We start from the raw sequence: 55,967 nt of genomic DNA on the forward strand, positions 1-55,967 counted from the left end.
TTTGGTCACGGCACCGACTCGATGGACAAGGGCGACGCGGCCGTGATGGTGCAGGCCATCAACGGGCTGTTGGCCGGTAACGGCGGCGGGGACGGCATAGGTCAGCAAATGCTCGGCGAAATCGGCATCGATGAGATCGGGGTCAGCACCGATAAGCATGCCGATGGCACCACCTCGCAAGTGGTATCGGTGGGTAAGCGACTTAGCGAAAAGGTGTCGATTGCCTTCGAGAAAAGCCTGGACGGGCTGGAAGACGCCATCAAGCTGACTTTGCGCTTGTCGCGCAAATGGTCATTGATCACGCGGTTTGGCGCTTACGAGAGCACGCTGGATGCCAGCTACAACATCAATTTTGATACGTTGCCATGGTGATGCAGCGCTACGCCGCTACACAGAGTGTGTAGTTAGAGAAACAAACATTCGTTTTATCGTGACCGCATATTGCAAACTAAAGTAGATTACCGGCTAGCCAAAGCGCCGGTAGTCTGCAGAAAAACCAGTCACAGAGCGGGCTGTAGCCTGAAACGGCGCGGTTGGTGAAACTGCTTATTGTTGCATTTGGTATCGGCTGGCTACGCTGCATTGCGTAGTGCGGGTATCGATGATTACAAGAACGGTACACTCTGCGATGCGCAACGACGCATCACGCTGGACCACAACCAGAACACGAATCTGTAAGAAGGAGAGGCATATGCGCATCAATGGTATCGGCACGCTCAGCGCCGTCATTTCGGCCCTGTTGCTGGCAGCTTGTGGCGGTGACGACGGCAGCGGTAACGCCGGCGTAGCCGCACCGGTTACATCGACCGCCAATATCACCGAAGTCGTTTCGTTCGGCGACAGCCTGAGCGACGTGGGCACCTATAACCCGACGCTGCTGGATACGGATACGACCAACGACAATTACGCCGGTCTGCCGTTTACCACCAAGCCAGGTACCACGTGGGCATCCTACCTGGCATTGGCTTATGGCTTCTTCCTGCAACCGTATGAACGTGTGGATTGGGGCCTGGTCGGCACGGCCTACCCGGACCGTATCGTCAAGCTCGGCGGCACCAGCTATGCGCAAGGCGCTGCCACCGTGCAGACCGACCCGGCCAATGGCGGCAAGGTGGATGGTTCCACCCTGGGCCTGCCGGCAGGCACCACGGTGCAACTGGCCACCGCGCTGTCGGTCAAGACGCAGATCGACCAATACGTGGCCGATCGCACCAGCTTTAACAGCCACCAACTGATCCTGATCGATGGCGGCGCCAACGATCTGATCAACTTTGCCCAGAAGGTTGCGGCTGATCCCACCCAGGCTGCCAATGCGACCGCCGTGGTCGGCGCTGCTGCCACCGGCATGGTGACGCAACTGGGCCGTCTGCAAGCCCTGGGCGCGACCAATATCGTTTATGCAAACGTGCCTAACCTGGCGCTGACCCCGGCGTTCTCGGTGGCGGCCGTCGGCACCACCGGCAACGGTCTGGCCGCGCAATTGACTACGGCCTACAACACCGCCGTGGCCAATGCCATCACTGCCAACAAGCTGAATGTACAAGTGTTTGATGTCTCGGCCATGCTGACCAATGTGGTGGCGTCTCCCGCAACCTATGGTCTGAGCAATGTGACCACGCCTGCATGTAACAGCACGCTGAATGGCTCGCTGAGCGCCATGACATGTACCACCAGCACGCTGGTGGCCGCCAATGCCGACAGCACATATCTGTTTGCCGATGGCGTGCACCCGACCAATGCCGCGCACAAGATCTGGGCTGCACTGGCTGCTAGCCAGGTGATGGCGGTTATTCCCAAATAAAAAGCAGTAGGGTGGAGGAGGCAAAAAGGCGACCGCAGGGTCGCCTTTTTTTTATATGGCGTGGCCTCACAAGGTACGCGCCAGCACCCAGGCATCCACGCGCGCCGCGCCCGCCTGCCGCAAACACCGCGCGGCGGCATGCAAGGTGCTGCCGGTGGTCATGACATCGTCGACCAGCACGATATGCAGGCCGCGCACGTCGCCGCCGCAGACAAAGGCCTGGCGCAGATTACGACGTCGGGCTTGCCCACGCGCCCCGGTTTGATGTGGCGTGTCGCGGGTGCGCTGGAGTAAATCACCGCGCAGCGGCAGATCGAGAGCCTTGGCCCAGACCCGGGCAATCTCGGCACTCTGGTTGTAACCGCGCTCGCGCCAGCGCGCCGCATGCAGCGGAATCGGCACCAGACAAGCCGGGTGCGCTTGCCCGGCCACGTGGGGTAAAGCGCAATGCGCCAGGGCGCCACACAGGGCCCAGCGGCCTTGCTTGGCCGCCAGTATCAACGGCGCAATCCAACCGCCATAACTGAACGCCGCCGCAACCCGGGCAAAGGCGGGCGGATGCGCTTTGCATGCAGCGCAGCGTTGACCACGCGCTTGCGGCATGGCGCAGCGCGGGCAGACCGGTTGGCTAAGCCACGGCAGGTCTGCGCGGCATGGTGCGCATAGTCGGTCAGCGCCCACTGCACCGCATAACCAACACATCTGCGGCGGTAAGACCTGACGCGCCTGTTGCCACTTGTTCAAAAATGATCGTTTGAAATTTGACAATTGCTTTTGCGCTCGCCCAGAATGGCCTGAATGTTGTTCATTACCCAGGAAAAAAACCGATGAATCATCCTGCTGCGCAAGCCATCGAATTCCAGCGCTCCACCCCCCACCCCGAGTCCGGTGCGTGGTCGGTAGAGGCGGTAGAGGCATTGTTCAATCTGCCGTTTAACGATTTATTGTTCCGCGCGCAGCAAGTGCATCGTGAACATTTCGACGCCAACCGTGTACAGCTCTCAACGCTGCTGTCGGTCAAGACCGGTGGCTGTAGCGAGGACTGCGGTTACTGTCCGCAAGCCGCGCGTTATCACACCGGGGTTGATAACGAGAAATTGATGAGCGCCGATGAAGTCATCGACGTGGCCCGGATTGCGCGTGAAAACGGCGCCAGCCGCTTCTGTATGGGCGCGGCATGGCGTGGCCCCAAGCAGCGCGATCTGGATGAAGTGAAGAAGATGATTGCCGGCGTCAAGGCGCTGGGGCTGGAAACCTGTGCCACGCTGGGCATGCTCAAGCCGGGCCAGGCGGAGCAATTGCGCGATAGCGGGCTGGATTACTACAACCACAATCTGGATACCGCGCCGGAAAAATACGGCGATATCGTCTCGACGCGGGAATACAGCGACCGGCTGGATACGCTGGGCAAAGTGCGCCAGGCCGGGATCAACGTTTGCGCCGGCGGCATCGTCGGCATGGGCGAAACCCGTGCTGAGCGCGCTGGCCTGGTCGCCCAGCTCGCCAATCTTGAGCCGCAGCCGGAATCCGTGCCGATCAACAACCTGGTGCAGGTGGAAGGCACGCCGTTACATGGCACCGAGCCGGTCGACTGGACCGAGTTTGTGCGTTGCATCGCCGTAGCCCGCATTACGCTGCCCAAAAGCTACGTGCGCTTGTCCGCTGGCCGCCAGCAAATGCCGGAAGCCATGCAGGCGCTGTGTTTTATGGCTGGCGCCAACTCGATTTTTTATGGTGACAAATTGCTGACCACGGGTAACCCGGATGTAACGCGGGACCGTGCCTTGATGCAAAAGCTGGATATCCAGCCCTTGTGAGTTCGCCCGTGACCAGTCTGAACCGACTGGCTGGAGCGCGTCGCCCCCGACGCGCTCTTTTTTCGTCCTGCGTTTTATATTCGATCAAAGAATATCAAGGCGATTTAATATTATTAAATCGAATGTAAAAGCAATGCTAGCCTGCTCCTTGTCTGCCACTGCGGCACGGAGCACGCATGAAAGCCTACCTCGTCGGCGCTGATCGTCTCGGCAATATCCCCCACTTCCTGGCCAGCCAGGGTATACGCATCAACGGCCATCTGAGTGGCCGCGATGCCTCGCACCAGCGCAAGCCGGTGAGCGTGCACGGGGCGGATCTGATCATTCTGTTTACCGACTTTATGGGCCATAACGTCATGCGCAACTATCGGCAGTTGGCGCAGCAAAACAATATCCGCTTTATTGCTTGCCGCCGCTCGGTGTGTGATCTGCAGCAATCGCTGGGGGCCATACAGCGCGTCACCAACTAGCCAGCCGGTGGCGTGACTGGGCCGGCGGCGGCGACTACACTACGCGCTCCGCCGTCCCCAGCCCGAAGCCGCCTTATGCTTGATTTGCCGTCCTTGTCGCCCGAACAATCCGCCATCGTGGCCGCCGTGATCAAACGGCAACGCTTTGCCGCGCACTGGCTGGTGGAAGCAGGCGCCGGTACCGGCAAGACCACGGTGGCCGTGCATGCGCGCGCAGCGCTGGGCGGGCAGGGCACGCTGGCGTTGACGTTCTCCAATGCCGGGCAGTTGCGCTTTCGCCAGGTACATGAGCGTTATTTTGCTGAACAGCACCTGCCGCGCGACGCGGTCTACACCTTTGACCGTCTGGCCTATGAAGTGCTGTGCGGGCACGACCAGGGCGTCAGTTATTCCAGCGACGGTTATTTCACCCCGGAAGAAGTACGGCGCGGCGCGGTCAATCGCACCGGGCATATGCTCGAACTGCTGGCCGAGCTGGTAGATGAGCTGAACGATGTGTGGGAAGGCGATATCCCTGCGCGTGAAGATGACCTGATCCGCCATCTGGAACTGATTGCCAATGTGCGCGTGGCCAACGTGTTCCGCCATCCCAGCATGCAGGCCGAAGAAGAATTTCTCGACGAAGAAGACCTGGAGCAGCGCCAGGATTATCTGGCTAGCCTCGATCTGCCGCCGTGGTTTTACGATCTGTTTACCCGCTTTGAACAACGCCGCAAAGCCGCCTACCACCTGGTGGGGGTTGAAGGCGCGGCCTATGACCTGGCGGGCGACCCCAAAGCGCTGGTGCGTTATTTAAAGGCGCGGCAAATCCACACCATACTGGTGGACGAATTCCACGATACCAAGGCATTGCATTTTGATTTGCTGCGGGTGATGGCCAGCGCGGGCTGTCGCTTGTTATTGATTGGTGACCGCCATCAAGACATCTTTGCCTGGCGCGGGCTCAAGCCGTTTTCTGCCTTTGAGGCCGCCAGCGGCTTGCCTGGGCTGGAAGTACTGACGCTGACGCGCTCGTGGCGCTATGGCCACCGCATTGCGCGCATCGCCGAGCGCATAGTGCAGCAACTGCAGCCCGGTGCCGCCGTCACCAGCGGCGCGCGCACGCAGCAGGCGCAGACGCGCAACACCACCGATCTGATCGCATGGCTGGGCGATTGCCGCGCGCAAGGCGTGCCGCTGGACACGCATTGCGCCATCCTGCCCACCGCCGCCGATTGCATGGCGTTGCAGTTGCGCTTGCTTGACGCCCATGTGCCGTTCAAACCGGTGGAGCGCGTGCCGTATGTGTTCCATGGTCACGAATTCCGTTTGTTGCGCGGGCTGGCGCTGTTGTACGGCCAGTTGTTCGGGCGCTTGCCCGCATTCCATGTCAATCATGTGTTTGCGTTTGATTTGTTGCTGGACGTGCCCGCCTTATATATCGACCCCGATCTACGCGACACTTTGCGGCACGGTTTGGGATTAAACAGCGCGCGCGTGGACGGCCAGCGCCTGGTCACCGGCGACGCAGCCATCTTCGGCTTTGCCGTGGCGGAGCTGGCCAGGGTGTTGCCCGATGAGATGCGCCAGGCGCAAGCGTGGCCCAACTGGCTGGCGAGCGCGATCAAACATCTGCAATTGCACGCCTTGCTGCACCAACGCGCGCAGCACCCGGCGGCGGGGCGGCAGTCCGGTCTGTTGCTGGATGCCATCGCCGAGCGCTTTGGCCAGACCGAACCGGCGGCTTTGCTCGAGCATTGGGATGAGCGCATTACCCGCTTTATCAAGCAGCGTCATGCTGGCGCGCTGGTGCTGACCTCGGTGTTGCACGCCAAGGGCCACGAGTACGAACAAGTGTTGTTGCCCTGCGGCCAGGCGGGCTGGCGCGCGCATTTGCTGCAGCCAACCGCGCCGCGCTGGCGCGAGTTATATGTGGCGGTAACCCGCGCCAAAGCCGGGGTCATGCTGGAAATTCCCGCGCCCGATGTGGCGGAGAAAGCGATTGCGATTTTCGGAAATTGACACGCTGCAAAAAAAATGCGGCAACAGGCTTGACGCATCTGTCGGGCTCGGGCAGAATCCGGGCCTTATTGCGCTTAAACCGATGTAGTTCCTCAGTTGTACTTAAAGTTGTTTTCTCTCCAGCCTTTCTGGCTGCTCAGTTCAAACACCACACCTGACGCACTCCCGACCGCGCAATCTTCCGCCGTTAGCGTAGCTGGCTCTTATGCCGGCAAACGGCTGGATCTGCAGCTGCATGGCGTTTTATTCCGCAAGCCGGAAAGCCCTCTGTAGCGCGGCAATGAAGTTTGCTGATGTTCCCGGTCTGACCCCTCATTCTTTCCGTGTACCCCCGCTGACGGGCATTGCCCTCTGCTCCGGCCGCTTGCCGGTTTGCCTTGTGCTACCTGACGGAACAACGATTCCGAAGGAGTAAACCATGGAAAACCTCAAGCATTACGACGTCAATGTCGAAGTTCGCCCCGTCAACGTGGGCGCTGGCCTTAATGGCTGGTATCAACTGGTCCGTTTTGACGGCCAACACCGCGTGCCGGTGACTGACTGGCAATGCGTGGACGGCGAGCCGATGACCATCGTGCATCACGCCGTGCGTGCCGCGCAGGACACCGCGCTGGCGCAACTGGCCCGCATCGCGCGCCAACCGCAGCGCCGTCGCGCACACGCCTGATCGGGCAGGGGATAAACGCAGCGCTCAAGCTCCGGGCGCGCCGACATCCCCGTTCGCGACACCAAGCACAACGCCGGCAATTGCCGGCGTTGTCGTTTGTTCGGGGTTTACATCACAGAATATTCTTCGCGGTGTTCAGCCATGCTTTCCAGCATTTCGCGCCGCTCTTGCAGCGCGCGCCGCGCCGATCCCTGGCGCTTGAGCTTCTCTTGCAATCCAAGCGCTACGCCGCGGTCCTCATCTCTTTGATTACGTTCACGAACCATCTCGGCGCATTTGCTAAGTTGCAACTTCATGGAGTTCTCCACGGTGGTTGAAGTGAATTCAATGTAGCGCAAAGATATTACAACGCCCAGGCGGCAGACACCCATTGTGGTGTAAGCGCTTCACTTGGCTGCAACGTCAGACAATTCGCGCCCTGGCGGGGTGCAACGTGGCGCTGGCGCAACGTCGGCTGCACCAATCGCGCTCATCTTCTCTTAATTACACGGCAATGCTTTCATCATCACGGCTGGCTACGGCAGAATGCCCGCACCCCGGTTCTTAGAGCTGCGCGGCGCATATCCCTGCACCGCACGTTTTTGACCGACCCCCGCGACCCTTACCGAGAGTCCTGCCCCGATGAAACGCACTGCCTTAGCTTCTGCCGTAGCCATTGCTCTTGCCCTCGCGAGCTTGCCCGCCGCGCATGCCGCCACCCCCGTGGCCGCGCCGACGGTATTCTCACCCGCCAATCCGCCCGCGGTGTGGGATCTGACCGCCTTGTACCCCAGCGATGCCGCGTGGGATACCGCCCGTGCCAGCCTGGTGGCCGATCTGCCCAAACTGGCCGCGCTGCAAGGCACGCTGGGCACCAGCCCGGCCAGCTTGCTCAAAGCATTGACCACGGTCTCGGATGCGCGCCGCACGCTGTATCGCCTTGATACCTACGCCAGCCTCAAGGCCGACGAAAACACCAAAATTGACGCTAACCAGGCGCGTCGTCAGCAGAGCGATTCCGCTGCCAACCAGTTTGAACAAGCCACTGCGTTTATCCCGGCTGAAATCTCGGCCATGGGCAAAGACAAAGTAGAAGGCTTTATCAAGGCCGAGCCGGGCCTGGGCAAATTCCGCTACCAGCTTGAGACCATGCTACGCCTGGCCGAACACACCTTGAAGCCGGAGCAAGAAGCCTTGCTGGCGGCCGCGGCAGACCCGTTGGGCCAGCCCGAAGCCATTTATAGCTTGCTGACCAATGCCGATCTGCCGTGGCCGCAAATCACTGTACGCGGCAAAAAGTACACGCTGGATCAGGAAACCTATGTGCATCTGCGCGCCGATCGCGATCCGCAAGTGCGTGCCCAGGTGTTCAAGGCGTTCTGGCCGGTCTACAAGGCGTATGAGCGCACCATCGGCGCGGTGTACGTGGCGCATTTGCGTGGCACGGTGTTTAATGCCCGCGCCCGCAAGTTTGATAACTCGCTGGATATGTTCCTGTCCCGCGGCAATACGCCAGAGGCGGTCTACCGCACGCTGGTGGCCGAGACCAATAAAGGCCTGCCAACGCTGCACCGTTACTTCAAACTGCGCGCGCGTTTGCTGGGCCTGAAGCAGTCGCAATATTCCGATATCTACGTGCCGTTGGCCGCACCGCCCAAGACCTACACCCTGGCTGAAGCTGAGCAATTGACGCTCAAGGCCGTCGCGCCGCTGGGGCCGGAATATGTGGATGCGCTGGGCAAGAATTTCCTCGGCAGCTGGATGCATGCAGTGCCGCAGGTGGGCAAACGGTCCGGTGCCTATATGAATGGCATCGCCTACGACGTGCATCCCTTTGTCCTGACCAGCTTCAATGGCGATTACGAAAGCGTCAGCACCGTCGCGCATGAATGGGGTCACGCCATGCATTCGGTGCTGGCCAATGGCGCGCAGCCGTTCGAGACCGCGGATTACTCGATCTTTGTCGCAGAAATCCCGTCGACCACTAACGAAATGCTGTTGGCCGATTACGTAGCTGCGCATGCCAAAACCAAGGCTGAAAAGGTTTATGCGCTCAGCCAGCAACTCGAATTGCTGCGCGGCACGTTCTTCCGCCAGGCCATGTTTGCCGAATTTGAGCTGAAGTCACACGAAGCCATCGAGAAAGACCAGTCGCTGACCGGTGCGGACCTGACCAGAATCTATCTGGATTTGCTCAAGCGCTATCACGGTGATGCCGAAGGCGTGATGCATATTGATGATCTGTATGGCGCGGAGTGGGAATACATCCCGCACTTCTATACCGATTACTACGTGTACCAGTACGCCACCTCGATCAGCGCGGCCGCGTATTTTGCCGAAGGCATCGAGAAGGGCGACACCAAGCTGCGCGAGCAGTATTTCAATATGCTAAAGGCGGGCGGTTCGGATGATCCATATCAGATCGTCAAACGCGCCGGTCTGGATATGGCCAGCCCTGCGCCGTATCAGGCCATCATCGCGCGCATGAACAAGGTGATGGATGAGCTGGACGCGCTGACCAAATAAACGGCGCGGGGTGCGAGCCGGATGATTCCGGCGCGCCCAGTCCGCGTGGCGACGTCATGTATGGAAATACAAAAAACCCGGCCGAGGCCGGGTTTTGTATTTGCGACTTGCCAGTCCGCTCAAGCGCGCTTTTTCTTGCGAGCAGCAACCAGAGCAACCAGGCCCAGACCCATCAGGGCGTAGGTTTCGGGTTCCGGTACCGGAGCGGTAACGGTGGACGCGAAGGCGTTCGTGTCTACCGAGTACAGGCCACCCTTCGAACCATCGGCAACGCCCGACACTTCGTAGTAGTAGTTGCCAGCAGCCAGGCCGTTGAACCAGCTGGTGTCATCACCGGTGGTGCCGCTGAAGTTGTAAGAGCCAATGGCAACCGAGCTGCCTTCTTTGAACAGGCTCACAACGCCGTTGATGATGTCGTAGCTGAAGCCGACCTTGGCTTTCAGGTTGGTGGAGCTAGCGGAAGAGCCCACGTCGCTCAGCGTTTCGGACAGCGTGAAGGTCAGGATGTCGTCGAAAGCGCCGGTAACATTAACTTGCTTGTAAGCGCTGTCGTTGTCGCCCAGGGTACCCAGATCGTAGGTGGTGGCGTGAGCGGACATTGCTACGAAAGCGGAGGCTGCGGCAACAGCCAGAAATTTGATAGAACGCATTGTGAAAACTCCTTGTGACAGACTGATATGTTGGTTTTGTGAAAGCCGCCTGCTGACGACGTGCTTATAGTAATCATGAAAGATTCTGTAAGCAAACCCTTTTAAGGCGAAATTAAGGGGTAAAACATACCGTTCGTCGGCAGCTGACAGTCAGTATAGGGCAAGGTCTTACAAACCATTAGAAAGCACTAATGTGCCGAGCTGTCGGCAATATGCAAGTTGTGCTGCCCCGCCGTGCGCGGCACCATGCCTCTCATCCGCGGTGCTTACAGGGTTGCACCGCACAAATACTGGGTTTGCCGATGGAAATACTGTTTACCGTGCTGGTTTTATTGCTGGCGGTGGCGCTCTCGGGCGTCGCCAGAAAGTGGCTACCGTTTGCGGTGCCCCTGCCTTTGATGCAGATCGCGATGGGTGCTGTGCTGGCCTGGCCCGTGCTCGGCTTGCACGTCACCTTTGATCCGGAACTGTTTTTACTGTTGTTTATTCCGCCACTCTTGTTTCTGGATGGCGCGCGCACGCCGCGTCGCGAGTTTGTGCAGAACAAACGGCCCATCCTGGCGTTGGCATTGGGTCTGGTTTTCTTTACCGTCGCCGGCGTCGGTTATTTTGTGAACTGGTTGATTCCGGAAATCCCTTTACCGGTGGCGTTTGCGTTGGCGGCGGTGTTGTCGCCGACCGATGCCGTGGCGCTGGGTGGCATTGTCGGCAAGGGGCGTATTCCGGATACGCTGCTGCAGATTCTGGAAGGCGAGGCGTTGATGAATGACGCGTCCGGCCTGGTCGCGTTCAAGTTCGCGGTGGTGGCCGCGATGACAGGTACGTTTTCATTACTGGATGCTTCCGCCAGCTTTGTATTGATTGCGCTGGGTGGGTTGGCGTGCGGCGCGCTGCTGGGAGTGGCCTTTGCCTGGGGCCGCAATGTGCTGGTGTCCTTCAGTGGCGACGAACCGGGGCCGCAAGTGGTGCTGATGCTGCTGCTGCCGTTTGCGGCCTATCTGGTGGCCGAGCGCCTGGGTGTATCGGGCATTTTGTCGGCGGTGGCGGCGGGGATGGCGGTGAATGCATCCGATCTGTTCAAAACCACCAGTCTGGCGACCCGGCTGCAAGCCAACAGCACCTGGACCATGATCGAGTTTGTCTTTAACGGCCTGGTGTTTATTTTGTTGGGCCTGCAATTGCCGCACATCATCGGCCGGGCGTTGGTCGAGGCGCATCACGACAGCGCCACCGCCGCGTGGCAACTGGTCGGCTATGTGCTGGCGGTGATGCTGGCGCTGCATGTATTACGGTTTATCTGGGTCTGGGCGCTGCGCTATACCGCGCGGGCCGCTTTGCGCAAACAAGGCTTGCTGCATGTCAGCGCGGGCTGGCGCACGCTCAGCCTGATGACATTGGGGGGCGTGCGCGGCGCGGTAACGCTGGCCGGTGTGCTGGCGCTGCCGCTCACCTTGCCCGGCGGCGCGCCATTCCCGGCGCGTGATCTGGTGATCTTTATTGCCGCCGCCATCATCCTGCTGTCCTTATTGCTGGGTGCAAGCGGTCTGCCACTGCTATTACGCAATGTCAGCGCGCCTACCGACACGCGCCATCATCGCGAAGAAAATCGGGCACGGGCAGCGATTGCGCACGCCGCCATTGCCGCGCTGGAACGTGAACGCGATGCGCTGGGCGTGGATATGAGCGATACCGACGCCGCCAGCATCACCACGCTGGCCGCGCAACTGATGGAAATCTATCGGCGCCGCATTGCCGTGCTGGAAACCCAGGCCGAAGCGCGCGAACACGTGGTGCGCGAAGAGCGCCTGATGCGCAATCTGCGCGGCGTGGCGGTACGGGCGGAACGCGAAGAAGCCTATCGCCTGCATAAAGCCGATGAAATCAATGATGAAACGCTATCTACCCTGGTGCGCGAAATCGATCTGGCCGAAGCCGCGTTCTCGGAACGGCCGCGCTTTGATAAATAACCTATGCCGCACGGCCAGCGCCGACTCCGCCCGCAACACGCTGAAGCGATAGGGTGGGTCGAGACCCACCAGCCCAGGCCCTGGAGAGAAACGCATAAATTGCGTGTCCAGGCTGCGGGTTTGCGTGGTGGGTCTTGACCCCCGCTATCGCGCGCAGGTCCGGGCATCTGCTGCGGTCTCAGCGATTGCGCCAGGCAGCGCGCCAGCAGAATTTGCGATGCCATCAGCATGAACGTTGAACGACTAATATAATCTCAATCCGAATTCCCCCGTCCTACCAAGGCGCGCAATGCGCCACTGCCAGGAGTTGTCCCATGATTAAATCCCGCGCCGCTGTTGCCTGGGCCGCCCGTCAACCACTGGATATCGTCGAAGTGGATGTCGCGCCGCCCCAAGCCGGCGAAGTGCTGGTCCGCATCGTCGCCACTGGCGTTTGCCATACCGACGCCTATACCTTGTCCGGCGCTGACCCTGAAGGCATTTTCCCGGCCATCCTCGGCCACGAAGGCGGCGGCATCGTGATGGAAGTCGGCCCCGGTGTTACTTCGGTGGCGGTGGGCGATCATGTGATTCCGCTGTACACGCCGGAATGCGGCCAGTGCAAGTTCTGCCGCTCGGGCAAGACCAATCTGTGCCAGGCCATCCGTAGCACGCAAGGCAAAGGTCTGATGCCCGATGGCACCTCGCGCTTTTCGCTCGACGGCAAACCCATCTTTCATTACATGGGCACCTCAACCTTTAGCGAATACACCGTGCTGCCCGAAATTGCCGTGGCCAAAATCAATAAAGCCGCGCCACTGGAAAAAGTGTGTCTGCTGGGTTGTGGCGTCACCACCGGCATGGGCGCAGTCATGAATACCGCCAAGGTCACGCCCGGCAGTACCGTGGCCATCTTTGGTCTGGGCGGTATCGGCCTGTCGGCCATTATCGGTGCGGTGATGGCGGGTGCTGAGCGCATCATCGGCGTGGACATCAATCCGTCCAAATTTGAAATCGCCAGACAACTGGGCGCCACCGAATGTATTAATCCGGCCGATTACGACAAGCCTATTCAGGAAGTGATTGTCGAATTGACCGATGGTGGCGTGGATTATTCGTTTGAATGCATCGGCAATACCAAGGTGATGCGTTCGGCGCTGGAGTGCTGCCACAAGGGCTGGGGCGAATCGATCATTATCGGCGTGGCCGGGGCGGGCGAAGAAATCAGCACGCGCCCGTTCCAGCTGGTGACCGGCCGGGTGTGGAAGGGCAGCGCCTTTGGCGGCGTCCGTGGCCGCAGCGAATTGCCGGGGTACGTCGATCGTTATATGCAGGGCGAATTTGAGCTCGACACCTTTATTACGCACACCATGGGCCTGCAGGACATCAACAAGGCCTTTGATCTGATGCATGAAGGCAAGAGCATCCGTAGCGTGATCCATTACGACCTGTAAACCGAGAAAGCCATGCCCGAATTGTTGACGCCGCTCTCCGCCAACCGTGCTGCAGGAGGATGGCAGCATCGTTTTGCCCATCACTCTGACGTGCTGGCCTGCGACATGAAATTTGCGGTGTATCTGCCGCCGCAAGCCACTGCGCATCACAAGGTGCCGGTGCTGTACTGGCTGTCTGGCCTGACGTGTACTGAAGAAAACTTTATCCAGAAAGCCGGCGCGCAGCGGATGGCGGCGCAACTGGGGCTGGCGATTGTGTGCCCCGACACCAGCCCGCGTGGCGAACACGTGCCCAACGACCCGGCCTACGATCTGGGCCAGGGCGCGGGGTTTTATCTGAACGCCACGCAAGCACCGTGGGCCGCGCATTACCGCATGCATGATTACGTGGTGCACGAGTTGCCCGCGCTGATCGAAGCCGAATTGCCGGTGCTACCGCAACGGGGCATCGCCGGGCATTCCATGGGCGGCCACGGCGCCCTGGTGCTGGCACTGCGCAATCCGGGGCGCTATCAATCGATCTCGGCATTTGCCCCGATCAGTCATCCATCTGCCACGCCGTGGGGGCAGAAGGCGTTTCGCGCTTATCTGGGTGACCAGCCGGAAGACTGGCGCGAATGGGATGCCAGCCTGTTATTGGCCCAGGCACGGCAAGCGGTGCCGACGCTGATCGATCAGGGCGAAGCCGATGAGTTTCTGGCGCGCGAACTACAACCAGAGACGCTGGAAAACAGCGCCCGCAGCGCCGGCTACCCGCTCACGCTGCGGCGCCATGCTGGCTATGATCACAGCTATTACTTTATTGCCAGCCTGATCGATGACCATCTCCAACATCACGCGCGCGCGCTGATCAAATAAGCCATGCGTATTCCTGTCTCCTGGCGCGTCGGGCTGATCCGTCTGCGGCGCACTGTCCAGAAAAACCCACAGCTGGCGGTCATCGGCATGCTGTGCGTGGTGCTGGGAGGCAGCGCGGCGCATTCGGTTTATCGTGATTACGAAGAAACCATGCGCCAGCAGCGCGCCATCGTCGGCTCTTTGTCGCGGGTGGCGGCGGCGCATGCGCGCAACACGCTGCAAGAGGCCGACAACGCGCTGCAACAGACGCTGGGCATGGTATCGGCCGCGGGGGGGATTGCGCAGATCAATTCGCTCGATTTCTGGTGGCGACTTAAAAGCTATGCCTACAACGTGAGCGATTGCCAGGGGGTGTGGATTTTTGATCGCAGCGGCAAGCCGGTGCTGGAATCATCGGCCTATCCGGCGCCCACCAATGTCAATTCGGCCGACCGTGATTTCTTCAAGGCCGCGCTGGCCGGGCAGCGGTTTTATGTTTCGACGGCATTTCGCTCCCGCGTCTCGAACAAGTTGGTATACGGCGTATCCCGGCCGATTTTTGCGCGCGATGGCCATGTCGAAGGTGTGGCGCTGGTCGCCTTGCGTATCGATAACCTCAATGATTTTTATGCGCTGATGTCATTTGATGCGCGCTTTATCTTTGGCATCTATAGCGAAGACGGTCGCATCGTGGCACGCACCCCCGATCTGGACGCCGTGCTGGGGCGGTCGGTCAAAGACGAAGCCTTGTATCGTGATCGCGATGCCGGCAACGGCATCTACGATATGCCGTCGCCGCTGGACCACGTGCAACGCATTGCCGCCTGGCAACGCGTGCCGGAATTTGGCGTGATCGGCTACGCCGCACTGTCGCACGATCTGGCGCTGCGGCCGTGGCGTATCCGCACCGCCACCACGGCCATCGAGGCGGCCATTACGCTGGCGGTGCTGGTGGCGGCCGTGCTGTGGGGGTTTCGTGCCACCGTGCGTGAAAGCCAGGCGCAACGGCTGTTGCGGGAAGCCGCGCTCAACCAGGTCCGCATCATTGATGAACTGGAAACCGCGCAGCTCGATGCGCTCACCGGCTTGTACGGCCGCAAATTAATGATGGAACTGGCCGAGCGTAAACGGCAGCAGTCGCTACAGGCGGGTGATTGCATGGTGTTTATGTTGCTGGATCTGGACGGCTTCAAGGCCGTTAATGACCAGTTTGGCCACGACACGGGTGATCAGGTCTTGATCGCCACCGCCGCCGCCTTGCGCGCTTGCCTGCGGCCGGATGATCTGGCCGGGCGCTGGGGCGGCGATGAATTTGTGGTGGCGGTTAACGTCGCCCCGCATTACGCCAGAACGCAGGTTGATGCGATCGCCCGCCGCATCGTGCAACGCGTTGGCGAAATCGGCTACGGCATCAGCGGCAGCCTTGGCATCGCCATCTTTGACGCCCACCTCAGCCTTGACCTGGCCACCCGCCGCGCCGACGCCGCGATGTACGAAGCCAAACACCGCGGCAAGAACGGGTTTGTCATCTGGGACGAATCGATCGGCCTGGTCACCGCCGCATAGGGTGGGCTTGGACCCACCAACCAAAGTGGCGGGCCACGCTCACCGCACGTGGCAAATGGCTTTGAGAGGTGGGTCTGGACCCACCCTATGCCCGGGGTGCTGTCTGGCTGGCACGGTGTTTGCTTGATAGGGGTATCTACCGTGTTCGATGCCCATCATGCTCAGCCCCTCCGCCGCCCGCAGTACCGGTCAGGATTTCGTGATCGACCCCAACAACGTGGGGCAGTTGCGTACGCTTGCGGCCAAATCGCCGGAGCAGGGCGTGAAAGCCGTGGCGCAACAGTTTGAAGCCTTGCTGATGCAGCAGATGCTCAAGTCCATGCGTGACGCCACACCGCAGTACGACACGCTGAATACCTCGAATGTGAAGATGTTTCAGGGCATGTTTGACCAGCAGATGTCGAGCTCGCTCAGCAAGCACGGCGGCCTTGGCCTGGCTGATGCCATCGTGCGTCAGATCCAGATTCAGCAAGACCCGTCGCTATTGCAGCAGGCCTGGCATACCCCGCCCAATGCGCTGACGCCAGCTAACCAGAGCACCGATCCGGATGCGGCAAGTACCTCGGGCAAGGCGGCAAAAGATGCCGCTACGGGCGGCAAAAGCGGATCTTTTGTGGCGCGCATTGCCGGTGCCGCGCAAAGCGCCAGCGCCACCCTGGGCGTGGCACCGCATGTCTTGATGGCGCAAGCCGCGCTCGAAACCGGTTGGGGCCGCAAGCCGCTGACCGATGCCAGCGGCAAGGACACGCACAACCTGTTTGGCATCAAGGCGGGCAAAGACTGGCAAGGCAAAACCGCCACCGTCACCACCACCGAATATGTAAACGGTGTGGCGCAAAAGAAAGTCGATACCTTCCGGGCCTACGATTCTTATACAGATGCTTTTGCCGATTACGCCAGCTTGATCAAAAAACGCTTCGGCGATGCGGTCGGCGCAGGCGATAACGCGCGTAGCTACGGCCAGGCCTTGCAGGCCGGTGGTTACGCCACGGATCCCACCTATGCCAGCAAGCTGGCGCTGGTGGCGCAGCGGGTACAGAAACACTTGCAGGACGAAGCCGCTTAAGGCGTCGCAATGGATGAGCGGCGCCGCCGGGCTTCAAGTCCTGGCGCTTTACGCCGATACAAAGGAATGACCGCGCCTGCCCAGAACCACCGGGTGGGCCGTAACGGAGCAACAGAATGAGTGTATTCAGCATTGGTGTTTCGGCACTGAACGCCGCCAACCTGGGTTTGACCACCACAGGCCATAACATCGCCAACGAAGCGACGCCGGGCTATTCACGTCAGGCCATCAAGCAAAGCGCGCCATACCCGCAACTGACGGGCAGCGGCTTTGTGGGCATGGGCGTTAAAGTGGATACCATCCAGCGCGCCTACGATCAGTTTCTGACCAAGCAACAGCAAACGGCGCAGACACAAGACAGCTTTCTGAATACCTATCTGACCCATCTGAACGATATCGACAATATCGTGGCGGATCCGACTGCGGGTATTTCGCCGGCCATGCAGGACTTTTTTTCGTCGGTACAGAATGTGGCGACCTCGCCGGCTGATACGCCGTCGCGCACCGCCATGCTGACCAGCGCGGGCACCCTGGTGTCACGCTTTCAGTCCTTCAACGACCAGCTGAACGAAAACGCGCAAACGCTGAATGGCGAAATCAGCACCACCGTCGACAGCATCAACTCGATCACCACCCAGATCGCCACGCTGAATGGCCAGATCGCCACGCAATCGGCTTCAGGCCAGCCGCCCAACGATTTGCTCGACCAACGCGATCAACTGGTGCTGGACCTGAACAAATACGTTAAAGCCACCACGCTGACGCAAAGCGACGGCAGCATGAACGTGTTTATCGGCAGCGGCCAGAACGTGGTGGTGGGCGGTAATTCGTTTAACCTGGCGGCCGTGCCGTCGCGGGATGATCCGACCAAAACGCAGATTGCCTATCAGCAAAACAATGTGACGGTGTATTTGCCCGATTCGCAAATTACTGGCGGCTCGCTACAGGGTTTGCTGACCTACCGCAATGACTCGCTGTCGCTGGCGCAAAACACGCTGAACCTGACCGCGCTCGGGCTGGCACAAACCTTTAACGCGCAACACCGCGCCGGGATTGATCTGAACGGCGATCAGGGTCAGAACCTGTTTGATTATCCGCGCGCGGATAATGTCGATATGTCTTTGAACGGCCAGAAAGTGACCCTGACCGCCCCGGACAATGCCATCCCGCAATCGGATTTCTCGCTCAGCTACAACGCCACCAGCGGCAACTACACGCTAACCCGCGCCACCGACGGCCAGACCGCGTCGATTACCGCGGCACAGCTGACCTCCGGCTTCACCGCACTGGGCGTCACGGCGCAGATCACCGGCACCGACGCGACGGCGACCGGTACCAGCGCCACCGCGTCTTTCCCGCCGTCTCTGGGCAATGTGTTCAGCAATACCGGTAACACCGGCAATGCCGCTTTGACCGGTTATATCAGCGACACCACCAAGCTGACCGCCAGCAACTACAAGTTCTCTTATGACGGCACCCAATATGTGATGACGCGACTGAGCGACAACACCCAGACCGTGTTTACCCCGGCGCAAGTGGCGGCTGGCGCGGTGGGGGCGGACGGGATTGCAGTCCAGATCAAGTCGGGCGCCATGAATGCAGGCGACAGTTTTGAGATCCAGCCGGTTAGCAGTGTGATCCAGGGGATGTCGGTGGCGATTTCTGATCCGACCGAAGTGGCGGCTTCTTCGCCCATTACCGCTACGGTGGGGAAGGGCGCGGCCAATACCGTGACCTTCTACGGCGCGGCTGATAACACCGGCACCGCGTTGTTGTCCGGCACGGTCACCGACAAAACCAAATTGACCGGCAGCGATTACAAAGTGTCGTATGACGGCACCAACTACTCCTTAACGCGTATTTCGGATGGCGTATCGACCACGGGCGCAGGCTTTCCGCTGGCGATGGACGGGTTTACCGTCAACCTGAACAGCGGTTCATTCGCCACGGGTGACAGTTTTACCGTGGTGCCGCCAGGCAATAACAGCGGCTCGCTGACCATTACGCAGCCGCTGGTCGACACCCCGCCGACCGATACCACGCAAGGCGCAGTCAGCACGGCGCTGAAGAACCCGGTAACGATCAATTTCAATACCGCCAACAGTTTCACCATCACCGACGCGGTGACCGGCGTAACCACAGCGGCGCAGAACTATACCAAGGGCATGCAGGTCAGTTTCAATGGATGGTCAATGACGCTGGATGGCACGCCCGCAGCGGGCGATTCGATAGGCGTGGCACCCAATACATCGGGCAACGCCGACGGCCGCAACGCGCTGGCGCTGGAATCCTTGCAGACCACCAAGTTGCTCGATAACGGTAAATCGACCTATCAAGATGTATACGGTCAGATGGTGTCCAAGATCGGCACACAAACGTCGCAAGCCAAGATCATGGCGACGGCGCAAGATACGGTGCTGACCCAGGCCACTACCGCGCGCGATTCCCTGGCGGGCGTCAACCTGGATGAAGAAGCGGCCAATCTGCTGCGTTATCAGCAAGCCTATACGGCGGCCAGCAAGGTCATCCAGATTGCCCAGCAAACCTTCCAGGCCATCGAGAACATCATCAGTTAATGCCATGCAAACGTCTGGCGGCATTCAAGTTTTTGCCGCTTTGGCCGATGTATTGCACAAGAAGTAACCGGAGCAGATCATGCGCGTCGCGAGCAGTACCTTGTACAACCTGGGCACGACCAGCCTGAACGACTTGTACTATCAACAGACCCAGTTGCAGCAACAGCTGTCGACGGGTCGCAAAATGCTGAGCCCGTCGGATGATCCGATCGCGGCGTCGCGCGCGCTGTATGTCTCGCAATCGGCCAGCATCGTTACCCAGTACACCACCAACAGCAACAGCGCCAACACGTCGCTGCAGAACCAGACGTCGGCGCTGGCTTCGGTGGCCAGCACCATTCAGGACATCCAGTCGCTGGCGGTGCAAGCGGGTAACCCGACGCTGACTTCGGCGGAAAAGCAGATCATCAATACCTCGCTGAACAGCTCGTATCAGCAACTGATGGGTCTGGCCAACACCACTGACGGCAGTGGCCTGTATCTGTTCTCGGGCTTTGCTGGCGGCACCAAGCCGTTTACTGAAACCGGCTTTGGCAACGTCACCTATAACGGCGACCAGGGGCAACGGCAGATCCAGATTTCGGCCTCGCGCAATTTGCCGGTGTCGAGCGACGGCTCGCAGGTATTCCAGACTATCAAAGATGGCAACGGCACCTTTGCCACCGCCGCGGCCGATACTAATTCCGGCACCGGCCTGGTCAGTGCAGGCGAAGTGCTGGACAAGGCCAAGTGGAATAGCGCGTCCAACGTCAAAGACTTCAGCGTCAAATTCAACTCGATCACCAATACGGCTGATCCGAGCGGCAAGCCCATCGTCAATTACGACATCGTCGACAACCGCCAGACCTTGACCGATGGCACCACCAATCCGAACTACAACCATTCGATGATTGATGGCTACGATTACACCGCCGGTGACCGCACTGCGGCTGCGGGCGTTAACCCGTATCCGCGTAGCTATACCGATGGCGGCGATATCGTATTTGCCGCGCAAAGCACCGACCCGGCGCCGGCCGCCGGTGCGACATTGCCGGTGCCCGGCTGGGATTTTGGCGTAAAGATGAGCATTACCGGCACGCCGGCCGATGGCGATACGTTTAGCGTTGACGCCAGCCAGAACCAGGATATTTTCAGCACGATTTCGCAGTTCTCTTCGGCGCTGAACTCCTATACCACCAGCACCAGTGGCGCAGACCAGACCAAATTCCAGAATGCGTTGAATGGCGTGATGTCGAATCTGAATAACGCACTGCAGAATGTGCTGAGCGTCAACGCCAGCACCGGCGCGTGGCAGAACGAAATCACGGCGGTGCAGACCATCAACTCCAGCGTCAGCCTGAACTACAGCCAGACCTTGTCGGGGCTGCAGGATCTGGATTATGCGTCAGCCATCAGTGGCTTTTCGCAGAACCAGACCTTGCTGGAAGCGGCGCGCCAGACTTATTCCAAGATTCAGGGCAATAGTCTGTTCCAGTACATCTCCTGATCCCGGCATTTTGCCCGGGGTGGCACTGGGATGACCCGTCTGGACCCATCTGCCAGAACCATAACCAGCTGCTGCGCCTTGGGCATGCGGCTTTGAGTGGTGGGTCCAGACCCACCCTATGCATGCCGGATCGCTCGCGCTTAGGGTGCGTAACCCCGCAGGGGCAACGCACATTTCAAGGCGCCAGCCTCGGCCTTGCGTGGGCCATCGCATCGCCCGGCACCAGCGCATCCAGAATGGCAGCGAGATTCCGGAGCGCGGGGCACAGTTAACCGGCACGCTTGTGGTCTAATACGGCCTATGAGCAAAGCCAAGATCATGTACACCTGCACGTCCTGCGGTGGCACCTCACCCAAGTGGCAGGGCCAGTGCCCGCATTGCGCGGACTGGAATACCCTCGTCGAAGCCGTGGCCGAACCCAAGGCCACCACACGCTTCCAGTCGCTGGCGGCGGACGGTGCCGTGCGCCAGCTAGCCGACGTTGAAACCGAAGAAATCCCGCGTACACCCACCGGCATGGATGAGCTGGACCGCGTGCTGGGCGGTGGCCTGGTGCCGGGGGGCGTGGTCTTGATCGGCGGCGATCCGGGCATCGGCAAATCCACCTTGTTATTACAGGCGCTCACCGCCATGGCGGCACGCTCACGCGTGTTGTATGTGAGCGGCGAAGAATCCGCGCAGCAAATTGCCTTGCGCGCCAAGCGCTTGCAACTGGGCGACGCGCCGATCGGCTTGCTGCCCGAAATCAATCTGGAAAAAATCCTCGGCACGCTATCCACCGAGAAACCGCAAGTGGCGGTGATTGATTCGATCCAGACGCTGTATTCCGAAGCGCTCACCTCCGCACCCGGCAGCGTGGCGCAAGTGCGCGAATGCGCGGCGCAACTGACCCGCTTTGCCAAACGCAATGGCACCACCATTTTGCTGGTTGGCCACGTGACCAAAGAAGGCGCACTGGCCGGGCCGCGTGTGCTGGAGCATATCGTTGACGCCGTGCTTTATTTTGAAGGCGATACGCATTCCAGCTTTCGATTGATCCGGGCCATCAAGAACCGCTTTGGCGCAGTGAATGAACTGGGCGTGTTTGCCATGACCGATCGCGGTCTGAAAGAAGTGGCCAATCCGTCAGCGCTGTTCTTGTCGCAACATCGCGAACCCGTGCCGGGCTCCTGCGTGCTGGTGACGCAGGAAGGCTCCCGGCCCATGCTGGTGGAAGTGCAGGCGCTGGTGGATGACGCGCATACGCCGCAGCCACGGCGGCTGGCCGTCGGCGTCGAACAGAACCGCCTGGCCTTGTTGCTGGCGGTGCTGCATCGGCACGCCGGGGTGGCGGTGTTTGATCAGGATGTATTTATCAATGCCGTGGGCGGCGTGCGCATCAGCGAACCGGCAGCTGATCTGGCGGTGCTGATCGCCATTGTCTCCTCACTCAAAAATCGACCATTACCTGACAAGCTGGTGGTGTTCGGTGAAGTCGGTCTGGCCGGCGAAGTGCGCCCGGTGCAACGCGGTCAGGAACGTTTGCGCGAGGCCGCCAAGCTGGGCTTTACGCACGCCATCGTGCCGCATGCCAACCGCCCGCGCCAGCCGATCGAGGGCATGCAGGTGACCGCGGTAGAGCGACTGGCCGATGCGGTGGCAGCCGCCCTATAATGCGGATTGATTGAAGCTTGAAATAGCCGCATTGGCCCTCATAGTCTTTTTGTATGACGGCCACGGCTAAATTTGATTGGGATTACATATTCCTATCCGTTAGCATAATGACCGCTGCGCATTTATGCGATTAACGCACCACCGTTACTGAAATCTGGAGACTCTTATGAGCGAACATATCACTTACGTAACCGACGCCACCTTCGACACCGAAGTACTGCAATCCCAAACCCCCGTGCTGGTGGACTATTGGGCTGAGTGGTGTGGCCCGTGCAAGATGATCGCTCCGATCCTTGACGAAGTAGCTGGCGAATACACCGGCAAGCTCAAAGTGGCCAAACTGAACATCGATGACAACCAGGGCACGCCGCCGAAGTACGGCATCCGTGGTATCCCCACCCTGATGCTGTTCCAGGGCGGTGAAGTCAAAGCGACCAAGGTAGGCGCATTGTCCAAATCGCAACTGACCGCGTTCCTGGATAGCAACCTGTAATTCTGCGGCCGCGCCGGCGGTGCTTTCTGTAGCCGCCACGGCAAGAATACAACACCCGCGACAGACCTCTGCCGCGGGTGGCTTGACAGCCTGTTTTGCCTCCCTATAATCTGACGCAATTCCTGCTTGCTCCGGAGTCCTTCCGCAGCAGCAAACATCAAAAGCATTCCTCTCCCTTTTCCCTGATATATCTCAATTCCAAGAGCAGCCACGGCCCAATCGTATGCATCTGTCTGACCTGAAACATCTACCTATCTCAGAACTTGTCGAGATGGCCATCGCCAATGAAATCGACGGTGCCAGTCGTCTTCGCAAGCAAGATCTGATTTTTGCGATGCTTAAAAACCAGGCCAAGAAAGGGGAGAGCATTTTCGGCGACGGTACGCTGGAAGTCCTGCCCGATGGCTTTGGCTTTCTGCGCAGCCCCGATACTTCGTATCTGGCCGGCCCTGACGATATCTACGTCAGCCCCTCGCAAATCCGTCGCTTTAACCTGCATACCGGCGACACCATTGATGGCGAAATCCGTACGCCCAAAGACGGCGAACGTTATTTTGCGCTGGTGAAAGTCGACAAGGTTAACGACGAGCCGCCCGAAAATTCCAAACACAAGATCCTGTTCGAAAACCTGACGCCGCTGTTTCCCACGCGCCGTCTGCAACTCGAACGTGATATCCGCGGTGAAGAAAACCGCACCGGCCGTATTGTTGACATGATCGCGCCGATTGGCCGCGGCCAACGCGGTCTGCTGGTGGCGCCGCCCAAGTCGGGCAAGACCGTGATGCTGCAGAATATCGCGCACGCCATCACCAACAACCATCCCGACGTCACCCTGATTGTGCTGCTGATTGACGAGCGCCCCGAAGAAGTGACCGAGATGCAACGCTCGGTGAAGGGCGAAGTGGTGTCGTCCACGTTTGATGAGCCGGCAACCCGCCATGTGCAAGTGGCCGAAATGGTTATCGAAAAGGCCAAGCGCCTGGTTGAGCACAAAAAAGATGTGGTCATCCTGCTGGATTCGATTACGCGTCTGGCTCGTGCCTACAACACCGTGGTGCCCGCTTCCGGCAAGGTACTGACCGGTGGCGTGGATGCCAACGCCTTGCAACGCCCCAAGCGTTTCTTTGGTGCCGCCCGTAACATCGAGGAAGGCGGCAGCCTGACCATTATCGCCACCGCGCTGATCGACACCGGTTCGCGCATGGACGATGTGATCTACGAAGAATTCAAGGGTACCGGCAACATGGAAATCCACCTTGACCGTCGCATGGCGGAAAAGCGGACTTTCCCGGCCATCAACATCAATCGTTCCGGCACGCGCCGTGAAGAGCTGTTGATCCCGCAAGACCAGTTGCAGAAAATCTGGGTGCTGCGCAAGTTGCTGTACCCGATGGATGATCTGGAAGCGATGGAATTCCTGCAAGACAAGATCAAGGCGACGAAAAACAACGCGGATTTCTTTGATTCGATGCGTCGCTAAGCAGCCACTGTGGCTGCATGACGGCGGTTATCCTTGCGGGATGCCGCCGCTTCTGAAATAATGCGCGTTTTGCGTCGGCACAACCCCGGCGCGCTCATAGTAAAAAGGAAAGTAACATGCGTGAAGGTATCCACCCCGAATACAACGACATCATCTTTTTTGATGCCAGCGTTGACTTCAAATTTCTGACCAAATCCACCATGAAAGCCCGCGGCGGCGAAACCATGAAGTGGACCGATGGCAAAGAATACCCGGTAGTGCGTCTGGACGTGTCCTCCGAGTCCCACCCGTTCTACACCGGCAAGCAAAAGGTGTTGGATACCGCAGGTCGCGTGGAAAAATTCCGTCAGAAATACTCCATGTACAGCAGCAACAAGGGCTAATTGCTCTCCGTTGTTCTGTATCGCAAAAAGGCAGCTCAATGAGGCTGCCTTTTTTGTCTTTGTGCGATCCGTGCATCGCCGTCTCAAAAAGATAAAATCGCTGCCATGCTCACTTATGTACCCGATGCTGATCGTGAAGCGCCGCTTCCCCCCAACCAACAACCGTGGCTATTGCTGCTGCTTTGCCTGGTGTGGCTGATACCTGGTTTGATTGGTCATGACCCGTGGAAGCCTGCCGAGCTTGAGACCGCCGCAGTCATCAAGCATTTTATGCAAGGCCAGCATTGGACCCTGCCGTGGTACGGCGATAGCGCCTATCTCATCCACGGCCCCTTGTATTACTGGTCCGCGGCGCTGGTGGCATGGCCGCTGCACAAGCTGGGCATGGAAATCCACGATGCCGCGCGCGTGGTGACAGGGTTGTGGATGTCGCTGGCGATGTGGGGCGTGGGTCTGGCCGGGCGCGAGCTATACGGCCGGCGCCAGGGCCGGGTGGGCGTGATGGCGCTGATTGGCTCGATTGGTTTGATCATCTGGGGCCATCATCTGGCGCCCGATCTGCTGTTGCTGGTCAGCTTTGCCTGGCAGATTTACGCATTGGCGTGGGCGCTGCGCCAACCGGTGCAGGGTGGGTTGTTGCTGGGACTGTCATGGCTGGTTTTGCTGCTGGGGGCGTCCTGGGGTGAGTTTATTCTTAGCGTGCTTACCGCGCTGGCCCTGCTGATCTGGGCGCCGTGGCGCAAGGGTTGGTACGCCGCCACACTGGTCACCGCACTGGTGGTGGCGATTCCGCTCGGTATGATCTGGCCCGTCGACCTGTATCACTTCAGCCCGACCGCTTTCCAGACCTGGTACAGTTATTACGCGCTGGGCCCTTTGGGTGGCATGGCGGCGTGGCAGATGTTCCATAGCTTTGGCTATTTCTTCTCGATTGTGTTGTGGTTTGCCTGGCCGGTGTTGCCGTTGGCGGCGTGGGGCGCATGGTCGAATCGCGCGCAATGGCAATCGCCCAAAGTGGTGTTGCCGTTGACCATCATCGTGCTCAATTCGGTCTGGTTGGCGGGCGCGGGCGATACCATCAATGAATCGGCCCTGCTGATCATCCTGCCGGTGCTGTCGGTGCTGTCCATCGGGGGGATTGATCGTTTGCAGCGTGGCGCGGCCGCAGCGCTCAACTGGTTTGGCATCATGACCTTTGGCCTCGGCACCTTGCTGCTGTGGGCGGCGTGGCTGGTGGTGCAAACCGGCATGCCAGGCAGCTGGGCCAGATCGCTGGCGCAAGCCAGTCCGGCATGGCATCCCCATATCGGCGGGCTCGGCACCGTGTTTACCGTGCTGATCTCGATTGCGTGGTGCCTGATACTGCTGCGTAAACGCCCCTTGGGTCGCCTGGCGGTCACTAATTGGGCCGTTGGTGTCACTTTGCTGTGGGGCGCGCTGATGGGACTGTGGCAGCCGTGGCTGGATGCCTCCAAGAGTTATCGCCCGGTAGTGCGCACTCTGGCCGCAGAAGTGGCGCGGCAACCGGCGGGGTGCGTTGATGGCTCGCTGGTGTCGGATTCGATGGCGGCGTCGGTGGATTATTTCTCATCAATCGCGCTGCGCCGGCGCGACGTGGGCGATTGCCATCTGCAACTGCTCCAGGGCGATGCGCAGCCTGGCACCATGCTGCTGTGGGAAGGCGCCCGCCCGGGTGAACGGCATGAGCACTTTTATCTGATCAAACGCTAGGCGTTTGAAATGCCAGGCAATAAAAAAGACCGCGTGGGCGGTCTTTTTTATTGCCTGCAAGCAGGCGACTTAGTGGTGGCCGCTTGCTTCTTTAGTGGTCGGATGCGTTTGCTCAGCTTCTGCATTCAGCACGTTTTTGCGCACAAACATAAAGATATACACGGCCATCACACAGATAAATCCGATGGTGAACAGGCTAAGCAGACCGATATCCGAGGTAAACAGCGTTTCCCAAGGGGTGTTTTCCATGATGATGTCTCCAGTAATCCAACAAACTGGCGCCATATTCAGCCCTATGGTCCGGGCCAATATTGATCTGCATCAATCGCTCTGGAAAACGCTGTTTTAAGTCAAAATAATGCGCTGCGGCTTACTGACGGCAGCCGCAGTCCACGCTTTAATCGCGAAAATTCTGGAATTGTACCGGGTAATCGGTGACCGATTTACGGATCAGCGCGATGGCTTCTTGCAAGGTATCGCGCTTGGCGCCGGTCACGCGCACTTCATCGCCCTGGATGGCGGCCTGCACCTTCATTTTGGAATCCTTGATCAGGCGCACAATCTTTTTGGCTTCGTCACCATTAATGCCGGTGCGCACCGTAATCGCTTGCTTGACCTTGTTGCCGCTTACTTTTTCAATATTGCCTTCATCCAGGCAACGAATATCCACGCCGCGCTTGGACAATTTGCCGGTCAACACTTCTTTGACCTGTTCCAGCTGAAAATCATTATCGGCAAACAGCGTCAGTACTTTTTCGGCATGCTCAACCCGCGCATCCGAGCCTTTAAAGTCAAAGCGATTGCCGACTTCTTTATTGGTTTGTTCCAGCGCATTGCGCACTTCGACGTCATTGACTTCCGACACGATGTCAAACGAAGGCATAACGGGCTCCTTGAAGATTAAAAACAACGATCACTGATCGCTGGATTAAAGCAAACAACCGCTGGGCGAACCAGCGGTTGTCATGATACGGCGCTGCTGCAGATCAGCCGAAATGGCAGACGTAATGCAGTGTTTCCAGGGTTTCGATATCAAAGCTGGAATCGCCCGGCACGTTAAATGATTCGCCCGCGCCATACACGCGCGCTTCGGTTTCGCCTTTGAGCTTGACCGAACATTTGCCGGCAACGATTTCCATGATTTCCGGGGCGCCGGTATTGAATACCAGCGCCGACGGCAGAATCACGCCCACGCTTTTGCGGGTGCGATCTTGCAGGATGACGGTGTGCGATACGCATTTGCCGTCGAAATAAACGTTAGCTTGCTTCAGTACCGAAACTTGATCGAATTGCTGGCTCATGAGAGAGATCTCGACAGGTTATTTTTGTAGTACTTCGGTCAGGATGGTCTTGATGATAAAACCCAACATGCCAAAGCCCAGTACGAAAAACAGAATGATCGTGCCAAATTTGCCGGCTTTGGAATCCTTGGCCATGCGGTAAATGATAAAGCCCATATAAATAATCAGCCCGGTAACCAGAATCGACACCGACAAGGTATCGAAGGTGTCTTCGGGCATGTGCAGAAATTCATCAACAATATTCATGGCACGATCGTCTTGATGTGACGCCAGGGCAAGGTCAGTCACCTTGCCCTGGCGGGCCCGCTTGCGCGGATTACTCAAATATCAGAAAGCGCAGGAGACCTGGCTTAGCGGCCCTTACGCGCCGCGATACGCATACGCAGTGCGTTCAGCTTGATAAAGCCACCCGCATCCGCCTGGTTGTAGGCGCCGCCATCGTCGTCAAACGTGGCGATGGTCTGGTCGAACAGCGTGTCTTTGGAATCACGCGAAACCACCGAAACCGAACCCTTGTACAGCTTGACGCGGACCCAACCGTTAACGCGCTCTTGCGTGTGGTCGATCAGCACTTGCAGCGCCTTGCGCTCCGGGCTCCACCAGTAGCCGTTGTACACGAGGCTGGCGTAACGCGGCATCAGATCGTCCTTAAGATGCGCTACTTCGCGGTCGAGCGTAATCGATTCGATGCCACGGTGCGCCTTCAGCAGGATGGTGCCGCCCGGGGTTTCGTAGCAGCCACGGCTCTTCATGCCGACGTAGCGGTTTTCCACCAGGTCCAGCCGGCCGATGCCGTGTTTGCCACCCAGCTCGTTGAGCTTGGTCAGCACTTGCGCCGGGCTCAGCGCCACGCCGTTGATGGCCACGACATCGCCCTTGGCAAATTCAAGATCGACGTATTCGGCGGCATCCGGTGCGGCTTCGGGGCTGACGGTCCAGCGCCACATGCTTTCTTCGGCTTCGGCTTTCGGGTCTTCCAGATGGCGACCTTCAAACGAGATATGCAGCAGGTTGGCGTCCATGGAGTAGGGCGCGCCACCGTTCTTGTGCTTCATATCCACCGGAATCTTGTTGGCTTCGGCATAGGCCAGCAGTTTTTCACGGCTGAGCAGATCCCATTCGCGCCACGGGGCGATGACTTTGACGCCTGGCTTGAGCGCGTAATAGCCCATTTCAAAACGCACCTGATCGTTGCCCTTGCCCGTGGCGCCATGGCTGACGGCATCAGCGTCGGTGGCGTTGGCGATTTCGATCTGACGTTTGGCGATCAGCGGGCGGGCAATCGACGTGCCCAGCAGATATTCGCCTTCGTACAGCGCGTTGGCGCGGAACATCGGGAAGACGAAATCGCGCGTGAACTCTTCACGCAGGTCGTCGATAAAGATGTGTTCGGGTTTGATGCCAAATTGAATGGCTTTTTGTCGTGCGGGTTCCAGCTCTTCGCCCTGACCGAGGTCGGCGGTAAACGTCACCACTTCACATTGGTAGGTGTCTTGCAGCCATTTAAGAATGACCGAGGTATCAAGACCGCCGGAATAAGCCAGCACCACTTTCTTTACGTCAGACATGGGTATCCCCGATGAGGCAAGGTTGTGTCGATTTGATAAACCGGATCACGACCGGGCATTTTAACGCGACTGAACGGCAGACAACATCATCGACTTAATGCCAGGCGGGCACCAAAGCTGATGAATAACACACCGGTCAGCTTGCGCAACAGCGTGGCGATCCACGCGCGGCCCGATAATTTTCGGGCGATGTTGGCGCCGGCCAGAATCAGAAAACTGAGGTACGACATGCTCAGGATTTGCACAGTGATGCCAAGGGCACCGAAGGTCAGCCAGATGTGCGAATACGATGGATCGACAAACTGCGGAAAAAACGCCATAAAAAACAGGATGGCTTTTACATTCACCACAGAAATCGACACCGCCTGGCGATAAATATGACCTGCCGGCACGTCGGGTTGAGACGACGTTTCAGCAGGCTTGTTGCCTCTGGCCAGCAAGAGCTTGACGCCCAGCCAGGCCAGATATGCAGCACCCGCGTAGCGCACAACATCAAACGCCACGGGGTAAGCACGCATTAATGATGCCACGCCCAGCGAGGCAGCGAGCATCAGGATCAGATCACCGGTGAATATCCCGGCTGCAGCGGCAAATCCGGCTTTAACACCGCGCCGCGCCGCCACTGACAAGGCAAACAGGGAGTTGGGGCCGGGCAACAAGATGATCGCCACGGCGCCAGCAACATAAGTCAGTGGGTCGGTAATGCCTAACACCTTAGTTGTCCACCTTGCCCAGCAGCAGATATTCCAGCACTGCTTTTTGTGTGTGCATGCGGTTTTCGGCTTCTTCCCAGACCACCGATTGCGGACCGTCGATGACTTCGGGGTCCACTTCTTCACCACGATGCGCCGGCAGGCAATGCATGAACAGCGCATCGGCCTTGGCTTGCAGCATGGTTTTTTCGGACACGCGATAGTTGAGGAAGTCGCGCTTGCGTTGCAGCGTTTCGCGCTCGTAGCCCATCGATACGCTCACGTCGGTGGTGACGATATCAGCGTCACGCGCGGCCTGGAACGGATCGTAGAATTGCTCGAAGTGGCGCGAACCATAGGTCTGGCCATCGAGTACGGTCATTTCATAACCACGCGGACAAGCCAGATTCAGCTTGAAATCAAACACTTTGGCCGCCTGCAGCCAGGTGCGTGACACATTGTTGGAGTCGCCGATCCATGCCACGGTCTTGCCCTGGATGGGGCCGTTGCGTTCCACCCAGGTAAAGATGTCGGCCATGATCTGGCAGGGGTGGTATTCGTTGGTCAGGCCGTTGATAACCGGCACCAGGCTGTTTTCGGCAAAGCGTTCAATGATGCTTTGTTCGTAGGTGCGCACCATGACGATATTGGTCATGCGGCTGATGACTTGTGCGACGTCTTCGATCGGCTCGCCGCGGCCCAGTTGCGTATCTTTGGAATGCATGAACATGGCATGGCCGCCCAGTTGCGACATGCCGGCTTCAAAAGAAACGCGAGTACGGGTGGACGATTTTTCAAAGATCATGGCCAGCACTTTGCCGACCAGGGGTTGGTACAGTTCACCCGAACGGTGGCGCTGCTTGAGAATGGCAGCACGCTTGAACAGGTGCTCGTATTCTTCGAGGGTGAAGTCAGAAAACTGCAGGAAGTGTCGCATAGGGCACGCTTTGCTACGGCAGTCGCAGCAACGGAGGTGAAAAAGGGACCATTATTGGTTGCCGAGCCGACAGCTGGCAAGCCCGAACGTTGATTTTGTTCAAGTTTGAGGCATGGGCGGTGCGGATCCTTGCCGACCAGGGGTATGCCACAATTGCGCGTTGAGTACTTTGTTTTGCGACAAATTCATGCGCTGCAGCACGTGCTCGGCTATAATCGCGTTTTAAACGTGTACCACTACTGCTCCCGACTCCCATGATCTGTAATCCGTATGAAATCGTAATCCAGGGGATCACCAGCGACGGCCGTCAGTTCCGGCCGAGCGATTGGGCAGAGCGTTTGTCCGGCATTCTTTCCACGTTTGGTTTCGATCAGAAACTGTCTTACGCACCTTATGTCCGCCCCATGTTTCTGGACAATGTGCGCTGCGTGGCGGTGGACAAACAGCTCGAAAAGCTCGATCCGCGCGTGTTCGAATTCATCATGGCATTTGCCCGCGACAATGACTTGCGCGTGGTGGACTGTCGTACGCTGGTCGAACAGTATAACCAGCCGGGCGCCGACGCCGCCTGATCCAGGCGTGCCGCTCCAGCCTGTCTAACCCTGACGCCGCGTTGTTGCGACGCACAATGCACGCTATGCTGAACACCAGCATTGCGCTGCATTGACGCAGCCACGCAGCCAGTCGCCACCTGGGCGGCTGGCGTTTCCCGCGTCAGGAGTCTTATCCCTATGAAACTCAAGAACAAGGTCGCCATCATTACCGGCGCCGCCAGTGGCATTGGCCATGCAACCGCACGCAAATTTGTGGCCGAGGGCGCACGCGTGGTGGTTTGCGACGTCAATCGCGCCGGGGTCGATGCGGTGGTGTCCGAGCTGATCGCGCAGGGCGGAGATGCCTTGGGCTTTGAAGTCGACGTCACCAACAAGGCGCAGATTGCCGCCATGGTGGCAGGCACGCAGCAGCAGTTTGGCCGAGTCGATATTCTGGTCAATAACGCTGGCATCGTCGCTGACGCCCAATTAAGCAAGATGACGGAAGACCAGTTTGATCGCGTGATCGATATCAATTTGAAGGGCGTTTACAACTGTACGCGTGCCGTGGTCGACATCATGATCGAGCAGCAGTCTGGCGTGATTCTGAATGCTTCGTCGGTGGTGGGTTTGTACGGCAATTTTGGCCAGACCAATTACGCCGCCGCCAAATTCGGGGTGATAGGCATGGTCAAGACCTGGGCGCGTGAACTGGGCAAGAAGGGCATACGCGCCAATGCCGTTTGCCCCGGTTTTGTTGCCACCCCTATCCTGAAGGATATGCCGGACAAGGTTATTCAGGGCATGGAAGAACGGGTGCCCTTGCGGCGGATGGCGCAGCCGGAAGAAATCGCCAATGTGTACGCCTTTCTGGCCAGCGATGAAGCCAGCTATATCAGCGGTGCGGCGATTGAAGTCACCGGTGGTCTGACACTGTAAGCACCATCGCGATAGAGAATGAGAAATGGCCCGCAATCATGATGCGGGCCATTTGTATTTATGCGAGTCAAAAGCCTGCAAACAGCTTAGCCGTTGCTGGCTGCGCCTTCCCACACAATCTTGTAATTGCCGCCGTCGTTGCGCCAGTACAGCCGCTTGCGCATCCGGTTTTCCAGATTGTTGCTGCGATAGTCCTGATCGAACGTGGCCACCAGCGTGTCATCTTTGCCGCCGACAAACAGGCTCATATCGCTCAAGTCCACTTTGGCCCATTGCTTGCTGACATTGACCGACGATTTCTGCTGTGCCCAACGCGTTAAATTCTGGCCGCTGTCGCTGGTGAAATCGTGGCTGTACTGGTTGAGATAGGCTTGCGTGTCCAGCTTTTGCCAGGCATTGCGCCAGTTCTCCACCAGCGCTTGCATTTGCTGGCGGCGCTGTTGCCATTGCTGCGGCGACAACCAGTGCATTTGCGGCACGATCACCACCGGCGTGGCGCCGATTTGCAGATGGTCGGCCAGTTGCAGCATATCCGGGTTGGTCAGCACCACACAGCCATTGGACGCTTGCGGCGGCCGGGCATAGGTATCGGACGGGCTGCCGTGCAACCAGATGCCATGGCCAGTGCGGCCTTCACGCCGGTCCATTTCGTTGGGATACGAAATAGGCCAGGCGCCGACGCCATACAGATCCGCTTGCGCGCCAAAGGTCTTGTCCAGTTGCGGCCGGGTCATGTGGTTGTAGACAAAGTAGACACCGAGCGGTGTGCGCTGATCGCCTTCGCGTAGCTTTTCGGTGCCCAGCTTGCCGACGGTGACGTAGCTGTCCGAAACATAACGCGGTACGCCGTTGTTGTTCTCAAACAGGAACAGCCGTGACGCCGCGGCGTCGACCACGATGGCGTATTTCTGGTTTCTGGAGAACGCCAGCACTTCGGCCGGCACTTGTGTGGCGGGCGGCGGGTTGTCCTGACGTTTCAGTCGCGCCAATGCTTCGCGCCGCAGATCATCCAGCCGGTCTGGTGGGGCATGCGCCACGCCGCCACCGATATTGTCGAGTGGAATGCTGCGCATGGCGTAAAGATCAGCCGATAGCAACCAGGCCAGGCGATAGTTGGGTTCTTTGGTCAGCAGCGCGTCGACGGTGGCGCGCGCGTCGCTCATGCGCCCCGCGCGGATGGCGTCGATGGCGGCGACGATCATGCGCTCGGGTGATCCATCGGTGGCTTTACCGACCGGATCAAGCAGAGGGTGTAGTTGGTACAAGGGAGTAACCGACATACGTGGTTGTGCTGACGGTGCCAATAACAGCAACGCCAGCAGACTCACAGCCAGTTTCCCCCAGTGAAGGGTACGCGTCATTCAGGTAAAAACTCAGGTCCGCTCTTCGACGATTAACCAGCGGTTGCCGGTCTTTTCCAGGATCAAGGTCTTGCCGGTCGTCGAGCTCAACCGGTCAGACTTGTAACTCTGGCGGAATTTTACCTTAGCTGTGCCGTTCTCAGTGAACTCAATCTTCAGATCATTCACTTTGACGTCGATCGATTTGGGGCCAGTGATGCGATCGCGCCGTTCGCGTGCCCAATCGGCAAACTTCTCGCCCTTGGGCGTTTTGAAGTTGCGCGCATAAGCCGCCAGATAGCCAGTGACATCACGGCTGGCCCAGGCATGGGCCCAGACATCCACTGCATTCGCCACTTCAGCCTGTTCCAGCTCAAACGCAGGTGCCGGTTTGACCGGTGCGGGCGTCGGCGCGGGGGTCGGGGCCGGGGTGGCCACCGGGGTCGGCGCAGGGGTCGGGCTCGGCCGGGCTGCGGCCACAACCGTCGGTGCCGGCGTAGCCGGGACGGCGCTCGGCCGTGTGGTTGGCGTCACACGCGGCGTGGGCGCCAGGGTGGGCGCTGCGACTGCTTTGGGTGGCAGGGTCGCAGCAGGCTGTGCCTTGGCGCTCGCCACTTTGCTGCCGCCCTTGGGCACCATCGCCGGGTTGTTGCTGAACAGTTCGCGCACCAGCGTCAGCTTGGTCTGCACGACCTGGTTGTTGCTTTCCAGTTGCAGTGCTTTGTCATAAGCCTGCGAAGCCAGGCGCGCATACAGATCGCCAAGGTTTTCGTGGGCGATGGCGTAGGACGGGTTGGTCTGGATGGCCATCATCAGCGCGGTGCGCGCTTTGTCCAGCTGGTTTTGCTGGGCATACAACACGGCCAGATTGTTATAGGGCTCGGGCAGTTGCGGATATTCAGTCGAGAGCGCGTTGAACGCCTTGATCGCGTCGTCCACCCGGCCCAGTTCGACCAGGGCCAGTGCGCGGGTAAACATCACCTGGGCGTCTTTCGGATTTTTGGCCAGATACGCATCGGCGCGTTCGAGGACGGCGGGGTACTGTTTGGCCTTGAGCAGCTGCTGGATGTCTTCGACATCGCCAGCAAAGACTTGCGCAGCGGCAAAAGCAAAGGGGATCAGTGCGAGGGCGACGCGTCGCAAGCTCATGATATGTGTTCCGGGGTGGGCGACTGGGAAATCAAGCTGCCGGATTCTAACAAACCTGTCAGTTCATCACCACGCTAAAGCCAGCATGGCCCTGCCGTGAAGGGTTTTTCAGAATATTCCTAAGCCACACGTTTATCGTGCGGCTTTGCCATGTAGAACATTCGTTCTATATGATGGCGCTTGTTCAGAATTTTCCGCAGGCATCCCATGGCAGCCCCCGAACTGGCCGATGTGTTGCGCCATCCGGCCATCTGGCGCGGCGATGGGCGCATGCAACATCGCTTTGATGTGATCAAGACTGGCTACGCGACGCTGGATCAGGCTTTGCCCGATGGCGGCTGGCAGCCCGCCAGCATGGCTGAAGTCCTGGTAGCCAAAGGCGCCGCCAGTGGCGAACTCAGCCTGTTGTGGCCAGCCTTGCAAGACATCGCGCGCCAACGCGAGCTGGTACTGGTGGCGCCGCCGTGTGTGCCGTACGCACCCGCCTGGCAACAAGCCGGTATTGATCTGGCGCGGCTGGTCTGGGTCCGTCCGGCCAGTGCGGGCGACACGCTGTGGGCGATGGAGCAGGCGCTGCGCGAACCGGCCTGTGGCGCGGTGCTGGGCTGGGTGGCGGGGGTGCTGGATGACCGCTCTTGCCGCCGCTTGCAACTGGCGGCCAAGGCGGGCGGTGGTCTGGGTTTTTTGTTGCGATCGCCGCAGCGCGATACCAGCTCGCCCTTGCCGTTGCGCATCGAAGTCGAAGCCGCGCAGCAAGGTTGGTGCGTGCATGTGCGCAAACGCCGTGGCCTGCCGCTGACGGAGCCTTTGTTTATTAATCGTGCCGAGGTACACCATGCTCTGGCTGGCCATCGCCATCCCGACGCTGCCACTGCTCGTCTGTCCGCGCCGCGTCGCTGAGGCAGACAGCGGGCCGGCGCGGCCACGGCTGGTGGTCGAATCGCATGGCAAAGGCCAGCGCGCGATGCTGGTCGACGCACTGGCGGCCTCGCTCGGGCTGAAGGCGGGCATGAAATTGTCGGCGGCGCTGGCTCTGGTCAACGAGCTGGATGTGCAAGCGCGCCAGCCCGCCGCCGAGGCACAACGGCTGACGCTGCTGGCCAGCTGGGCGCTGCAATTTACCCCAACGGTGGTGATCGACGGCGAGCACGGCTTGCTGCTGGAAATCGGCGGTTGCCTGCGTTATTTCGGTGGCTTGACCACGCTGCAGCACAAAGTCGCCGAGGGTCTCGCCGCGCAAGGCATTCCGGCGTATATCGCGTGTGCGCCGACGCCGCTGGCGGCCAGTTGGCGCGCCGCCTGTGGGCTAAAAAAGCCGGTGGCGGATCCGTCGCAACTGGCGTTTGCGCTGGCCGGGCTGCCGCTGGACATTTTGCCGGTTCCCGCCGCTACGCTGGATGGACTGGCCCAACTGGGGCTCAAGAATCTGGGCCAGGTCTACGGCCTGCCGCGCAAAGGCCTGGCCAAGCGCTTTGGCCCGCAGCTACCGCAATTGCTGGATAGAGCGATGGGCATTCTTGCCGATCCGCGCGAGAGCTTTGTTGCGCCGGATCGTTTTGAACACAGCATTGATCTGGATTACCCGGTAGAAACCGTGCCGGTGTTTATCCACGTGGCGAAATGGTTATTCGATGAGCTGGAGCTGTTCTTGAGCGGACGTGGCCTGGGCGTGCAGCAAGTCACGTTTCGGCTGCGCCACGAAGATATTCCGCCCACTGAATTACAAGTGCGCTTTGGCCGCCCCGGCCGCCGGGCTGCCGAATTCATGCTGGTCTTGCAAGAGAAGGTCGAGCGTTACGAGCTGGCCGCGGCCGCGCCCGGGATCACGCTGATCGCCGAGCAATTGCATGCTTTGCATGGCATGCCTTTGGGTTTGTTCGGCCATGAAGCGGGCGACGCCAATTTTCAGTTATTGCTGGCGCGCCTACGCGCGCGCATGGGTGATGACGCGGTACAAGGCGTGCGTTGCGTGGCCGATCATCGCCCCGAACGGGCCTGGAGCAGGTGCGAACCGGGCGCGGGCAGCAAGCCCGGCGCGCCGCCCGACCGCCCGACCGGCCCGCGTCCGGGCTGGTTATTGCCGCAGCCGCACGCGTTGAGCTGGCGCAATGAACAACTCTGGCATGGCGAAGCCTTGCAATGTGAAGCCCGGCCCGAGCGCATCGAAACCGGCTGGTGGGATGGTGAAAGCGTGGCGCGCGATTATTACGTGGCGCGCGGGGTATCGGGCCGGCATTACTGGGTGTTCCAGGATCGCGCCTCCCAGACGTGGTGGCTACATGGATTATTCGCATGATGGATGCCACCGGCTTACAACTTGAGGCGCCTGACTACGCCGAACTGCATTGCCTGAGCAGTTTTTCTTTTCAGCGTGGCGCATCGCATGCCGAAGAACTGGTGCGACGCGCGCAGGAGTTGGGCTATCACGCGCTGGCGGTGACTGATGAATGTTCGCTGGCGGGCATTGTGCGGGCGCACGTGGCGGCCAAGGCGGCGCATTTTAAATTGATCGTGGGGGCGGAGTTTGCCCTGGTCGATGGCCTGCGCTTGCTGTTGCTGGCGCCAGAACGTAATGCCTATGGCGATTTGTGCGAGCTGATCAGTCGCGGCCGGCGCAATGCCGAGAAAGGTGAGTACCGCCTGACGCGTGATGACGTGGCCGAATTTGCCAGCCATTTACTGGCGATCTGGTTGCCGCCGCCGCAACCCGAATTGCACGATGCCGACTGGCTGCGCGCGCAATTTGCTGATCGGGCCTGGCTGGCGGTGGAGTTGCTGCATGGCGCGGGCGATGCCCAGCGCCTGGCGCAATTGCAATGGCTGGCGCAAGTCAGCGGCTTGCCCGCGCTGGCAGCGGGCGACGTACATATGCACGCGCGCTCCCGGCGGGCATTACAAGATGTGATGACCAGCATCCGCCTGAACAAACCGGTGGCCGAGTGTGGGCTGGAGTTGCATGGCAATGGTGAGCGCCATTTACGCAGCCGTCCGCGCCTCGCCAGCCTGTATCCGCCTGAAATGCTGGCCGAAACCGTGCGCGTGGCGGAGCGCTGCACGCTGGATCTGGACACGCTGCGCTATGAATATCCGGCCGAACTGGTGCCTGAGGGTAAAACGCCGGGGGAGTGGCTGCGCGAACTGGTCAACCGCGGCCTCAAGACTTATTACCGCGACGGCATTCCCCTCAAGGTGCGCGAGCAGGTTGAGCACGAACTCACCCTGATTATCGATCTGGCGTACGAGCCGTATTTTCTGACGGTATGGGATGTGGTGACGTTTGCGCGCAGCCAGAACATTCTGTGTCAGGGGCGGGGGTCGGCCGCCAATTCGGCTGTGTGTTTTGCTTTGGGGATTACCTCGGTGGATCCGGCGCGCTCCGAATTGTTGTTTGAGCGGTTTATCTCGCGCGAACGCGGAGAGCCGCCGGATATTGACGTTGATTTCGAGCATGACCGGCGCGAAATCGTTATCCAGTATCTCTATCAAAAATACACGCGCGACCGCGCCGCGCTGGCCGCCACCGTGATTACCTATCGGCCCAAGTCGGCGGTGCGTGATGTCGGCCGTGCTTTGGGTCTGGCCGAGGATCAACTGGACCGGCTCTCGCGCACCTTGTCTTGGTGGGACAAGCGCGCCGAATTGCCACTGCGCCTGGTCGAAGCCGGGCTGGACCCGGATGGCCGCACCGTTAAATTGCTGCTGTCGCTGGTCGAGCAATTGCTGGGCTTTCCCCGCCATCTGTCACAGCATGTCGGCGGCTTTGTAATCTCGCGCGGGCCGCTGTGCCGACTGGTGCCGATCGAAAACGCCGCCATGGTCGACCGCACCATTATCCAGTGGGACAAAGACGATCTGGATGCGATGAAACTGCTCAAGGTTGATGTGCTGGCGTTGGGCATGCTGTCGGCCATCCGCCGCACCTTTGATCTGGTGCATGGCTGGCGCGGCAAGATGTGGACGCTGGCCAGCCTGCCCAAAGAAGATCCGCGCGTGTACGACATGATCTGCCAGGCCGATACCATCGGCGTGTTCCAGATTGAATCGCGCGCGCAGATGTCGATGCTGCCGCGCATGAAGCCGCGCACTTTTTATGATCTGGTGATCGAGGTGGCTATCGTGCGGCCGGGGCCCATCCAGGGCGGCATGGTGCACCCCTATCTAAAGCGGCGGCAGGGCCAGGAACCGCTGGAAGAACACACGCCGGCGGTCGACCAGGTTTTGCGCCGCACCTTGGGGATTCCGATTTTCCAGGAACAGGTCATGAAGCTGGCCGAGGTCGCCGCCGGGTTCAGCCCCGGGGAGGCCGATGATCTGCGTCGCGCCATGGCCGCGTGGAAGCGCTCGGGCAAGCTGGCCCTGTACAAACAGAAGCTGTTCGACGGCATGCTGGAGCGCGGTTATACCGAGGAATTTGCCAATCGCATCTATAAGCAGATCGAAGGCTTCTCGGAATACGGCTTTCCTGAGTCGCACGCCGCCAGCTTTGCCTCGCTGGTGTACGTGTCGGCCTGGCTCAAGTGTTTTGAACCGGCCGCGTTTTTGTGCGGCATGCTCAACTCGCTGCCTATGGGCTTTTACAGCGCCTCGCAACTGATCCAGGACGCACGCCGCCATGGCATTGAAGTGCGGCCAGCCGATGTGCAACACAGTCACTGGGACAGCACGCTCGAAATTGCGCGCGATGGCACGGTGGAGCAGCCTGCGGTGCGGCTGGGATTGCGCCAGCTGGATGGCGTCAGCGCCTTACCGGTGCACGAACTGGTGAACGCGCGGCCGCGAAATGGCTTTGAATCGGTGGCGCATCTGCAGCGCCTGGTGCGGCTGGACCAACGCATGTTGCGCGCGTTGACCGAAGGCGGCGCGATGGAATCGCTGGCGGGCACGCGGCGACAAGTGTGGTGGCATGTCAGCGGGCTGGATGCCACCCAGGATCTGGGCTATCAGGAAGGCGAAGCGCACACGCCGGCGCTACCCGCATCGACCCTGGGCGAGGAAGTGGTGGCCGATTATCAAAGCCAGCATCTGTCTTTACGCGCGCATCCGCTGGCCTTGTTGCGGCAGCGCTTACGCAAAGACCGCTTGATGTCGGCGGCCGAAATCAACGCGCTGGAAAACGGCCGCCCGGCGCGCCCGGCGGGCATAGTCACCGTGCGGCAACGGCCCGGTACCGCCAAAGGCGTGGTGTTTGTGACGCTGGAAGATGAAACCGGCAACGTCAACGTCATCATCTGGCCCAAGCTGGGCGAATTACAGCGCAAGGTGATGCTGACGGCCCGGCTGCTGGCGGTGTATGGCGTGGTGCAATATGCCGAAGGGGTCCGGCATGTGGTGGCGCATCGGCTGGAAGACCGCAGTGATTTGCTGGGCGAGCTCAGTACCCGCAGCCGCGATTTTCACTAAGCCGGGCGCGCGCGGCGTAAGTACACGCAAATATCCGCGGTGCTATACCACCTCTCGATTACAGCAATGTGCGAGTTGATCCGAAAGCCTTACAATACGCGGCAATCCCCCCAGACATTATCCGGAGCCGCCTTCATGCAACTTACCGTCGTTGACCATCCGCTGGTCCAGCACAAACTGGCGCTGTTGCGCGAAGAAGACGTCAGCACCAACAAATTCCGCCTGCTGACGGAAGAACTCGCCCGCCTGCTGGCGTATGAGGCCACGCGCGATCTGCAGCTGGAACATCGCACCATTCAGGGCTGGTGTGGCGAAGTCAAAGTACAAAAAATCAAAGGCAAAAAGCTGACCGTGGTGCCGATACTGCGCGCCGGTCTGGGCATGCTCAATGGCGTGCTTGATCTGGTGCCGTCGGCCAAGATCAGCGTTGTGGGCCTGGCGCGCAATGAAGAGACGCTGCAACCCGAGCCCTATTTCGAGAAATTTGTTGGCAGCCTGGATGACCGCCTCGCCTTGATCATCGACCCGATGTTGGCCACCGGGGGTTCGATGGTGGCCACCATCGACATGCTCAAACGCAACGGCTGCAAGCAGATCAAGGCCATCGTTATGGTCGCCGCGCCCGAAGGCGTCAAGCTGGTGAATGCGGCGCACCCCGATGTGCAGATCTACACCGCAGCGCTCGATAGCCACCTGAATGAACAGGGTTACATCATTCCGGGGCTGGGCGATGCCGGTGACAAGATTTTCGGGACGGTCGCCAAGCGCTGACCCTGATGATTTTCACCACGCCGGGCACCGTCCCGGCGTTGTTTTATCTGCTGAACTGCCTTCATCCCTAAACCCCTGAACCTATCAACAATAAAAGGCGACGTGATGTTCTCTGGCCTCAAACAATTTATTTCGGGCGCGCAGATTCTGTTTGTCGCGTTCGGCGCACTGGTGCTGGTGCCGCTGCTCACCGGGCTCAACCCAGCCATGGCGCTACTGGGCGCGGGCGTGGGTACGCTGATGTTCCAGTTGTGTACTGACCGCAAAGTGCCGCTGTTCCTCGGTTCCTCTTTTGCTTTTATCGGGCCCATCATTTTCTCGATGCATACCTGGGGCCAGGCCGCCACGCAGTTCGGCCTGTTCTGTGCCGGTGTCATGTACTTTGTGGTGGCCGGGCTGATCCGCATGAAAGGCATGGGCATCATCAACCGCCTGTTGCCGCCGGTGGTGATCGGGCCGGTGATCATGGTGATTGGCTTGTCGGTTGCGGTGACCGCTTCGGGCATGGCCATGGGGCAGGGCGGCGGCAAACAACTGGTGGCCTACTGGCCGTCGTTGATGCTGGCCACGGTGTCGCTGGCCACCACCATCATCGTCTCGGTGTTTGCCGGTGGTTTGCTGCGGCTGGTGCCTATCCTGTCCGGCGTTATCGTCGGCTATATCGTGGCGTCGTTCATGGGCATGGTCGACTTTGCCCGCATCGCCGCTGCACCGTGGTTTGCGCTGCCGACGCTGGTTTCGCCGGTGGTGAACTGGAATGCCGCGCTGTTCATGTTGCCGGTGGCAATTGCGCCCGCCATCGAACACGTCGGCGCAGTGATGGCCATCGGCAAGGTAACCGGCAAAGACTATACCCAGCGCCCCGGCCTGCACCGCACGCTCACCGGCGACGGCCTGGGTGTGTGTTTTGCCGGTCTGATTGGCGGGCCACCCATTACCACCTATGCCGAAGTGACCGGCGCGCTGATGATTACGCGCAACTTCAACCCGGTGACCATGACCTGGGCGGCCTGCCTGGCGGTGATGCTGGCCTTTTTCGGCAAGTTCAATGCCATCCTGCAATCCATTCCGATGCCGGTGATGGGCGGTGTGATGGTGTTGTTGTTTGGCACCATTGCCAGTCTGGGGGTCAAGACCATGATCGACGGCAAGGTTGATCTGATGGCGCCGCGCAATCTGGTAATTGCTTCGGTGATTCTGACCTGCGGCATAGGCGGTTTTACCGTCAAGCTGGGCGACCACGAACTGGCTGGCGTCGGCCTGGTCAGCATTGTGGCCATCGTGCTCAATCTGCTGCTGCCGCGTGAACGGCGCGAGGTGACGGACGAAGCAGCCGAAACCCCGCCGTTGTAAGCCTTGGCATGGCGTGGCCGCTGCCCGGGCGGCCACGCAAGTTCCACACTTCTTGCACATTTCTTCCTTATTGCTTCCTCACAATCGGCACCGCTATCGCTGGGTCGATGCATTCTTTGTGAGGTCGTCATGTCGTTGTTCCGAGTTTATTGCCCGCTGTTGACGGCCCTGACCGCATTGACGCTGGGCGGCTGTGCCAACCCGCAACAGTCGATGATTACCGTGCCGACGCATGCGCGCGCGCCCGTGCAACAACCGGCGTATGAGAACCAGGGCTCGATCTTCCAGACCGCCACGGCGCAGATGCTGTTTGAAGAGTCTGTGGCGTCACACGTGGGCGATACCCTGACCATCACCATTGCCGAGACCCTGACCGGCAGCAACAAATCCAATACCTCCGCCAGCAAAAGCGGCACGGTCGGCTTTAAGGGTCCGGGCTCCACCGGCAATATGGGCGGCCTGATCAAGACCCTGTTCGACCTGAACGTCACCTCCACCGGCAACGACAGCTTTACCGGCAAAGGCAGCACCGACAACGCCAACAGCATGACCGGCACGCTCACCGTGACCGTGATCGATGTGCTGGCCAATGGCAATCTTGAAGTCGCCGGGGACAAGCGCATTTCGCTCAATGGCGACGTCAATACGCTGCGCTTTTCCGGCATTGTCAAAAAGCGCGATATCCAGACCGGTAACACCATCCCGTCCAACAAGGTGGCCGACGTGCGCCTGGAACAACTGGGCCACGGCGTCGTGGCCGATGCCAATACGGTGGGCTGGTTGCAACAAACCTTTATGAGCGTGCTCGGCTTTGACTGACCGGCTTATGCGCGCGGCGCGCTGCTTGCCCGCACTGGCTTTGCTGCTGGCGCTGAACGGCTGTGTGGTGGTGCCGGTCGACGGCATTATCTCGGCCACGGCCGACGGCATTGCCACCATTACTGCGGCCGCTGCCAATGCCAATCAGAACTCGAACAGCTTTCAGTATGTGCGGCCGTATCTGTCGCTGAAGGAAGTGTGTATCGAGTGGAATGAAAAAGTGACGGTGCCCGATTTTGTGCCGTCGCTGCAGGTGGGCCTTAAGCATTACGGTATCGAAAGCCGCGTGTATTCGCCCGGCACCGAGCCGCCCGGCTGCGCCACCTTGTATTACAGCGCGTCGCGTAAATGGGAAAAGAAATGGGGCCAGGACGAAGACGTGTCCTATCTGGGCGAAGCCGCTTTGTCTTTGCGTCGCAATGGCCAGTTATTGGGTAGCGCCAGTTATGAGGCTTCCAATTACGGTTTTGATAAATGGAAAAACACCGGCGCCAAGCTCGGCCCGGTGATCGATTCGATGCTGGCCGGCAACTGACCGCGCCCGCCGAAACCCGCGTATCCACCGCCGATCCACTACTCAGGAGTATCACCATGGCTGTCAGCCCACTGTCTTCTACCACTGTTGCCGCGCCGACCAAGCCGGTGAACACCGCGCGTGTCAACAGCCCGGCTCCGGCGCCCGCGCCTGCACCGGCAGCAAGCACCACCACGACCCCGCCGGGTCGCGTCGATACCCACGCTTGAACGGTTCAGGGCGCGGGTGACCAGCGGGCTGCGGGCTGCTGATTTATTTGCGCTCCGCCCGTAGCAAGCCAAACTGCACCAGGTCTTGATACTGGCCATTCCAGTAACCGGCCTGGCGCAGCAATCCCTCGCGCACAAAGCCCAGCTTTTCTACCAGCCGGATCGACGCCGCATTGGCGGGATGGATCTGCGCTTCCACCCGATTGAGTTCCATGCGTGCCCAGCCCCAGCCCAGGGCGGCCCGCAGCGCTTCGGCCATATAGCCGTTGCCCCATGCGTCGCGCGCCAGTTCGTAGCCCGTCACGGCGCTATGCCAACTGCGATTCCAGCGACCCAGCCCGCACGTCCCCAGTAACAACCCATCACTGCGCCGCTCGATTGCCCAGCGCACGCCTGGCACCGGCTCGCACCAACGCGCGTTAAAAGTATCGATCAGCGTAATCGCTTCTTCCGGCTGCCGTAGCGCATCCGAGCCAAACCAGCGCATGACTTGCGGATCGCTATGGATGGCATACAGACGCGGGGCGTCGGCGTGGGTGAGGGGACGCAGCAGCAGGCGGCTGGCGTGCACCAGCGGAAACGGGTCGGTCATCAGGCTGAATGTGGGCGATGCAGTGGCGGCCAGTATGCCATGCACCTCAGCCGGAGCCGGGCTTGTCTCACGGGGGATTCGTGCTTTGTCTGACTTTGGTGACATCGGCAAACGCGCATGATACGTGCACCAGATTGCCGCAACGGCGCACGACGCCGGGCCAGCGCGTTGCACGCTGTACCGCCCGCTGAGCAATGCGGCCCATGCAGGAGGGCACCATGAACCCGATTACCCCCAGCCGCGCGCCTGATGGATTGCCGCGCGTGATCGCCATGCCACCGAGTGTGCCCGGCGAGCCGCCGGATCATTTGCCTGGCCCACCGCCGACGCCGCAGCCGATCCAGCCCGACGAACCGTTTCCGCACAACCCGGAGCAAGACCCGCCGTTTTCGGATCCGCCGGGCCCGATCAAAGAGCCGCCGCGCAGCCCGGACGAACCCGGTACCAACACACCATATTTTGATCAGCGCGACCGCGGCGCGGTCTCGCTCAATCCATCCACGCCCGGCGCTTTGCTGGCCGGGCTGGTCGGCCAACGTATGCCGCGTCACTGGCGCATCGGCGGCTGGATTATCAGTCATTGAGCTTTCAGCAACAGTGGGCGGCAGGCCCGCATGGCTGCCGCCAGACGCACAGCACGCCATAGTGGCTGGGCGATAAAAACCAATAACGCTACAACGGAGAAATGTCATGTCCTCGCTTCAAACCCGTCGTGTTTTGCCGGCCTTACTCGCCGGTTTGCTTCTGGCCGCGGGCAGCAGTTTTGCTGCGGATACCCAATCATCGACCGGCAATACCGCGGCTAAACCGGCTGCGGATGTGCAACCGTCCCGACTGTCGGCGGACGATGCAGATTTCGTCGACAAAGCAGGCCATGCCGGTGCGGCGGAAATCCAGTCCAGCCGACTGGCGCTCAAGCATTCCAAAGCCAAAGACATCAAGGCCTTTGCCAACATGATGATCGAGGACCACACCAAAGCCGCACAGAACCTTGAAACCGTGGCAGCGCTGAAGGCCAAGCCGGTGCCGCATGATCCGGATTCGGCGCAACAAGCCGAGATCGCCAAGCTGGAACAACTGCACGACAAGGCGTTTGACCAGGCTTATGTGCAGTTTCAGGTCAAGGCACATGAAGAAGCCGTGGCGCTGTTCCAGAAAGAAGCCAGCGGGGGCAGCGATGCCGACGTAAAAGGCTTCGCGGCAAAAACCGAACCGACGCTGCAAGGCCATCTGGACCACGCCAAGAAACTGGCGACCAAGTACAAGGTTAGTGGCAGCTAAGCAAGCGCGGTTTGCTCGGCAGAAGGCCCGCACTGCTTGCGGGCTTTTTGTTGGGTATCACAGTGCAGTCAGCGGATGGTGGCGATGCTTGCAGTGACTTGCCTGGCATGCGTCAGCGTCTGGTCCATGTCGTCCCGGCTAAACGCGCGGACCAGTTCGTAATCCGCGTGGACCCGCAGTGGTCGCAAAATCCGTTGGCAGCGGTAAGCCAGAGCACGCACTCGCTCGGGATGTGCGCAGTGGTGGGCGCGGCAGGCTTCCATCGCCTTGTATTCGCGGGCGTGCGAGCCACCTGAGACCTCAGCGAAATACGGCAACTTCAGGCGATGTACCGCATCGCGGCAGGCATGGTACGCGCCGTAATAGGCCCGGTTAGCCACAGTGCGGCGTACGGTTTCGTCATCAGCGCCGTGTGCTGCCAAGAGCTGTTCAGCGCATTGCAGCAATGCGTTGCTATCAGTCATCGCGCCTCCGACGGGTGATGTCGGCGGCGATGTGCTCGGCCGGAAAATCGGGAATCAGGGTGTACATCTCGATAGCGAATTCGATACCGAGCATCGCCGCGTCGTCGTGGCTCACGTCCACAGGCAAAGTCATATAAATCTCGCCCGTACACTGGATACCGTATTCGGGCGCGTAGGGGCAGGGCACACCATGCCTGGCCGCCACTTGCAGGGCAATGGCGAGCATGCGGTCGAGCCATTCCGGATCAACATTGCGAGCGCGTAACTCGGCAGCCACTTCGGCCCCGTAGGATGGGCTCTTCATCGTTTCATCCTTGTTGGCACCGCGCGGGTGCAGCGCACACACGCCCGCGTCCGCGGATTTTTTGACCACCCTCTGCGCATTCAAACACGTCATTTTCAGCCGCCATGAGTTAACCAGAGCCGCCATGCTACGCCGCGAAAAACATCGTTGCTAAGGACTATCTGAACCTACTTTTACCGTGCGGATTTGCGATTTTACTTATTGCGCAGGTATAGCTGGTCATCAAACGTCACCACCCATTGCGGGGCATAAATGACCAGCATGGTCATCACCATGCCGGTGGTAAATGCCTCGGGAAAACCAAACAGCAGGTAGTAGGGCAATTGTTCTTCCAGCAAAAAATCCGGGGCGTACACACCGGTGGCCCACAGCAGCGCGCAGGTGCTGATGCCCACCAGCCACATCGATAACGCGCCCGCGGCAAAGCTGTTCAGAAAGATATAAACAAAGTAGTTATGCGGCAGACGCTTTTGCGCCAGTTTGAGCAGCTGCCAGGTCAGCGTGGTGGGGATGCCAGCGGTTAACAGCCACGACAAACCGATGCCGCTCCAGTCACCATGGCCATCCAGAATATCGGCCACCAGCGCCACCGCGACGCCGATGCGCGCACGGTCGGGGCCCGCGATCAGGGTGAGGCCAGCCGCTCCCAGCAAATGAAAAGTCAGCCCGGGCTGGATATTGGCCTTCATCTGCCACAGCACCAGCATCAGCACCGTGCCGCCAAACCAGCAGGTCAGCTCGGATTGCGGCACGGTCAACCACGCCGTTTTATAGATAGAGCGTGCCAGCAGCAGCCCGGCAATCACGCAGGCGCCGATGCACAACCACGCGGGGAACAAGCCGGCGGGCAAATTCATGCCTGCATCCGGCTACGCCATTCGCGATCGACCAGATCGGCCAGTTGGGTAAGCCGACCATGGAAGAAATGGCCAACGCCGGGCACCACCAGCACCGGTAGTTGCTGCGGCCGGGCCCAGTCGAACACTGATTGCAGTGGCACCACTTCGTCCTGCTCGCCGTGGATCACCAATGTATCGCCCGGCACCGGGGGGAATTGATGGCGGATGGTGGCGGGGCCGATCAAAATCATGCCTTCGACTTCTGCATCGCTCAGGCGTTGGCGTAGTTGTGACTGCACAAAGGTGCCAAACGAAAAGCCGGACAGCACCACGCGCGTGACGCCAGGAAAATCCACCCGCGCTTGCGCCAATACGGCCGCCATATCATCGGGTTCATACACGCCGCGACTGTGTTCGCCTTCGGACCGGCCCACACCGCGCAAATTGGGGCAGTACGCCACATAGCCCAATCGCGATAAGGTCTTGGCCAGCGTGTGCACAATCTTGTTGGTGTTGGTGCCGCCTTCAAGCGGGTTGGGGTGCGCCACCAGCGCAATGCCGCGCGTTTCGGGCAGCGCTGATTCCAGCCGCAATACTTCCAGCTGGCCAGCCGGGCCAGCGACGGTGAGCGCTTCAAATACAGGGGCTTTGCGGGGCAGATTCATGGTGTAGAGGGCGGCAGACAGACAGGCGCCATTCTAAACCAGGCGGGCTCAAACACGCCGCACCGATTCACGCACGACCAGCTCGAACTGCGGATACTGCACGGTTTGCGCCTGGTTGCTCAGCATATTCAACAGCGTTTCGGTGGCGGTCTTGCCCATGTCAAAGGTGGGTTGGCGGATGGTGGTGAGCGGCGGCAGCATGTAATTGGATACCGCCAGATCATCAAAGCCGATCATCGATACTTCTTCCGGCACGCGGATGCCGCGCCGATACAGCGCCAGCCGTGCGCCAAGGGCGCTCTGGTCATTGGCAACAAACAAAGCGCTGAAGGGCGCGCGTGATTCCAGCAATTGCGTCATCGCCATCACGCCACCGGCTTCGGTAAAGTCACCCACCGCCACCAGGCGCGGATCGGCTTCCAGGCCCGCATCGGCCAGCGCGCGGCGATAGCCTTGCAAACGCGCTTCCGAATCGGGCTGGGCCAGCCGGCCCGCAATATGCGCAATACGTTTGTGGCCCTGGCTGATCAGATACTGCGTGGCCTGGTAGGCGGCGGCCTCGTTATCGACGGCCAGGCCGATGGCCCGCGGCGATTCCATGCGGCGGCCGGTAAAAACCACCGGAATCTGGCGCGCAATCTGTTCGATCTGCTTATCGGTACTGGTCGCCATAAAAATAATGATGCCGTCGACGCGGCGGGCGATCAGCAAATCAACATGATCCTGTTCTTCGCGCTCTTGCCAATGGCCGCTCACGATCAGCAAAGCGTAGCCGGTGCCGGAAATGGCATGCTCCACGCCTTTGAGTTCTTCGCCAAAAAACGGCGAGCTGATGTCCTGCGTGACGATGCCTATGGTCTTGGTACTGCCGGTTTTGAGGCTTTGCGCCAACACATTGGGTTTGAAATTCAGTTTTTCGATGGCGCGGGTAATGGCTTCCTGTTTGGCCGTGGAAACCGCCGTTACCCCAGTCAGATAGCGCGATACCGTGCTGGCCGACACGCCGGCCTCACGCGCCACATCTTGCACGGTTACGTTGTAGTTATCGGGTTGCTCAAGCGTCATATTGCGTTGTTTACCGTTGTTTCTGCAGGGTTTGGTGCACCGCAACAGTGCACCTGAAAGCGCCATGTAAAATGTAGTGAAAAAATTGCACCTACATGGAACAACTTATTGCCGCTGTATGCGTCCAGGACTAAAACTGAAAACGATTTCAACGATAACGGCAAAAAAGCCGTTTTTCTACTGCAACTACGAAATCGATTTCATATTACTACAACCTCATGTCGTTGGAGAGAGTCATGAATAAAGTTGTACGACTGGCAGTAGCGTCCGCGCTCTGCGCTGCTGCATTGCCATCCTGGGCTGCTGTAACCCTGACCGTTGCCAGCTTTCCGGATCTGGATCGCGACGTAAAAACGGCCATTCCGCTGTACAAAAAGCTGCATCCTGATGTCGAAATCAAACTGGTTAGCCGCGAACGTGTGGATCACGTTAACGCGCTCACCACGCAACTGGCTTCCAGCTCTGGCCTGCCTGATGTGATGGGTCTTGAAATCGGTTTTGTGGGTCGGTTTATCGCTTCGGGCGGTCTGGAAGACCTGTCCAAGGCGCCGTATAACGCAGGTCAGCTGCAAAGCCAGATCACCGGTTATTCCTGGGCGCAAGCCAAGGGCACCAATGGTGACGTCTATGCGCTGCCGGTCGATATCGGCCCGGGCACCATGTTTTATCGCAAAGACTTGCTGGATAAGGCGGGCGTGACCGAAGCCGATCTGACCAAGTCGTGGGAAACCTATATCGCCGCCGGCAAAAAGATCAAAGCCGCTACCGGTGCTTATCTGGTGGCCAGCCCGGTGGATCTGAAAGATATCTATATCCGTTCCAACCTCAAGAACGGTGAAGGCATCTATTTCGACAAGAGCGGCAAGCCCATCATTGCTGGCAACCCGCGCTTTGAAAACGCCTTCAAGTACGCCAAAGAAGCGCAGGACGCAGGCATCGCCGGCAATATCAAGCAGTGGAGCAACGAATGGGCGGCTGGCTTCCAGCATGACCAGATCGCCACGCAAGCCATGGGCGCATGGCTCAACGGCCATCTGGCGCACTGGCTGGCGCCGGATCAAGGCGGCAAATGGCGTTCGTGCAACCTGCCCGCCGGCGCTTTTGCCTCGTGGGGCGGTTCTTTCTACGCGATTCCGGCCAAGTCCACGCACAAGGCTGAGGCTTATGAGTTCGTGAAATTCCTGGCCGCCAACCGCGAGCAACAAATTGCTGCGTTCAAGACGCTGGATGCCTTCCCGTCGCTGAAAGCCGCGCAGGATGACCCGAGCATGTCCGAACCGCTGCCGTACCTGGGTGGCCAGAAAGCGCGCGAAATGTGGCGTGATGCCGCCAAGCATGTGCCGGAAATCCCGATCAACAAGAACGACGGCGTAGCTGAAGACATCATCAACGACCAGCTGGATCAGGTGGTGCACCAGGGCAAAGACATCAAAGCCGCCCTGGCTGATGCGCAGGCTGACGTTGAACGCCGCGCCCGTCGTTAAGCCGGGCAGGGCGTTAGTCTGAGCCCATGTTGGTTAAAGCATTGCGGGCGTTTTGCCTGATGCAGGTAGCGGGCGGCAAGACCGCGGATCGTTACAAAGAAGATGAGCTGCCACTCGTCATCGGCGTAAAGATGCTGCGGACACCGTCGCCCACTGCCAGATCATGAGCCCGACTCGAGGGCCGGCGTGTTCCCCGGCCGATTTTTTACGGAACACCGGAGTTTTTTGCATGGAATCCGTGTTGTCCCCTGCCGCAAGCAATACTGCCCCGCGGCGACGCAAACGTTTTCAGTCGTGGAAATGGGCGCCGTATATTTTTATCAGCCCGTTTCTGATCATCTTTGCCGTATTCGGCGCGTTTCCTTTGATTTTTTCGGCCACGCTGTCTTTTGCCCAGTGGGACCCCGCCGCCGGCTTTGGCGCAATCAAATGGATCCAGCTCGACAATTACAAGTTTGTGCTGACCGACCGCTGGTTCTGGAAGAGCCTCGGTAACACGGTTTATATCGCGCTGGCCTCGGGCCTGCCGCAGCATCTGGTGGCGATTCCGTTTGCCGCCTTCCTTAGCACCTTGCTGCGTGGACGTAACCTGGTGCTGGGCGCGTACTTTCTGCCGTTTATTACTTCGAGCGTGGCGATTTCGCTGATTTTCAGCTCGTTGTTCTCCAAGGATTTCGGCGCCATCAACGCCATCCTGATGAGCCTGCACGACCATCTGCCGCTGATAGGCCAATTGCTGCCCGACCACAAAGTGGACTGGCTGCAGAACACTGAAATGGTCAAGCCGACGGTCAGCTTTGTGGTGTTCTGGCGCTATGTGGGCTGGAATACCGTGCTGTACCTGGCCGCCATGCAGACCATCCCGGAAGACCTGTACGAAGCGGCCACGCTGGATGGCGCCAGCATTACGCGCCAGTTCTGGCATATCACGCTGCCCATGATCCGCCCGATGATGTTCTTTGCCGTATCGCTGACGCTGATCAACAACCTGCAGTTGTTTGAAGAGCCGTTCATTCTGCTAGGCGACAACGGCGGCACCGGCCAGGCGGCCATGACCACGGCCATGTATATGTACCGCACCGCGTTCTATTTCAGCGACTTTGGTACGGCATGTGCGATTTCGTGGGTGATGTTCGTGATTATCGCGGTGCTGTCGTACGGCAATAACCGTTTGTTCAAACTGGCTGGCGGGGAGGATTGAGCATGGCCGTCACCAAGAAAAACACCACCGGCAAAAGCATCGCCTGGGTGATCGTGTTTCTGGGCGCGGTGCTGATGCTGGCGCCGTTCTACTTCACCTTTGTGCTGGCCACGCAACCGCGTGAGGCGATTTATCACATCCCGCCACCGATGTGGTTTGGCGAGGCACTGGCGCACAACATCACCGCCATCAACGCGCTGATCCCGTTCTGGCATAACCTGGGCATGAGCTTTTACGTGGCCGCGATGACCACGGTACTGGCGCTGTTCTTTTGCTCGATGGCGGGCTATGCCTTTGCGATGTATGAATTTCGCTTCAAGAAATTCTTCTTCGCCATCGTGCTGGGCAGCATGCTGTTGCCGCCGTTCCTCGGCTTGATCCCGACCTTTATGTTGATGAACGCCTTGGGTTGGCTGGATCAACCGCGGGCCTTGTATCTACCCGCTGCAGCTGGGGCGTTTGGCATCTTTTTGATGCGCCAGTACATCGGCTCGGCCGTGCCCAAAGAACTGATGGAAGCGGCGCGCATCGATGGATGCGGGGAATTCCGTATCTACTGGAATGTGGTGCTGCCGCTGATCGGGCCTGCTTTGGGCACGCTGGGTCTGGTTACCTTTATTACCAGCTGGAACAGCTTTCTGCAGCCGTTGGTGATTATGCATACCCCCGAGAACTTTACCTTGCCGGTGGCGCTGCGCAGCGTGCAGAGCACCACCAATACAGACTGGGGCGCGGTGATGGCGGGGTCGGCGATTGCGGTACTGCCGCTGCTGATTCTGTTTGTACTGTTCTCGCGCCGTCTGATTGCCGGCCTGACCGCAGGGGCCGTCAAAGGCTAAGTCACTTTATTCCTTGAACCCAACAACGTAAGCCGCAGCCGGCTGTGTCTATACACAGCCGGGCAGGGCGGGCTACGTCCGCGATTTGACCAATCGCAGCGAATTTTTAACACGAGTCTGGCTGACCGGTTCACGTTGGCAGGCGTACCGGCGCGGTCTTTCAAACCACCGTCGCTCTACATTTGAAACTGGAGTTACTCATGTCTTCCCTCGTTTTTCCGCGTGATTTTGTCTGGGGCGTTGCCACCAGCTCTTTCCAGATTGAAGGCGCTACCACCGAAGGCGGCCGCGGCGCGTCGATCTGGGATACGTTTTGCGCTACCCCGGGCAAAATCATCGACGGCACGGACGGCACCGTGGTGTGCGACCACTACCATCGCTACAAAGAAGACGTGGCGATCATGGCCGACCTGGGCCTGGACGCCTATCGCTTCTCGATTGCCTGGCCGCGCGTGCAGCCCGCTGGCTCCGGCGCCTGGAATGAAGAAGGCTTCAAGTTTTACGAAAACCTGCTGGACGAGCTGGACGCCAAAGGCCTGAAGGCCCACGTCACGCTGTACCACTGGGATCTGCCGCAAGCGCTGCAGGATGTGGGCGGCTGGGGCAACCGTGAAACCGCTTACCGCTTTGCCGAATACGCCGCCGAAGTGGGCCGCCGCTTTGGCAACCGCGTGGCCAGCATTGCTACCCACAACGAACCGTGGTGCACCGCCTATCTGGGCAATTTTCATGGTCGCTTTGCCCCCGGCTTTACCGATATCGCGCTGGCCAACCAGGTGTCGCACCATCTGCTGCTCTCCCATGGTCTGGGTATCAAAGCGCTGCGCGAGCTCGGCATCTCGGCTCAACTGGGTATCGTACTGAACCAGTCCGACGCCGATCCGGCCACCGACAGCGCGGCGGACAAGCGCCAGGCGCAGCTGGAATATGAAAACTTTACCGGCTGGTTTATGGACCCGATCTTTAAGGGCCACTACCCGCCGCTGGCGCTGGAAGTGTATGGCGACGCCGCGCCCAAAGTTGAGCCGGGCGACTTTGACATCATCGGCCAGAAAATCGACTTCCTCGGCGTTAACTACTACTTCCGCGCCTGGTGCAGCACGCAAAACCCGCCGATCGAGCCGCCGCGCGCGCTGGGCATTACCGATATGGGCTGGGAAATCTATCCGAAGGGCCTGACTGATCTGCTGGTGCGCATCAACCGCGAATACCCGAACCTGCCCCCGATCCTGATCACCGAAAACGGCATGGCCAACCCGGATCGCGTGGAAGACGGCGCGGTGCATGACCCGCAACGCAGCCAGTTTCTGCAACAACACTTGTCCGCGCTGAAAGACGCGATGGACCAGGGCGTGGATGTGCGCGGCTACTTTGAATGGAGCCTGCTGGATAACTTTGAATGGGATTCCGGCTTGTCCAAACGTTTTGGCATCGTGCACGTCGATTACGACACGCAAAAACGTACGCTGAAAGACAGCGCGCACTGGTATCGCGAATTTGTCAGCCAACAAAAGCGGGGCAACCATGGCTAGTCTGTCGCTACGCAATATCAAAAAGGCGTATGGCAATAACGCGCCGGTAATCGAAGGGCTGAACCTGGAAGTGGGCAAGGGCGAGTTCGTGGTGTTTGTCGGGCCGTCCGGCTGCGGCAAATCCACGCTGCTGCGCATGATTGCCGGCCTGGAAGACATCACCGGCGGTGACTTGCTGATCGAAGGCGAACGCGCCAACGAACTGCATCCGTCCGAGCGCGGCATTGCCATGGTGTTCCAGAGCTATGCGCTGTACCCGCATATGACCGTGGGCGAGAACATGGGCTTTGCGCTGCGTCTGTCCGGCATGGACAAGCGCGCCATTCAGGATGCCGTGGGGCGCGCGGCCGAAGTGCTGCGGATTACGCATTTGCTGGACCGCAAACCGGCCGCCTTGTCGGGTGGGCAACGCCAGCGTGTGGCCATTGGTCGCGCCATCGTGCGTCAGCCCAAGGTGTTTTTGTTTGACGAACCACTGTCGAACCTGGATGCCTCGCTGCGCGTGCAAATGCGCATCGAACTGGCGCGGCTGCATCGCGAACTGGGCACCACCATGGTGTATGTGACGCACGATCAGGTCGAAGCCATGACCTTGGGCGACCGCATCGCCGTGTTCAATTCGGGCAAGCTCGAGCAAGTCGGGCCGCCGATCCAGCTATACCGCGAGCCCAGCAGCACCTTTGTGGCCGGTTTCCTTGGTTCGCCCAAGATGAACTTCCTCGACGTGGAAACTGCGGGCGCGGTGGCGGGCAATCTGCAACTGAAGTTAAACGGCAACCAGTCGCTCGACTTCGGCCGTACGCCCGTCGGCACGCTGCCCGCGCAACTGACGCTCGGCATTCGCCCGGAACATGTGCGCGTAGTGCCTGCTGCAGCTGGCTTGCAAGCGCGCGTAGACATGGTGGAAAACCTCGGCGATACCCAGCTGGTGCACACCGCGCTGGCTGGCAGCGAGGCTTCGTTCTCGATCCGCATGGCCCCCGACGCGGTCAGCCCGCGCGTGGGTGATGTGGTGGGCATCCATATCGATAGTGCCAACGCACTGCTGTTCGACCGCAGCGGTCGGGCGCTGGAACTGGCACGCGCTGTGGATTGAACTAAGCTGAAATTCTCCTGGTTTGCTGGTTGCGGCAGCGATCTGCAAGCACGTTCGGCCCCACGGTTACGCCGTGGGGCTTTTTTTATGTAGCTGTTGGGCGACTGCAGCACGGTCATCTTGCAGTCCGGCGCTACTCGCAATGCTCATGGGCATTAAGCCCACTCCGCTTGCTGCGTTGCGGCGGCCAGCAACCTGACCGTGCTGCAGCCGCCCCGATGCGTTGCCAGGGTGGGTGAGGTTGCGTGGGCAAAAAAAACGGCGCCTGTTGTCAGGGCGCCGTTGGGCCGGGTGTGGCTGCTCAGACCGTGACGTAGGTGAATACGCTGCGTGGCGCGACGGTGAAGGTGATGACGTTTCCGCTGCGGTGCGAGGCCGCCGGGAAGCTCGTTGTGGTCATCTGATAAGCCGTCTGGTTGGCGAGTGAATTGTCCGTGCATGAGTCGAGATGCGCGGTTTCGTTAAACGTGAGCGTCG

The 55,967-nt window shown here is 59.6% G+C and carries 53 protein-coding genes and 2 pseudogenes (2 of these 55 running past the window's edge); 36 read left to right on the forward strand and 19 right to left on the reverse strand.

What is annotated here, in order from left to right:
• Positions 1-372 carry the final stretch of a translocation/assembly module TamB domain-containing protein gene (locus tag ACYQ1A_RS05590; RefSeq protein WP_499360901.1) on the forward strand. Its footprint begins 3,468 nt before the window's first position, so the window shows 372 of its 3,840 coding nt (coding positions 3,469-3,840); its start codon lies off the left edge, out of view; the stop codon is at positions 370-372.
• A gap of 319 nt (positions 373-691) precedes the next feature.
• On the forward strand, positions 692-1,801 hold the full coding sequence (locus ACYQ1A_RS05595; protein ID WP_499360903.1) for an SGNH/GDSL hydrolase family protein: 1,110 nt from the start codon (positions 692-694) through the stop codon (positions 1,799-1,801).
• Positions 1,802-1,867: 66 nt separating this feature from the next.
• Here ACYQ1A_RS05595 and ACYQ1A_RS05600 read toward each other — a convergent pair whose 3' ends face one another.
• Complete coding sequence (locus tag ACYQ1A_RS05600; protein ID WP_499360904.1) at positions 1,868-2,719, reverse strand: ComF family protein; 852 nt, start codon at positions 2,717-2,719, stop codon at positions 1,868-1,870.
• Here ACYQ1A_RS05600 and bioB point away from each other — a divergent pair.
• The 4 genes from bioB to ACYQ1A_RS05620 all read left to right on the forward strand — a co-directional run bounded on the left by bioB (position 2,629) and on the right by ACYQ1A_RS05620 (position 6,756).
• Entirely contained in the window at positions 2,629-3,618 is a 990-nt protein-coding gene (bioB, locus tag ACYQ1A_RS05605) for a biotin synthase BioB (protein WP_499360905.1), read from the forward strand. The genes ACYQ1A_RS05600 and bioB overlap by 91 nt on opposite strands.
• Before the next feature lie 176 nt (positions 3,619-3,794).
• The gene (locus tag ACYQ1A_RS05610) at positions 3,795-4,088 is read left to right on the forward strand and encodes a DUF2325 domain-containing protein (RefSeq protein ID WP_062225477.1); all 294 of its coding nucleotides are present in this window, start codon (positions 3,795-3,797) and stop codon (positions 4,086-4,088) included.
• 75 nt (positions 4,089-4,163) lie between these two features.
• Positions 4,164-6,089 carry a UvrD-helicase domain-containing protein gene (locus ACYQ1A_RS05615; RefSeq protein WP_499360906.1) on the forward strand — a complete coding sequence of 642 codons (1,926 nt, stop codon included), beginning with the start codon at positions 4,164-4,166 and terminating at the stop codon, positions 6,087-6,089.
• 418 nt (positions 6,090-6,507) lie between these two features.
• Positions 6,508-6,756 carry a hypothetical protein gene (locus ACYQ1A_RS05620; protein WP_499360907.1) on the forward strand — a complete coding sequence of 83 codons (249 nt, stop codon included), beginning with the start codon at positions 6,508-6,510 and terminating at the stop codon, positions 6,754-6,756.
• 107 nt (positions 6,757-6,863) lie between these two features.
• Here the strand turns inward: ACYQ1A_RS05620 and ACYQ1A_RS05625 are convergent, their stop codons facing one another.
• On the reverse strand, positions 6,864-7,052 hold the full coding sequence (locus ACYQ1A_RS05625) for a hypothetical protein (RefSeq protein ID WP_499360908.1): 189 nt from the start codon (positions 7,050-7,052) through the stop codon (positions 6,864-6,866).
• Positions 7,053-7,377: 325 nt separating this feature from the next.
• Between ACYQ1A_RS05625 and pepF the strand changes: the two genes are divergently transcribed.
• A complete protein-coding gene (gene pepF / locus ACYQ1A_RS05630) occupies positions 7,378-9,261 on the forward strand; it encodes an oligoendopeptidase F (protein WP_499360909.1) in 1,884 nt (627 codons plus the stop codon).
• 119 nt (positions 9,262-9,380) lie between these two features.
• On the opposite strand, the pseudogene ACYQ1A_RS05635 reads toward pepF, so the two are convergent.
• A pseudogene (locus ACYQ1A_RS05635) lies at positions 9,381-9,878 on the reverse strand (FxDxF family PEP-CTERM protein); the annotation flags it as partial.
• Between the two features lie 335 nt (positions 9,879-10,213).
• Between ACYQ1A_RS05635 and ACYQ1A_RS05640 the strand changes: the two are divergent.
• The 12 genes from ACYQ1A_RS05640 to ACYQ1A_RS05695 all read left to right on the forward strand — a co-directional run bounded on the left by ACYQ1A_RS05640 (position 10,214) and on the right by ACYQ1A_RS05695 (position 26,582).
• Positions 10,214-11,878 carry a Na+/H+ antiporter gene (locus tag ACYQ1A_RS05640; protein ID WP_499360910.1) on the forward strand — a complete coding sequence of 555 codons (1,665 nt, stop codon included), beginning with the start codon at positions 10,214-10,216 and terminating at the stop codon, positions 11,876-11,878.
• 314 nt (positions 11,879-12,192) lie between these two features.
• Positions 12,193-13,311, forward strand: a complete 1,119-nt coding sequence (locus ACYQ1A_RS05645; protein ID WP_499360912.1) for an S-(hydroxymethyl)glutathione dehydrogenase/class III alcohol dehydrogenase — start codon at positions 12,193-12,195, stop codon at positions 13,309-13,311.
• 12 nt (positions 13,312-13,323) lie between these two features.
• Positions 13,324-14,169: an S-formylglutathione hydrolase gene (gene fghA, locus ACYQ1A_RS05650; RefSeq protein ID WP_499360913.1), complete on the forward strand. Its 846-nt coding sequence runs from the start codon at positions 13,324-13,326 to the stop codon at positions 14,167-14,169.
• 3 nt (positions 14,170-14,172) lie between these two features.
• Entirely contained in the window at positions 14,173-15,714 is a 1,542-nt protein-coding gene (locus ACYQ1A_RS05655) for a diguanylate cyclase domain-containing protein (RefSeq protein ID WP_499360914.1), read from the forward strand.
• Between the two features lie 157 nt (positions 15,715-15,871).
• Entirely contained in the window at positions 15,872-16,780 is a 909-nt protein-coding gene (gene flgJ, locus ACYQ1A_RS05660) for a flagellar assembly peptidoglycan hydrolase FlgJ (RefSeq protein ID WP_499360915.1), read from the forward strand.
• Positions 16,781-16,896: 116 nt separating this feature from the next.
• On the forward strand, positions 16,897-19,356 hold the full coding sequence (flgK, locus tag ACYQ1A_RS05665) for a flagellar hook-associated protein FlgK (RefSeq protein WP_499360917.1): 2,460 nt from the start codon (positions 16,897-16,899) through the stop codon (positions 19,354-19,356).
• 79 nt (positions 19,357-19,435) lie between these two features.
• Positions 19,436-20,842 (forward strand): flagellar hook-associated protein FlgL, encoded by a 1,407-nt coding sequence (flgL, locus tag ACYQ1A_RS05670; RefSeq protein WP_062221905.1) that lies wholly within the window; start codon positions 19,436-19,438, stop codon positions 20,840-20,842.
• Between the two features lie 300 nt (positions 20,843-21,142).
• Positions 21,143-22,495, forward strand: a complete 1,353-nt coding sequence (gene radA / locus ACYQ1A_RS05675; protein WP_499360918.1) for a DNA repair protein RadA — start codon at positions 21,143-21,145, stop codon at positions 22,493-22,495.
• Positions 22,496-22,661: 166 nt separating this feature from the next.
• Complete coding sequence (trxA, locus tag ACYQ1A_RS05680; RefSeq protein WP_053936580.1) at positions 22,662-22,988, forward strand: thioredoxin TrxA; 327 nt, start codon at positions 22,662-22,664, stop codon at positions 22,986-22,988.
• Positions 22,989-23,211: 223 nt separating this feature from the next.
• Positions 23,212-24,468 (forward strand): transcription termination factor Rho, encoded by a 1,257-nt coding sequence (gene rho, locus ACYQ1A_RS05685; protein ID WP_053936581.1) that lies wholly within the window; start codon positions 23,212-23,214, stop codon positions 24,466-24,468.
• A gap of 116 nt (positions 24,469-24,584) precedes the next feature.
• Positions 24,585-24,851: a type B 50S ribosomal protein L31 gene (locus ACYQ1A_RS05690; RefSeq protein ID WP_053936582.1), complete on the forward strand. Its 267-nt coding sequence runs from the start codon at positions 24,585-24,587 to the stop codon at positions 24,849-24,851.
• A 105-nt stretch (positions 24,852-24,956) separates the two neighbouring features.
• Positions 24,957-26,582, forward strand: coding sequence for an ArnT family glycosyltransferase (locus tag ACYQ1A_RS05695; RefSeq protein WP_499360920.1), 1,626 nt, complete (start codon positions 24,957-24,959; stop codon positions 26,580-26,582).
• 69 nt (positions 26,583-26,651) lie between these two features.
• On the opposite strand, the gene ACYQ1A_RS05700 is transcribed toward ACYQ1A_RS05695, so the two are convergent.
• From ACYQ1A_RS05700 to argF, 7 genes are all read right to left on the reverse strand, one after another.
• Complete coding sequence (locus ACYQ1A_RS05700) at positions 26,652-26,831, reverse strand: DUF3149 domain-containing protein (RefSeq protein ID WP_499360922.1); 180 nt, start codon at positions 26,829-26,831, stop codon at positions 26,652-26,654.
• A 148-nt stretch (positions 26,832-26,979) separates the two neighbouring features.
• Positions 26,980-27,465: a YajQ family cyclic di-GMP-binding protein gene (locus tag ACYQ1A_RS05705; protein ID WP_053936584.1), complete on the reverse strand. Its 486-nt coding sequence runs from the start codon at positions 27,463-27,465 to the stop codon at positions 26,980-26,982.
• Between the two features lie 103 nt (positions 27,466-27,568).
• A complete protein-coding gene (ppnP, locus tag ACYQ1A_RS05710; RefSeq protein WP_499360923.1) occupies positions 27,569-27,883 on the reverse strand; it encodes a pyrimidine/purine nucleoside phosphorylase in 315 nt (104 codons plus the stop codon).
• Between the two features lie 18 nt (positions 27,884-27,901).
• Complete coding sequence (locus ACYQ1A_RS05715) at positions 27,902-28,129, reverse strand: DUF2788 domain-containing protein (protein WP_499360925.1); 228 nt, start codon at positions 28,127-28,129, stop codon at positions 27,902-27,904.
• Positions 28,130-28,233: 104 nt separating this feature from the next.
• A complete protein-coding gene (locus tag ACYQ1A_RS05720; RefSeq protein WP_499360926.1) occupies positions 28,234-29,451 on the reverse strand; it encodes an argininosuccinate synthase in 1,218 nt (405 codons plus the stop codon).
• An 86-nt stretch (positions 29,452-29,537) separates the two neighbouring features.
• On the reverse strand, positions 29,538-30,164 hold the full coding sequence (gene leuE, locus ACYQ1A_RS05725) for a leucine efflux protein LeuE (RefSeq protein WP_053936587.1): 627 nt from the start codon (positions 30,162-30,164) through the stop codon (positions 29,538-29,540).
• A gap of 1 nt (position 30,165) precedes the next feature.
• Positions 30,166-31,080 (reverse strand): ornithine carbamoyltransferase, encoded by a 915-nt coding sequence (gene argF, locus ACYQ1A_RS05730; RefSeq protein WP_499360927.1) that lies wholly within the window; start codon positions 31,078-31,080, stop codon positions 30,166-30,168.
• A gap of 254 nt (positions 31,081-31,334) precedes the next feature.
• On the opposite strand from argF, the pseudogene ACYQ1A_RS05735 reads away from it, so the two are divergent.
• Together ACYQ1A_RS05735 and fabG are read left to right on the forward strand one after the other, a co-directional pair.
• Positions 31,335-31,637, forward strand: a pseudogene (locus tag ACYQ1A_RS05735) (DUF3579 domain-containing protein); the annotation flags it as partial.
• 174 nt (positions 31,638-31,811) lie between these two features.
• The gene (gene fabG, locus ACYQ1A_RS05740; protein ID WP_062221894.1) at positions 31,812-32,552 is read left to right on the forward strand and encodes a 3-oxoacyl-ACP reductase FabG; all 741 of its coding nucleotides are present in this window, start codon (positions 31,812-31,814) and stop codon (positions 32,550-32,552) included.
• Between the two features lie 86 nt (positions 32,553-32,638).
• Here fabG and ACYQ1A_RS05745 read toward each other — a convergent pair whose 3' ends face one another.
• Both ACYQ1A_RS05745 and ACYQ1A_RS05750 read right to left on the reverse strand, forming a co-directional pair.
• Positions 32,639-33,913: a L,D-transpeptidase family protein gene (locus ACYQ1A_RS05745; RefSeq protein ID WP_499360929.1), complete on the reverse strand. Its 1,275-nt coding sequence runs from the start codon at positions 33,911-33,913 to the stop codon at positions 32,639-32,641.
• A gap of 12 nt (positions 33,914-33,925) precedes the next feature.
• Positions 33,926-35,041, reverse strand: coding sequence for a L,D-transpeptidase Cds6 family protein (locus tag ACYQ1A_RS05750; protein WP_499360930.1), 1,116 nt, complete (start codon positions 35,039-35,041; stop codon positions 33,926-33,928).
• A gap of 207 nt (positions 35,042-35,248) precedes the next feature.
• Here ACYQ1A_RS05750 and imuA point away from each other — a divergent pair, with 207 nt between their 5' ends.
• From imuA to ACYQ1A_RS05790, 8 genes are all read left to right on the forward strand, one after another.
• On the forward strand, positions 35,249-35,941 hold the full coding sequence (gene imuA, locus ACYQ1A_RS05755; RefSeq protein ID WP_499360932.1) for a translesion DNA synthesis-associated protein ImuA: 693 nt from the start codon (positions 35,249-35,251) through the stop codon (positions 35,939-35,941).
• The gene (locus ACYQ1A_RS05760) at positions 35,877-37,337 is read left to right on the forward strand and encodes a Y-family DNA polymerase (protein WP_499360934.1); all 1,461 of its coding nucleotides are present in this window, start codon (positions 35,877-35,879) and stop codon (positions 37,335-37,337) included. The genes imuA and ACYQ1A_RS05760 overlap by 65 nt, the downstream gene beginning before the upstream one ends.
• The gene (locus ACYQ1A_RS05765; protein WP_499360936.1) at positions 37,334-40,441 is read left to right on the forward strand and encodes an error-prone DNA polymerase; all 3,108 of its coding nucleotides are present in this window, start codon (positions 37,334-37,336) and stop codon (positions 40,439-40,441) included. The genes ACYQ1A_RS05760 and ACYQ1A_RS05765 overlap by 4 nt, the downstream gene beginning before the upstream one ends.
• A gap of 135 nt (positions 40,442-40,576) precedes the next feature.
• Positions 40,577-41,212 (forward strand): uracil phosphoribosyltransferase, encoded by a 636-nt coding sequence (gene upp, locus ACYQ1A_RS05770; protein WP_499360937.1) that lies wholly within the window; start codon positions 40,577-40,579, stop codon positions 41,210-41,212.
• A gap of 105 nt (positions 41,213-41,317) precedes the next feature.
• Positions 41,318-42,565, forward strand: coding sequence for a uracil-xanthine permease family protein (locus tag ACYQ1A_RS05775; protein WP_499360939.1), 1,248 nt, complete (start codon positions 41,318-41,320; stop codon positions 42,563-42,565).
• 129 nt (positions 42,566-42,694) lie between these two features.
• Positions 42,695-43,384 carry a flagellar basal body L-ring protein FlgH gene (locus ACYQ1A_RS05780; RefSeq protein ID WP_062224665.1) on the forward strand — a complete coding sequence of 230 codons (690 nt, stop codon included), beginning with the start codon at positions 42,695-42,697 and terminating at the stop codon, positions 43,382-43,384.
• A gap of 25 nt (positions 43,385-43,409) precedes the next feature.
• Positions 43,410-43,919, forward strand: a complete 510-nt coding sequence (locus ACYQ1A_RS05785; protein WP_499360940.1) for a cell division protein FtsI — start codon at positions 43,410-43,412, stop codon at positions 43,917-43,919.
• A 56-nt stretch (positions 43,920-43,975) separates the two neighbouring features.
• Positions 43,976-44,128, forward strand: coding sequence for a hypothetical protein (locus ACYQ1A_RS05790; RefSeq protein ID WP_499360941.1), 153 nt, complete (start codon positions 43,976-43,978; stop codon positions 44,126-44,128).
• Positions 44,129-44,171: 43 nt separating this feature from the next.
• Here ACYQ1A_RS05790 and ACYQ1A_RS05795 read toward each other — a convergent pair whose 3' ends face one another.
• Positions 44,172-44,765, reverse strand: a complete 594-nt coding sequence (locus ACYQ1A_RS05795) for a GNAT family N-acetyltransferase (RefSeq protein WP_499360943.1) — start codon at positions 44,763-44,765, stop codon at positions 44,172-44,174.
• Between the two features lie 173 nt (positions 44,766-44,938).
• Here ACYQ1A_RS05795 and ACYQ1A_RS05800 point away from each other — a divergent pair, with 173 nt between their 5' ends.
• Both ACYQ1A_RS05800 and ACYQ1A_RS05805 read left to right on the forward strand, forming a co-directional pair.
• A complete protein-coding gene (locus ACYQ1A_RS05800; RefSeq protein ID WP_499360944.1) occupies positions 44,939-45,304 on the forward strand; it encodes a hypothetical protein in 366 nt (121 codons plus the stop codon).
• 106 nt (positions 45,305-45,410) lie between these two features.
• Positions 45,411-46,001 carry a DUF4142 domain-containing protein gene (locus ACYQ1A_RS05805; protein ID WP_499360946.1) on the forward strand — a complete coding sequence of 197 codons (591 nt, stop codon included), beginning with the start codon at positions 45,411-45,413 and terminating at the stop codon, positions 45,999-46,001.
• A 68-nt stretch (positions 46,002-46,069) separates the two neighbouring features.
• Here the strand turns inward: ACYQ1A_RS05805 and ACYQ1A_RS05810 are convergent, their stop codons facing one another.
• The 5 genes from ACYQ1A_RS05810 to ACYQ1A_RS05830 form a co-directional block, all read right to left on the reverse strand.
• A complete protein-coding gene (locus tag ACYQ1A_RS05810; RefSeq protein ID WP_499360947.1) occupies positions 46,070-46,465 on the reverse strand; it encodes a hypothetical protein in 396 nt (131 codons plus the stop codon).
• A complete protein-coding gene (locus ACYQ1A_RS05815) occupies positions 46,458-46,769 on the reverse strand; it encodes a hypothetical protein (RefSeq protein ID WP_499360948.1) in 312 nt (103 codons plus the stop codon). Before ACYQ1A_RS05815 ends, ACYQ1A_RS05810 begins: the two co-directional genes overlap by 8 nt.
• Positions 46,770-46,963: 194 nt before the next feature.
• Positions 46,964-47,626 carry an energy-coupling factor ABC transporter permease gene (locus tag ACYQ1A_RS05820; RefSeq protein WP_499360949.1) on the reverse strand — a complete coding sequence of 221 codons (663 nt, stop codon included), beginning with the start codon at positions 47,624-47,626 and terminating at the stop codon, positions 46,964-46,966.
• Positions 47,623-48,273 carry an alpha/beta hydrolase gene (locus ACYQ1A_RS05825; RefSeq protein WP_062221429.1) on the reverse strand — a complete coding sequence of 217 codons (651 nt, stop codon included), beginning with the start codon at positions 48,271-48,273 and terminating at the stop codon, positions 47,623-47,625. The genes ACYQ1A_RS05820 and ACYQ1A_RS05825 overlap by 4 nt, the downstream gene beginning before the upstream one ends.
• 48 nt (positions 48,274-48,321) lie before the next feature.
• Entirely contained in the window at positions 48,322-49,338 is a 1,017-nt protein-coding gene (locus tag ACYQ1A_RS05830; RefSeq protein ID WP_499360952.1) for a LacI family DNA-binding transcriptional regulator, read from the reverse strand.
• A gap of 236 nt (positions 49,339-49,574) precedes the next feature.
• Here ACYQ1A_RS05830 and ACYQ1A_RS05835 point away from each other — a divergent pair, with 236 nt between their 5' ends.
• The 5 genes from ACYQ1A_RS05835 to ACYQ1A_RS05855 all read left to right on the forward strand — a co-directional run bounded on the left by ACYQ1A_RS05835 (position 49,575) and on the right by ACYQ1A_RS05855 (position 55,490).
• Positions 49,575-50,822 carry an extracellular solute-binding protein gene (locus ACYQ1A_RS05835; RefSeq protein WP_499360954.1) on the forward strand — a complete coding sequence of 416 codons (1,248 nt, stop codon included), beginning with the start codon at positions 49,575-49,577 and terminating at the stop codon, positions 50,820-50,822.
• Between the two features lie 229 nt (positions 50,823-51,051).
• The gene (locus ACYQ1A_RS05840; RefSeq protein WP_499360955.1) at positions 51,052-52,023 is read left to right on the forward strand and encodes a carbohydrate ABC transporter permease; all 972 of its coding nucleotides are present in this window, start codon (positions 51,052-51,054) and stop codon (positions 52,021-52,023) included.
• A 2-nt stretch (positions 52,024-52,025) separates the two neighbouring features.
• Complete coding sequence (locus tag ACYQ1A_RS05845; RefSeq protein WP_499360957.1) at positions 52,026-52,862, forward strand: carbohydrate ABC transporter permease; 837 nt, start codon at positions 52,026-52,028, stop codon at positions 52,860-52,862.
• 200 nt (positions 52,863-53,062) lie between these two features.
• Positions 53,063-54,394 carry a GH1 family beta-glucosidase gene (locus ACYQ1A_RS05850; RefSeq protein WP_499360958.1) on the forward strand — a complete coding sequence of 444 codons (1,332 nt, stop codon included), beginning with the start codon at positions 53,063-53,065 and terminating at the stop codon, positions 54,392-54,394.
• Positions 54,387-55,490, forward strand: coding sequence for an ABC transporter ATP-binding protein (locus ACYQ1A_RS05855; RefSeq protein ID WP_499360960.1), 1,104 nt, complete (start codon positions 54,387-54,389; stop codon positions 55,488-55,490). Before ACYQ1A_RS05850 ends, ACYQ1A_RS05855 begins: the two co-directional genes overlap by 8 nt.
• A 301-nt stretch (positions 55,491-55,791) precedes the next feature.
• On the opposite strand, the gene ACYQ1A_RS05860 is transcribed toward ACYQ1A_RS05855, so the two are convergent.
• Positions 55,792-55,967, reverse strand: partial view of a hypothetical protein gene (locus ACYQ1A_RS05860; RefSeq protein ID WP_499360961.1) — the final stretch only. It continues 1,279 nt past the right edge of the window; the window shows 176 of its 1,455 coding nt (coding positions 1,280-1,455); its start codon lies off the right edge, out of view — the gene reads right to left on this strand; it ends in the stop codon at positions 55,792-55,794.

The organism is Silvimonas sp. JCM 19000, assembly GCF_054652575.1.

What these genes read in the sequence shown, in the direction of transcription:
- upp (WP_499360937.1), top strand. Translation starts at nt 40,577, where the DNA reads ATGCAACTTACCGTCGTTGACCATCCGCTGGTCCAGCACAAACTGGCG.
- imuA (WP_499360932.1), top strand. Translation starts at nt 35,249, where the DNA reads ATGGCAGCCCCCGAACTGGCCGATGTGTTGCGCCATCCGGCCATCTGG.
- fabG (WP_062221894.1), top strand. Translation starts at nt 31,812, where the DNA reads ATGAAACTCAAGAACAAGGTCGCCATCATTACCGGCGCCGCCAGTGGC.
- pepF (WP_499360909.1), top strand. Translation starts at nt 7,378, where the DNA reads ATGAAACGCACTGCCTTAGCTTCTGCCGTAGCCATTGCTCTTGCCCTC.
- ACYQ1A_RS05835 (WP_499360954.1), top strand. Translation starts at nt 49,575, where the DNA reads ATGAATAAAGTTGTACGACTGGCAGTAGCGTCCGCGCTCTGCGCTGCT.
- ACYQ1A_RS05800 (WP_499360944.1), top strand. Translation starts at nt 44,939, where the DNA reads ATGAACCCGATTACCCCCAGCCGCGCGCCTGATGGATTGCCGCGCGTG.
- ppnP (WP_499360923.1), bottom strand. Translation starts at nt 27,883, where the DNA reads ATGAGCCAGCAATTCGATCAAGTTTCGGTACTGAAGCAAGCTAACGTT.
- ACYQ1A_RS05720 (WP_499360926.1), bottom strand. Translation starts at nt 29,451, where the DNA reads ATGTCTGACGTAAAGAAAGTGGTGCTGGCTTATTCCGGCGGTCTTGAT.
- fghA (WP_499360913.1), top strand. Translation starts at nt 13,324, where the DNA reads ATGCCCGAATTGTTGACGCCGCTCTCCGCCAACCGTGCTGCAGGAGGA.
- ACYQ1A_RS05655 (WP_499360914.1), top strand. Translation starts at nt 14,173, where the DNA reads ATGCGTATTCCTGTCTCCTGGCGCGTCGGGCTGATCCGTCTGCGGCGC.
- ACYQ1A_RS05700 (WP_499360922.1), bottom strand. Translation starts at nt 26,831, where the DNA reads ATGGAAAACACCCCTTGGGAAACGCTGTTTACCTCGGATATCGGTCTG.
- ACYQ1A_RS05705 (WP_053936584.1), bottom strand. Translation starts at nt 27,465, where the DNA reads ATGCCTTCGTTTGACATCGTGTCGGAAGTCAATGACGTCGAAGTGCGC.
- ACYQ1A_RS05790 (WP_499360941.1), top strand. Translation starts at nt 43,976, where the DNA reads ATGGCTGTCAGCCCACTGTCTTCTACCACTGTTGCCGCGCCGACCAAG.
- ACYQ1A_RS05775 (WP_499360939.1), top strand. Translation starts at nt 41,318, where the DNA reads ATGTTCTCTGGCCTCAAACAATTTATTTCGGGCGCGCAGATTCTGTTT.
- ACYQ1A_RS05745 (WP_499360929.1), bottom strand. Translation starts at nt 33,913, where the DNA reads ATGACGCGTACCCTTCACTGGGGGAAACTGGCTGTGAGTCTGCTGGCG.
- ACYQ1A_RS05610 (WP_062225477.1), top strand. Translation starts at nt 3,795, where the DNA reads ATGAAAGCCTACCTCGTCGGCGCTGATCGTCTCGGCAATATCCCCCAC.
- ACYQ1A_RS05815 (WP_499360948.1), bottom strand. Translation starts at nt 46,769, where the DNA reads ATGAAGAGCCCATCCTACGGGGCCGAAGTGGCTGCCGAGTTACGCGCT.
- ACYQ1A_RS05750 (WP_499360930.1), bottom strand. Translation starts at nt 35,041, where the DNA reads ATGAGCTTGCGACGCGTCGCCCTCGCACTGATCCCCTTTGCTTTTGCC.
- argF (WP_499360927.1), bottom strand. Translation starts at nt 31,080, where the DNA reads ATGCGACACTTCCTGCAGTTTTCTGACTTCACCCTCGAAGAATACGAG.
- ACYQ1A_RS05690 (WP_053936582.1), top strand. Translation starts at nt 24,585, where the DNA reads ATGCGTGAAGGTATCCACCCCGAATACAACGACATCATCTTTTTTGAT.
- radA (WP_499360918.1), top strand. Translation starts at nt 21,143, where the DNA reads ATGAGCAAAGCCAAGATCATGTACACCTGCACGTCCTGCGGTGGCACC.
- flgL (WP_062221905.1), top strand. Translation starts at nt 19,436, where the DNA reads ATGCGCGTCGCGAGCAGTACCTTGTACAACCTGGGCACGACCAGCCTG.
- ACYQ1A_RS05810 (WP_499360947.1), bottom strand. Translation starts at nt 46,465, where the DNA reads ATGACTGATAGCAACGCATTGCTGCAATGCGCTGAACAGCTCTTGGCA.
- ACYQ1A_RS05620 (WP_499360907.1), top strand. Translation starts at nt 6,508, where the DNA reads ATGGAAAACCTCAAGCATTACGACGTCAATGTCGAAGTTCGCCCCGTC.
- rho (WP_053936581.1), top strand. Translation starts at nt 23,212, where the DNA reads ATGCATCTGTCTGACCTGAAACATCTACCTATCTCAGAACTTGTCGAG.
- ACYQ1A_RS05830 (WP_499360952.1), bottom strand. Translation starts at nt 49,338, where the DNA reads ATGACGCTTGAGCAACCCGATAACTACAACGTAACCGTGCAAGATGTG.
- ACYQ1A_RS05825 (WP_062221429.1), bottom strand. Translation starts at nt 48,273, where the DNA reads ATGAATCTGCCCCGCAAAGCCCCTGTATTTGAAGCGCTCACCGTCGCT.
- flgK (WP_499360917.1), top strand. Translation starts at nt 16,897, where the DNA reads ATGAGTGTATTCAGCATTGGTGTTTCGGCACTGAACGCCGCCAACCTG.
- ACYQ1A_RS05845 (WP_499360957.1), top strand. Translation starts at nt 52,026, where the DNA reads ATGGCCGTCACCAAGAAAAACACCACCGGCAAAAGCATCGCCTGGGTG.
- ACYQ1A_RS05765 (WP_499360936.1), top strand. Translation starts at nt 37,334, where the DNA reads ATGATGGATGCCACCGGCTTACAACTTGAGGCGCCTGACTACGCCGAA.
- ACYQ1A_RS05645 (WP_499360912.1), top strand. Translation starts at nt 12,193, where the DNA reads ATGATTAAATCCCGCGCCGCTGTTGCCTGGGCCGCCCGTCAACCACTG.
- ACYQ1A_RS05805 (WP_499360946.1), top strand. Translation starts at nt 45,411, where the DNA reads ATGTCCTCGCTTCAAACCCGTCGTGTTTTGCCGGCCTTACTCGCCGGT.
- ACYQ1A_RS05625 (WP_499360908.1), bottom strand. Translation starts at nt 7,052, where the DNA reads ATGAAGTTGCAACTTAGCAAATGCGCCGAGATGGTTCGTGAACGTAAT.
- ACYQ1A_RS05780 (WP_062224665.1), top strand. Translation starts at nt 42,695, where the DNA reads ATGTCGTTGTTCCGAGTTTATTGCCCGCTGTTGACGGCCCTGACCGCA.
- ACYQ1A_RS05600 (WP_499360904.1), bottom strand. Translation starts at nt 2,719, where the DNA reads ATGCCTCTACCGCCTCTACCGACCACGCACCGGACTCGGGGTGGGGGG.
- ACYQ1A_RS05840 (WP_499360955.1), top strand. Translation starts at nt 51,052, where the DNA reads ATGGAATCCGTGTTGTCCCCTGCCGCAAGCAATACTGCCCCGCGGCGA.
- ACYQ1A_RS05595 (WP_499360903.1), top strand. Translation starts at nt 692, where the DNA reads ATGCGCATCAATGGTATCGGCACGCTCAGCGCCGTCATTTCGGCCCTG.
- ACYQ1A_RS05820 (WP_499360949.1), bottom strand. Translation starts at nt 47,626, where the DNA reads ATGAATTTGCCCGCCGGCTTGTTCCCCGCGTGGTTGTGCATCGGCGCC.
- bioB (WP_499360905.1), top strand. Translation starts at nt 2,629, where the DNA reads ATGAATCATCCTGCTGCGCAAGCCATCGAATTCCAGCGCTCCACCCCC.
- ACYQ1A_RS05615 (WP_499360906.1), top strand. Translation starts at nt 4,164, where the DNA reads ATGCTTGATTTGCCGTCCTTGTCGCCCGAACAATCCGCCATCGTGGCC.
- flgJ (WP_499360915.1), top strand. Translation starts at nt 15,872, where the DNA reads ATGCTCAGCCCCTCCGCCGCCCGCAGTACCGGTCAGGATTTCGTGATC.
- trxA (WP_053936580.1), top strand. Translation starts at nt 22,662, where the DNA reads ATGAGCGAACATATCACTTACGTAACCGACGCCACCTTCGACACCGAA.
- ACYQ1A_RS05850 (WP_499360958.1), top strand. Translation starts at nt 53,063, where the DNA reads ATGTCTTCCCTCGTTTTTCCGCGTGATTTTGTCTGGGGCGTTGCCACC.
- ACYQ1A_RS05695 (WP_499360920.1), top strand. Translation starts at nt 24,957, where the DNA reads ATGCTCACTTATGTACCCGATGCTGATCGTGAAGCGCCGCTTCCCCCC.
- ACYQ1A_RS05715 (WP_499360925.1), bottom strand. Translation starts at nt 28,129, where the DNA reads ATGAATATTGTTGATGAATTTCTGCACATGCCCGAAGACACCTTCGAT.
- ACYQ1A_RS05855 (WP_499360960.1), top strand. Translation starts at nt 54,387, where the DNA reads ATGGCTAGTCTGTCGCTACGCAATATCAAAAAGGCGTATGGCAATAAC.
- ACYQ1A_RS05760 (WP_499360934.1), top strand. Translation starts at nt 35,877, where the DNA reads ATGCTCTGGCTGGCCATCGCCATCCCGACGCTGCCACTGCTCGTCTGT.
- ACYQ1A_RS05640 (WP_499360910.1), top strand. Translation starts at nt 10,214, where the DNA reads ATGGAAATACTGTTTACCGTGCTGGTTTTATTGCTGGCGGTGGCGCTC.